60 protein-coding genes and 1 tRNA gene (1 of these 61 cut by a window edge) are annotated in these 56587 nt (G+C 40.7%); 31 read left to right on the top strand and 30 right to left on the bottom strand.

Going from position 1 to position 56587, the window contains the following annotated elements; all coding sequences use genetic code 11:
- The 5 genes from IQ230_RS09405 to IQ230_RS09385 all read left to right on the top strand — a co-directional run.
- A protein-coding gene (locus IQ230_RS09405) for a hypothetical protein (protein ID WP_193931751.1) crosses the window boundary here: on the top strand, positions 1–218 show its 3' portion. Its footprint begins 208 nt before the window's first position; only the last 218 of its 426 coding nucleotides appear in the window; its start codon lies off the left edge, out of view; it ends in the stop codon at positions 216–218.
- A 202-nt stretch (positions 219–420) separates the two neighbouring features.
- Complete coding sequence (locus IQ230_RS09400) at positions 421–801, top strand: rhodanese-like domain-containing protein (protein ID WP_193931750.1); 381 nt, start codon at positions 421–423, stop codon at positions 799–801.
- Positions 802–1378: 577 nt separating this feature from the next.
- The gene (locus IQ230_RS09395; protein WP_099700116.1) at positions 1379–1693 is read left to right on the top strand and encodes a carbon dioxide-concentrating mechanism protein CcmK; all 315 of its coding nucleotides are present in this window, start codon (positions 1379–1381) and stop codon (positions 1691–1693) included.
- A gap of 48 nt (positions 1694–1741) precedes the next feature.
- On the top strand, positions 1742–2473 hold the full coding sequence (locus tag IQ230_RS09390) for a TIGR04283 family arsenosugar biosynthesis glycosyltransferase (RefSeq protein WP_193931749.1): 732 nt from the start codon (positions 1742–1744) through the stop codon (positions 2471–2473).
- A 51-nt stretch (positions 2474–2524) separates the two neighbouring features.
- On the top strand, positions 2525–2998 hold the full coding sequence (locus IQ230_RS09385; protein ID WP_193931748.1) for an SH3 domain-containing protein: 474 nt from the start codon (positions 2525–2527) through the stop codon (positions 2996–2998).
- A gap of 36 nt (positions 2999–3034) precedes the next feature.
- Here IQ230_RS09385 and IQ230_RS09380 read toward each other — a convergent pair whose 3' ends face one another.
- The 3 genes from IQ230_RS09380 to ftsH2 form a co-directional block, all read right to left on the bottom strand.
- Positions 3035–3490, bottom strand: a complete 456-nt coding sequence (locus tag IQ230_RS09380; RefSeq protein WP_099700113.1) for a Fur family transcriptional regulator — start codon at positions 3488–3490, stop codon at positions 3035–3037.
- Positions 3491–3648: 158 nt separating this feature from the next.
- On the bottom strand, positions 3649–4887 hold the full coding sequence (gene sigC, locus IQ230_RS09375; protein WP_193931747.1) for an RNA polymerase sigma factor SigC: 1239 nt from the start codon (positions 4885–4887) through the stop codon (positions 3649–3651).
- Positions 4888–5397: 510 nt separating this feature from the next.
- A complete protein-coding gene (gene ftsH2 / locus IQ230_RS09370; RefSeq protein WP_193931746.1) occupies positions 5398–7281 on the bottom strand; it encodes an ATP-dependent zinc metalloprotease FtsH2 in 1884 nt (627 codons plus the stop codon).
- A gap of 379 nt (positions 7282–7660) precedes the next feature.
- On the opposite strand from ftsH2, the gene IQ230_RS09365 reads away from it, so the two are divergent.
- From IQ230_RS09365 to IQ230_RS09355, 3 genes are all read left to right on the top strand, one after another.
- On the top strand, positions 7661–8374 hold the full coding sequence (locus IQ230_RS09365) for an SDR family oxidoreductase (RefSeq protein WP_193931745.1): 714 nt from the start codon (positions 7661–7663) through the stop codon (positions 8372–8374).
- Between the two features lie 100 nt (positions 8375–8474).
- A complete protein-coding gene (hppD, locus tag IQ230_RS09360; RefSeq protein WP_193931744.1) occupies positions 8475–9527 on the top strand; it encodes a 4-hydroxyphenylpyruvate dioxygenase in 1053 nt (350 codons plus the stop codon).
- Between the two features lie 93 nt (positions 9528–9620).
- On the top strand, positions 9621–10319 hold the full coding sequence (locus tag IQ230_RS09355) for an HAD family hydrolase (protein ID WP_193931743.1): 699 nt from the start codon (positions 9621–9623) through the stop codon (positions 10317–10319).
- Between the two features lie 58 nt (positions 10320–10377).
- On the opposite strand, the gene IQ230_RS09350 is transcribed toward IQ230_RS09355, so the two are convergent.
- Complete coding sequence (locus IQ230_RS09350) at positions 10378–11004, bottom strand: CPP1-like family protein (RefSeq protein WP_193931742.1); 627 nt, start codon at positions 11002–11004, stop codon at positions 10378–10380.
- Between the two features lie 341 nt (positions 11005–11345).
- Here IQ230_RS09350 and IQ230_RS09345 point away from each other — a divergent pair, with 341 nt between their 5' ends.
- Positions 11346–12056 (top strand): response regulator transcription factor, encoded by a 711-nt coding sequence (locus IQ230_RS09345; protein ID WP_099700106.1) that lies wholly within the window; start codon positions 11346–11348, stop codon positions 12054–12056.
- A 161-nt stretch (positions 12057–12217) separates the two neighbouring features.
- On the opposite strand, the gene IQ230_RS09340 is transcribed toward IQ230_RS09345, so the two are convergent.
- The 5 genes from IQ230_RS09340 to IQ230_RS09320 form a co-directional block, all read right to left on the bottom strand.
- Positions 12218–12418, bottom strand: coding sequence for a DUF2811 domain-containing protein (locus IQ230_RS09340; protein WP_193931741.1), 201 nt, complete (start codon positions 12416–12418; stop codon positions 12218–12220).
- A 639-nt stretch (positions 12419–13057) separates the two neighbouring features.
- Positions 13058–13387: a DUF3082 domain-containing protein gene (locus IQ230_RS09335; protein WP_193931740.1), complete on the bottom strand. Its 330-nt coding sequence runs from the start codon at positions 13385–13387 to the stop codon at positions 13058–13060.
- A 5-nt stretch (positions 13388–13392) separates the two neighbouring features.
- On the bottom strand, positions 13393–14346 hold the full coding sequence (gene ispE / locus IQ230_RS09330; protein WP_193931739.1) for a 4-(cytidine 5'-diphospho)-2-C-methyl-D-erythritol kinase: 954 nt from the start codon (positions 14344–14346) through the stop codon (positions 13393–13395).
- A 9-nt stretch (positions 14347–14355) separates the two neighbouring features.
- A complete protein-coding gene (gene rsmA / locus IQ230_RS09325; RefSeq protein ID WP_193931738.1) occupies positions 14356–15177 on the bottom strand; it encodes a 16S rRNA (adenine(1518)-N(6)/adenine(1519)-N(6))-dimethyltransferase RsmA in 822 nt (273 codons plus the stop codon).
- Between the two features lie 134 nt (positions 15178–15311).
- Complete coding sequence (locus IQ230_RS09320; RefSeq protein WP_193931737.1) at positions 15312–16763, bottom strand: site-specific integrase; 1452 nt, start codon at positions 16761–16763, stop codon at positions 15312–15314.
- Between the two features lie 308 nt (positions 16764–17071).
- Between IQ230_RS09320 and IQ230_RS09315 the strand changes: the two genes are divergently transcribed.
- Positions 17072–17551, top strand: a complete 480-nt coding sequence (locus tag IQ230_RS09315; RefSeq protein WP_193931736.1) for a DUF4383 domain-containing protein — start codon at positions 17072–17074, stop codon at positions 17549–17551.
- A 62-nt stretch (positions 17552–17613) separates the two neighbouring features.
- On the opposite strand, the gene IQ230_RS09310 is transcribed toward IQ230_RS09315, so the two are convergent.
- The 5 genes from IQ230_RS09310 to IQ230_RS09290 all read right to left on the bottom strand — a co-directional run bounded on the left by IQ230_RS09310 (position 17614) and on the right by IQ230_RS09290 (position 20831).
- Entirely contained in the window at positions 17614–18639 is a 1026-nt protein-coding gene (locus IQ230_RS09310; RefSeq protein ID WP_193931735.1) for an NAD-dependent epimerase/dehydratase family protein, read from the bottom strand.
- Positions 18636–19232 (bottom strand): ATP-dependent Clp protease proteolytic subunit, encoded by a 597-nt coding sequence (locus IQ230_RS09305; protein ID WP_193931734.1) that lies wholly within the window; start codon positions 19230–19232, stop codon positions 18636–18638. The genes IQ230_RS09310 and IQ230_RS09305 overlap by 4 nt, the downstream gene beginning before the upstream one ends.
- Before the next feature lie 89 nt (positions 19233–19321).
- Positions 19322–19861, bottom strand: coding sequence for an SRPBCC family protein (locus IQ230_RS09300; RefSeq protein WP_193931733.1), 540 nt, complete (start codon positions 19859–19861; stop codon positions 19322–19324).
- A complete protein-coding gene (locus IQ230_RS09295) occupies positions 19846–20160 on the bottom strand; it encodes an ArsR/SmtB family transcription factor (RefSeq protein ID WP_193931732.1) in 315 nt (104 codons plus the stop codon). The genes IQ230_RS09300 and IQ230_RS09295 overlap by 16 nt, the downstream gene beginning before the upstream one ends.
- 65 nt (positions 20161–20225) lie before the next feature.
- Positions 20226–20831 carry a DNA-3-methyladenine glycosylase gene (locus IQ230_RS09290; protein WP_193931731.1) on the bottom strand — a complete coding sequence of 202 codons (606 nt, stop codon included), beginning with the start codon at positions 20829–20831 and terminating at the stop codon, positions 20226–20228.
- Positions 20832–20899: 68 nt separating this feature from the next.
- On the opposite strand from IQ230_RS09290, the gene IQ230_RS27350 reads away from it, so the two are divergent.
- Together IQ230_RS27350 and IQ230_RS09285 are read left to right on the top strand one after the other, a co-directional pair.
- A complete protein-coding gene (locus IQ230_RS27350) occupies positions 20900–21022 on the top strand; it encodes a membrane protein (RefSeq protein ID WP_041456510.1) in 123 nt (40 codons plus the stop codon).
- Positions 21023–21118: 96 nt separating this feature from the next.
- Positions 21119–22783, top strand: a complete 1665-nt coding sequence (locus IQ230_RS09285; protein ID WP_193931730.1) for an MBL fold metallo-hydrolase — start codon at positions 21119–21121, stop codon at positions 22781–22783.
- A 135-nt stretch (positions 22784–22918) separates the two neighbouring features.
- On the opposite strand, the gene IQ230_RS09280 is transcribed toward IQ230_RS09285, so the two are convergent.
- The 3 genes from IQ230_RS09280 to IQ230_RS09270 form a co-directional block, all read right to left on the bottom strand.
- Positions 22919–23227, bottom strand: a complete 309-nt coding sequence (locus IQ230_RS09280) for a DUF6679 family protein (protein ID WP_015188739.1) — start codon at positions 23225–23227, stop codon at positions 22919–22921.
- Between the two features lie 456 nt (positions 23228–23683).
- Positions 23684–24493, bottom strand: coding sequence for a Nif3-like dinuclear metal center hexameric protein (locus IQ230_RS09275; protein ID WP_193931729.1), 810 nt, complete (start codon positions 24491–24493; stop codon positions 23684–23686).
- A gap of 17 nt (positions 24494–24510) precedes the next feature.
- Positions 24511–25236, bottom strand: a complete 726-nt coding sequence (locus IQ230_RS09270; RefSeq protein ID WP_193931728.1) for a hypothetical protein — start codon at positions 25234–25236, stop codon at positions 24511–24513.
- A 305-nt stretch (positions 25237–25541) separates the two neighbouring features.
- On the opposite strand from IQ230_RS09270, the gene IQ230_RS09265 reads away from it, so the two are divergent.
- On the top strand, positions 25542–26156 hold the full coding sequence (locus IQ230_RS09265) for a PspA/IM30 family protein (protein WP_193931727.1): 615 nt from the start codon (positions 25542–25544) through the stop codon (positions 26154–26156).
- A 15-nt stretch (positions 26157–26171) separates the two neighbouring features.
- On the opposite strand, the gene IQ230_RS09260 is transcribed toward IQ230_RS09265, so the two are convergent.
- From IQ230_RS09260 to IQ230_RS09245, 4 genes are all read right to left on the bottom strand, one after another.
- Positions 26172–26504, bottom strand: coding sequence for a hypothetical protein (locus tag IQ230_RS09260; RefSeq protein WP_193931726.1), 333 nt, complete (start codon positions 26502–26504; stop codon positions 26172–26174).
- Positions 26505–26852: 348 nt separating this feature from the next.
- Complete coding sequence (locus IQ230_RS09255; protein WP_193931725.1) at positions 26853–27266, bottom strand: secondary thiamine-phosphate synthase enzyme YjbQ; 414 nt, start codon at positions 27264–27266, stop codon at positions 26853–26855.
- Positions 27267–27277: 11 nt separating this feature from the next.
- Positions 27278–28351, bottom strand: a complete 1074-nt coding sequence (locus IQ230_RS09250) for a glycosyl transferase (protein WP_193931724.1) — start codon at positions 28349–28351, stop codon at positions 27278–27280.
- Between the two features lie 102 nt (positions 28352–28453).
- Positions 28454–29662 (bottom strand): aminotransferase class V-fold PLP-dependent enzyme, encoded by a 1209-nt coding sequence (locus IQ230_RS09245; protein ID WP_193931723.1) that lies wholly within the window; start codon positions 29660–29662, stop codon positions 28454–28456.
- A gap of 139 nt (positions 29663–29801) precedes the next feature.
- Here IQ230_RS09245 and IQ230_RS09240 point away from each other — a divergent pair, with 139 nt between their 5' ends.
- From IQ230_RS09240 to IQ230_RS09170, 15 genes are all read left to right on the top strand, one after another.
- Entirely contained in the window at positions 29802–31304 is a 1503-nt protein-coding gene (locus tag IQ230_RS09240; RefSeq protein ID WP_228054709.1) for a TM0106 family RecB-like putative nuclease, read from the top strand.
- 109 nt (positions 31305–31413) lie between these two features.
- Positions 31414–32553: an esterase-like activity of phytase family protein gene (locus IQ230_RS09235; RefSeq protein ID WP_193931722.1), complete on the top strand. Its 1140-nt coding sequence runs from the start codon at positions 31414–31416 to the stop codon at positions 32551–32553.
- A 180-nt stretch (positions 32554–32733) separates the two neighbouring features.
- The gene (locus IQ230_RS09230) at positions 32734–33588 is read left to right on the top strand and encodes a sulfotransferase family protein (RefSeq protein ID WP_193931721.1); all 855 of its coding nucleotides are present in this window, start codon (positions 32734–32736) and stop codon (positions 33586–33588) included.
- A 68-nt stretch (positions 33589–33656) separates the two neighbouring features.
- Positions 33657–33730 (top strand) — tRNA-Asp (locus IQ230_RS09225).
- 137 nt (positions 33731–33867) lie between these two features.
- Positions 33868–35316 carry a glutamate--tRNA ligase gene (gene gltX / locus IQ230_RS09220; RefSeq protein WP_193931720.1) on the top strand — a complete coding sequence of 483 codons (1449 nt, stop codon included), beginning with the start codon at positions 33868–33870 and terminating at the stop codon, positions 35314–35316.
- 168 nt (positions 35317–35484) lie between these two features.
- Positions 35485–35907 carry a hypothetical protein gene (locus IQ230_RS09215; RefSeq protein WP_228054708.1) on the top strand — a complete coding sequence of 141 codons (423 nt, stop codon included), beginning with the start codon at positions 35485–35487 and terminating at the stop codon, positions 35905–35907.
- Between the two features lie 80 nt (positions 35908–35987).
- Positions 35988–36812, top strand: a complete 825-nt coding sequence (locus IQ230_RS09210; RefSeq protein ID WP_193931718.1) for a GNAT family N-acetyltransferase — start codon at positions 35988–35990, stop codon at positions 36810–36812.
- Between the two features lie 447 nt (positions 36813–37259).
- Entirely contained in the window at positions 37260–37868 is a 609-nt protein-coding gene (locus tag IQ230_RS09205) for a hypothetical protein (protein WP_193931717.1), read from the top strand.
- Positions 37869–38388: 520 nt separating this feature from the next.
- The gene (locus IQ230_RS09200) at positions 38389–39396 is read left to right on the top strand and encodes a PstS family phosphate ABC transporter substrate-binding protein (RefSeq protein ID WP_193931772.1); all 1008 of its coding nucleotides are present in this window, start codon (positions 38389–38391) and stop codon (positions 39394–39396) included.
- 147 nt (positions 39397–39543) lie between these two features.
- Positions 39544–40467, top strand: coding sequence for a phosphate ABC transporter permease subunit PstC (gene pstC / locus IQ230_RS09195; RefSeq protein ID WP_193931716.1), 924 nt, complete (start codon positions 39544–39546; stop codon positions 40465–40467).
- 2 nt (positions 40468–40469) lie between these two features.
- Positions 40470–41390, top strand: coding sequence for a phosphate ABC transporter permease PstA (gene pstA, locus IQ230_RS09190; protein ID WP_193931715.1), 921 nt, complete (start codon positions 40470–40472; stop codon positions 41388–41390).
- Entirely contained in the window at positions 41384–42163 is a 780-nt protein-coding gene (gene pstB / locus IQ230_RS09185; RefSeq protein ID WP_193931714.1) for a phosphate ABC transporter ATP-binding protein PstB, read from the top strand. The genes pstA and pstB overlap by 7 nt, the downstream gene beginning before the upstream one ends.
- Positions 42164–42348: 185 nt before the next feature.
- Positions 42349–43089, top strand: coding sequence for a hypothetical protein (locus IQ230_RS09180; RefSeq protein ID WP_193931713.1), 741 nt, complete (start codon positions 42349–42351; stop codon positions 43087–43089).
- A gap of 128 nt (positions 43090–43217) precedes the next feature.
- Positions 43218–43826, top strand: a complete 609-nt coding sequence (locus IQ230_RS09175) for a hypothetical protein (protein WP_193931712.1) — start codon at positions 43218–43220, stop codon at positions 43824–43826.
- A 5-nt stretch (positions 43827–43831) separates the two neighbouring features.
- Positions 43832–44251: a hypothetical protein gene (locus IQ230_RS09170; protein WP_193931711.1), complete on the top strand. Its 420-nt coding sequence runs from the start codon at positions 43832–43834 to the stop codon at positions 44249–44251.
- A 17-nt stretch (positions 44252–44268) separates the two neighbouring features.
- On the opposite strand, the gene IQ230_RS09165 is transcribed toward IQ230_RS09170, so the two are convergent.
- The 4 genes from IQ230_RS09165 to IQ230_RS26500 all read right to left on the bottom strand — a co-directional run bounded on the left by IQ230_RS09165 (position 44269) and on the right by IQ230_RS26500 (position 45796).
- Complete coding sequence (locus IQ230_RS09165) at positions 44269–44670, bottom strand: ExbD/TolR family protein (RefSeq protein ID WP_193931710.1); 402 nt, start codon at positions 44668–44670, stop codon at positions 44269–44271.
- A 4-nt stretch (positions 44671–44674) separates the two neighbouring features.
- Complete coding sequence (locus tag IQ230_RS09160) at positions 44675–45022, bottom strand: ExbD/TolR family protein (protein ID WP_407646634.1); 348 nt, start codon at positions 45020–45022, stop codon at positions 44675–44677.
- Positions 45023–45132: 110 nt separating this feature from the next.
- Entirely contained in the window at positions 45133–45579 is a 447-nt protein-coding gene (locus tag IQ230_RS26505; RefSeq protein ID WP_322742356.1) for a MotA/TolQ/ExbB proton channel family protein, read from the bottom strand.
- The gene (locus IQ230_RS26500) at positions 45530–45796 is read right to left on the bottom strand and encodes a hypothetical protein (RefSeq protein WP_228054707.1); all 267 of its coding nucleotides are present in this window, start codon (positions 45794–45796) and stop codon (positions 45530–45532) included. Before IQ230_RS26500 ends, IQ230_RS26505 begins: the two co-directional genes overlap by 50 nt.
- A gap of 116 nt (positions 45797–45912) precedes the next feature.
- Here IQ230_RS26500 and IQ230_RS09150 point away from each other — a divergent pair, with 116 nt between their 5' ends.
- Together IQ230_RS09150 and IQ230_RS09145 are read left to right on the top strand one after the other, a co-directional pair.
- The gene (locus IQ230_RS09150) at positions 45913–46545 is read left to right on the top strand and encodes a LysE family translocator (RefSeq protein WP_193931708.1); all 633 of its coding nucleotides are present in this window, start codon (positions 45913–45915) and stop codon (positions 46543–46545) included.
- A gap of 87 nt (positions 46546–46632) precedes the next feature.
- The gene (locus IQ230_RS09145) at positions 46633–48141 is read left to right on the top strand and encodes a UbiD family decarboxylase (RefSeq protein WP_193931707.1); all 1509 of its coding nucleotides are present in this window, start codon (positions 46633–46635) and stop codon (positions 48139–48141) included.
- 176 nt (positions 48142–48317) lie between these two features.
- Here IQ230_RS09145 and IQ230_RS09140 read toward each other — a convergent pair whose 3' ends face one another.
- From IQ230_RS09140 to IQ230_RS09120, 5 genes are all read right to left on the bottom strand, one after another.
- Complete coding sequence (locus tag IQ230_RS09140) at positions 48318–48734, bottom strand: type II toxin-antitoxin system VapC family toxin (protein WP_193931706.1); 417 nt, start codon at positions 48732–48734, stop codon at positions 48318–48320.
- On the bottom strand, positions 48731–48991 hold the full coding sequence (locus IQ230_RS09135) for a ribbon-helix-helix domain-containing protein (RefSeq protein WP_193931705.1): 261 nt from the start codon (positions 48989–48991) through the stop codon (positions 48731–48733). Before IQ230_RS09135 ends, IQ230_RS09140 begins: the two co-directional genes overlap by 4 nt.
- Before the next feature lie 89 nt (positions 48992–49080).
- The gene (locus tag IQ230_RS09130; RefSeq protein WP_193931704.1) at positions 49081–51990 is read right to left on the bottom strand and encodes a two-partner secretion domain-containing protein; all 2910 of its coding nucleotides are present in this window, start codon (positions 51988–51990) and stop codon (positions 49081–49083) included.
- A gap of 679 nt (positions 51991–52669) precedes the next feature.
- Positions 52670–54217 carry a gluconokinase gene (gene gntK, locus IQ230_RS09125; RefSeq protein WP_193931703.1) on the bottom strand — a complete coding sequence of 516 codons (1548 nt, stop codon included), beginning with the start codon at positions 54215–54217 and terminating at the stop codon, positions 52670–52672.
- A 28-nt stretch (positions 54218–54245) separates the two neighbouring features.
- The gene (locus IQ230_RS09120; RefSeq protein ID WP_193931702.1) at positions 54246–55592 is read right to left on the bottom strand and encodes a GntT/GntP/DsdX family permease; all 1347 of its coding nucleotides are present in this window, start codon (positions 55590–55592) and stop codon (positions 54246–54248) included.
- A 467-nt stretch (positions 55593–56059) separates the two neighbouring features.
- On the opposite strand from IQ230_RS09120, the gene IQ230_RS09115 reads away from it, so the two are divergent.
- Positions 56060–56374: a hypothetical protein gene (locus tag IQ230_RS09115; RefSeq protein ID WP_193931701.1), complete on the top strand. Its 315-nt coding sequence runs from the start codon at positions 56060–56062 to the stop codon at positions 56372–56374.
- The last annotated feature ends 213 nt before the right edge of the window (positions 56375–56587 follow it).

The following is a 56587-nucleotide window of genomic DNA, read 5'->3' as shown; positions in this document are numbered from 1 at the left end:
GTGAAGCATATCTTAATGCCGTACGCCGAGCACGAGAAACGATTGAAGGTAATCAACTTATCGAGCGCGATCGCATTGAATACTCTTTTTCTTTGATTCAGAAAGAAGCTGAGAAGAACTGGCAATCAGTTGTCAAAGAAGTTGCAGACTTGGGCGATCGCTTAGCAGATGCTGCTAAAGCTGCTTGGGATATTTTGACGACTCCTCGTTCGCATTAATTTGTTTTGTTTACTTCAATTTTGAGTGTGCTAGAAATTAATATTTCTAGCACTTTTTTTCTACATTTATACATAAAAATCACTCTTAAGATAGATGAAGTTTTCTATTTTTTAAATACTCAAATCATTATTTATCCAAGAAATTGCGAATTGTAAAAATAGTTGTTACATTTCAAGAGAAGGGATCAAAAATGATAAATCTATGCATAGATTTCTAGGAATTATTCCTACTCCACCACCTTTACAAGCCCACTCACTCGTTTATGACTTGAAAGCAAGGTTAGATTGGGGAGATCCAGCGCTCACAATCATCGATGTACGCGATCGCAGTGAGTATAACTATAGTCATATTTTAGGAGCAGTTCCCATACCACTAGCAGATTTAGCAGACCGTACCCTATTTACTTTAGAACTGACGCGGGATATTTATATTTACGGCGAAACTGATGAAGAAACTGCACTAGCAGCACAAAAATTGCAAGCCGTGGGATATCAGAATGTATCACAAATACGAGGCGGTGTTGCTGCTTGGAAAGCAGTTGGCTATCCTATTGAATCGCTTGTACAAACATTACCAATTTAATTCGTTTACTTAAAGTCAGTTAAAAATAAACGTTAAAAACAGTCTTGTTTAAAATTGTAGAGCAAGCTATTTCACAATGCATTATTTACATTAGACCTCCTGCGCGAATCAAAAATCATCGATGTCATTCTGAACGAAACCCTTCACTATCGTTCGAGGGCAGGCTCCGTGCAGTGAAGCATCTCAGGAGATGTTTCGCTACGCTCAACATGACAATTTTAAGTATTCGCGTAGGAGATCTATTATAAAGTAGTATTTATTTGCACAAAATACTAACAAATTAACTAGATTATTTCAGATATAAAGAGGAAATTTGACAGCTATTCGACCTGAATTACTATGAGTAATTCAATGTACTTGATATTAAAATTTCCTCAACTACAGTAGCAAATAGGGAATAGTTGAGCTTATAAAGGCAATCAGACACTCTTTACTAGAAGACATAAAACAGTTACGCTAGAAGCGCTCTAGCTTATTTTTCGTGTGCTGGCAGTATATTCAGCAGCAGCAATTGGGATATTAACATTTTGCTGCTTACAATTAGTGTCATTGATTCGCTCAGTTTAGGAGATAAAAGATGCCAGCAGCAGTTGGTATGGTTGAAGTTAAGGGTCTTCCTCCTGCTTTAGCAGTAGCAGATGCCATGGTAAAAGCTGCTCGTGTAACCTTGGTAGGTTACGAAAAAGTAAGCAGTGCTCGATATACTATTATTGTCAGAGGAGATGTGTCGGAAGTGCAAACCTCAGTGAATGCAGGGGTAGATTCGGTAAAACGAGTTAATACAGAAGAAGAGTTACTACTCTCATACCATGTGATTGCTCGTCCTCATGAAAACGTCGAGTCTGTGCTGCCAATCCATTACAGACAAGCAGTAGAACAGTTTCGTGTTTAGCTATCACTATCTATATTCAAGCCCCGCATTTTGATCCTTACAACTGCGATGCCTGGTATCTCAATAGTTATACCTACTTTAAACGAAGGAAGTTGTTTAGAGCGTACTCTCCGTAATCTAAATTCCTTGGAACCTCCTGCGTGGGAAATTGTAGTTGTCGATGGCGGAAGCGAAGATCAAACAGTGGCGATCGCACAACAAGCTGGTATCAAAGTTATTCATGCTCAAGGGCGAGGGCGATCGTTACAAATGAATCAGGGAGCAGCTGAATCTACAGGAGACATTCTGTGTTTTTTGCATGCCGATACTTTAGTTCCTGATGATTTTATCGCAGTAGTTGAGCAAACTTTAGCAGATCCAACTGTTGCTGGTGGTGGTTTTATTTCCTTAATGGTAGGAGCACAGACTACACGTTGGGGAATTTCTCTACACAACTATCTCAAAACTTATTACGCTCCTCTATTGTTTCGACCACATCTTTTTTTTAAAGGACTTAGATTACTTTTTGGCGATCAAGTCATGTTTTGCCGTCGCACTGAGTTTTGGACTTGTGGTGGCTTTGACAATCAGCTGCCTATCTTAGAAGAAGCAGATTTATGCTTAAAGCTAGTGCGGCAAGGACGATTACGTCAAGTGAATCGTGTTGTGCAAAGTTCGGATAGACGTGTAGCGCGTTGGGGTTCTTTGAAAGCAACTGCAATCTATGTTTATATCGGTTTTTTATGGGGTTTTGGTGTTTCTGCGTCTTTTTTAAAGCAGTTTTATGAAGATATTCGTTAGTGCAAGACGAGCGTAGAATTCAACTTAAAAGGTTTGAGAGAGGTTCCTGAAATGCGATGGAAGACTGTTATTAAATTTTTACTTGGCATTAGCTTAGCTTTAGCTATTTTAATTAGCGGTGGCGTAGCAACCGCTTTGTACTTCTTACACAGAGTAGCAACTCCTCCAGCTAAGCCAATATTTTCCAATGATAGTGCTGAAGTAAAGGTTGGAGGGTCTACTCCTGCAACATCTCCTCATACAGCTTCATCTAGTACTCAAGCAACTCCTACTGCAAACACAACTGAAGCATCTTCGACATCCCTACCACCTGGAACATACAAGGCACGAGTGACGTGGGCACAAGGTTTGAGTGTACGCTCAGAGCCAAGTTTGGAGGCTGAGCGAATTGGTGGAGTTGGTTACAACGAAGAACTTACGGTTTTAGAAACAAGTTCTGACGAGGGTTGGCAAAGAATACGTATAGAGAACGGCGAACAAGAAGGTTGGATCAAAGCAGGTAACATCGAAAAAATCGAAGAATAGTGTGTGATACCACTTCTCCTTGTTCACTTTATCTGTCTATAAAGGTAATAACGCTCTTTGACATGAAGGACACACCGCATGGATTGTTAACTGACAGTCCAGTAGATGGTATCCTTCTTTCTGGGCTGTTTTTGTACCAATTTTCAAAATTGAATCATTCTTGAACTCGATTGTTTTGTTACAACGAACACAGATCAAGTGATGATGATGGTAAGGATAGGGCTGATTGATTTCATAGTGCTTGTGTCCTTCTCCTAACTCCAACTCTCGCAGGATACCCATCCGTGCCATTAGCTTTAGTGTCCGGTAAATCGTGGATAAGCTAATTCCTTCTCCTTGAGCTTCTAAATGATGATACAGGTCTTCTGCACTAAGATGTTCGCCTTTAGGAAGCTCTTGAAAAACGTGTAAAATGACTTCTCGCTGAGGAGTTAAACGCCAACCACGATCGTTGAGTTCCGCCTTGAGCGAGGTAGCTGTATAAACAGTCATGACAACCTTCTCAACAAAGCATATTTATTGATAATTATAAAAAAGATTTGCATTAATTGTCAACAAGGCGGGTTTATTGCAAATGTTTTCTAATAGGAAATGGCGGATTTGTGACCTAAAAACAGGGCATGGTATTCCACGCCCTCATACCTCGCACTTTAGCCCAAAGTCTCTAAGTAGTCGCGAACTTGGTTACGGCGTTTAGGTTGGCGTAACTTCTGTAAAGCCTTGGATTCAATCTGGCGTACCCGTTCGCGAGAAAGATCTAATGCGCGTCCAATTTCTGCTAACGAGTATGAGTGACCGTCTCCTAGACCAAAGCGCATCAAAATGACATCACGTTCGCGATCAGTTAAATCTGCCAGCAAATGCTGCAAGTCGCGTTGGAGGGCTTCACGCATTAACACTTCTTCTGGTGAAATACTATCTGTTTCTAGTAAGTCTCCAAGTTCTGTGTCTTTTTCCTTACCTACTTTAGTTTCTAAAGATACTGAACGAGGTACTCGCAACAAAACTTCCCTGACTTGCGGCGGTGTCATTTCTAACTCTGCTGCAATATCATCAATCGTTGGTGTGCGACCCTTTTCTTGTGAAATTTTACGTTGTGCTTTCTTGATTTTATTGAGTTTTTCTGTTATGTGAACTGGTAGGCGAATTGTCCGACTTTGGGTAGCGATCGCTCGCGTAATACCCTGACGAATCCACCAATATGCATAAGTGCTAAATCGATAACCTTTAGTTGGATCAAACTTATCAACAGCTCTTTCTAAACCAAGCGTTCCTTCTTGTACAAGATCGAGTAGCTCTAAACCGCGATTTTGATACTTTTTCGCAACTGACACAACTAGGCGCAAATTTGCCTTGATCATGTGTTCTTTAGCGCGGTTGCCCTCACTTTGGATTTGCTCTAACTCTTGCACTGTTAAACCAGTAATTTCAGCCCAACGCCGTTTTCCTTTAATGAGTGTTGGTTTGAGTTCTGATACCTCTATGCCAGCGCTAGTAGCCCAACGTTCCAGGGAAGGTCTATGTCCTAACTCAGATGTTAAGCGCTCTTGAACTTCCATTAGCTGTTCGTAGGGAATCATGATTTCATCCCCATTTTTGGCTGTTTGAGAGCGCAGTTCTACCAAGCGGATGTAACGCTGTACTTTTTGAGCTTCGGAAACTTCTTCGTCTCGCCCTAAAAGATGCACTCGACCAATTTCTTGTAGATACAGACGTACCAAATCGGTGGTGCGACGATTAACTGGCTGCAAGTTAGCCGCATCGTTAGACTCCATGTCGAAGTCAATCAGATCTCCTTCAATTAAATCAGCTTCATTAGGTTCTTGCTGAAAATCTTGAGGGGATTGCTCTTCGTAAGCGGTGTAGGCGTAAAAAGATGTTGCTGGCATAGGGGTCGTTTCAATCGCTCCAGGTGATAATTTAGGGTGCGTAGCTACTTCCTGTTGCTATTGTTCCCGCGATCTAAGATGGAATAACAGGTTAGAGAGTTCCATTAACTAAATCTTTAAGTAGTTATTTTGTGTTCTTTTTAAGACTATTGACATTTTAAATTCAGTATTTGCATGTATAAATAGAGCTAAAATACTCTACAAGCAGTAACAAAAATAACAAACACTACTTAAAAAGCAGCAAATTTGTAGCTATGTTAGACAATAGATTATAAAAATATCGCAGGCAAAATAGCTGTGACCTTTGTCAAACGCTAAGCTAATCTACAACTGTGCTATATCAATTTCCTGAGATAAGCTACTGTTTCGCTTGAAGCAGAGGAGCCAGCTCCCTCGTTATAGAAACTGGCGCGAACAGAAAAGAGAATTCATTGTTATGGATAAAAAAAAAGAGGCGAATATATCGCCCCTGTTACTATTGAAATAAGTCATTGGCAGACTCAGTGACTTTTATATAGCTGATACAGATTGCTTCTCAGGCACATCAGTGTACTCAGCAACGATCTGACGGAACTCTTCACCATCGATAGTTTCTTTTTCGATTAGCAGATCGACTAAGCGATCAATGACCACACGATTTTCTCGCATAATCTTTTTGGCGTTTTCGTAGCACTCTTCTACAATGGCGCGGACTTGAGCATCTATCCGAGAAGCAATAGATTCAGAGTATTCTGAGCGTGCCATCCAATCACGACCTAAAAATACTTCTCCACTCTGGCTTTCTAGCGACAGTGGACCTAAATCTGACATGCCAAAGCGAGTTACCATTTGGCGTGCCATACCGCTAATTTGCTGCAAATCGCCACCGGCACCTGTCGTAATTTCTGCTGCGCCGAAGATGATATCCTCTGCGGCTCTTCCGCCTAAAGCACCAGTAATTCGTGCTTTTAATTGTGCGCGAGAAATTAATCCTTGGTCTTCACTAGGAGTAAACCATGTTAGTCCTTGTGCTTGTCCGCGTGGAATCAGTGTAACTTTCTGCACGGGATCGTGGTCTTTAAGCACAGTGCCAATTAAGGCATGACCAATTTCATGATAGGCAATTAAGCGTTTGCTCTTGCTATCGACTAGCGGTGTTCCTTCCATCCCCGCGACAACTCGGTCAATCGCATCATCGATCTCTAATAATGTGATTGCTTCTTTACGTCGTCTAGCTGTCAAAATTGCCGCCTCGTTGAGCAAGTTGGCTAAATCTGCGCCTGTAAATCCTGGTGTCCGTCTTGCTACTGCGTCTAATGACACATTCGCGTCCAGTTTCTTATTTCGTGCATGAACTTGGAGAATTTCTTGACGTCCTTTAACATCAGGAGCATCCACAATAACTTGACGGTCAAATCTTCCAGGACGCAGTAATGCAGAATCTAAAACATCAGGACGGTTCGTTGCAGCAATAATGATAATTCCTGTGTTGCCTTCAAATCCGTCCATTTCTGTGAGTAACTGATTGAGCGTTTGTTCGCGCTCGTCGTTACCACCGCCGATACCTGCTCCACGTTGTCTTCCTACAGCATCAATCTCATCAATGAAGATCAAGCAAGGTGCATTGTCTTTTGCTTTCTTAAATAAGTCACGGACGCGGGAAGCACCAACACCAACAAACATTTCGACAAATTCACTACCAGAGATGCTGAAAAATGGCACTCCAGCTTCGCCGGCGATCGCTTTAGCCAGAAGTGTTTTACCTGTTCCTGGCGGTCCGACTAACAGCGCGCCTTTGGGAATACGAGCACCCACAGCAGTAAAGCGTTCAGGTTGTTTGAGGAAGGTGACGACTTCTTGTAGTTCTTCTTTTGCTTCTTCAATTCCAGCAACGTCATCAAACTTGACACCTGTTTTGGCTTCCATTTGAAATCGAGCGCGGGATTTACCAAAGTTCATTGCTTGTCCAGGACCACCTGGAATATTACTAGACCGTCGGAACAAGAAGAACAAGCCACCAATTAACAAGATGGGAAAGATTAAATTACCGAGTAGTCCCCAAATTGCTCCATCATTACGCAGTGGATGAGAATCAAAGCTGATGTTAGCACCTCTGAGCTTAGAAATTAGTTCAGGAGCATTGTAAGGTAGATCTACCCGTAGACGTTGAACGCGGTTGTCTAATTCTGGGTCAACGGCTTCTACAATTGCTGTACGACCTCCTTCATATAGATCCACACTCGTGACACGACCAGAATCGAGGTAGTCTAAGAAGCGACCATAGGTCATGCGGGTACTGGCTGTATTCTTGCTCATATCTGTGGGAGCGGTAGCAAATGCTCCTTGCCAAAAGAAGAAGCCAATCACCAGTGCAGGCAATGTCCACAGTAAGAGTACTCTCCAGGAAAGTTTCATCAGTTAGTTGCCTTTCGATGCATATACAACAGTTCAGCTTTTCTACTATCGGGTGCTGTACCCTCTATAGCAGGGGTCAGAGGTCAGGGTTAAAAGTCAGTTATAGTAATGATTCTGAGCCTCTACAATGTCCTAAACATATTGACCATTGCTAAAAAAAGAGCTTTTAATTGATATTTTTAACTTTTTTGCCGCTGCTCCCCAGTCCTGACATGGATTAGTTGAAGTGCGGTTAAAGTCAATTGGAATCTTAATTAAATGTAACGTAATTTTAATTATTTGTCTTAAACCCTTGAGAATATCGTACTTCTATTGCTTTGGATGTAGGCGTTTTATCCAAGTATGATAAGAAAAGATGTAAAGAAATGTAAATAAACGTATGCAGGACAAAGTTGTTGTAGTTGTTGGGGCAACTGGTGGTATTGGTTCAGCATTAAGCCACAAACTGGCTAACCAAGGAGCGCAGTTAATATTAGCAGCAAGAGATAGCAACAATCTCTCTCATCTTGCTAGTCAACTCAGTGCAACTGCAGGACAAGTCTTAACCGTGCCTACAGACATTACAGATCGGCAACAAGTTGCTACATTGATGGACAAAGCCGTTGCCCAGTTTGGTCACATTGATGCTTTAGTGAATGCTGCTGGTGCAGGAGTTATGAAGCCATATGGGAACTTGGAACCTGCTGATTTGGAGGTAATGCTCGACGTTAACTTTAAGGGTAGTTTCTACACAAGTCAAGCAGCAGCTGAATTGATGCAAGAGCGCAAAACTGGACATATTTGTAATCTTGTGGGAATTCTTGGTAAGCATTCAATGCCAATGGCTGCAGCCTATTGTGCTTCTAAATTTGCTGTTGTTGGTTTTAGTAGATGTATGGCAGAAGAGTTAAAGCGATTTGGTGTTAAGTTCACGCTATTCTACTTTGGTGGAGTAAATTCTCCATTTTGGGATAACGTACAGTTAAAAGTAGATCGAAAAAAAATGCTCAGTACTCAAACGGCTGCGGATGCAATTTTCTATGCATTATCAGCTGAACCACAAGCTGTACCAATGGAAATTAATCTTCAGCCAGAAAGTCATTTGTTCTTCTAATTAATGGAGGAGGTTTCTTGCTTAAGAATGACCTGCAAATCCAGCCAAATTAGGCAAAATTTACACACAGATAAGCTGTTGTGCTGGATCTTTGGAGGATATGAGGATCGATCGCGTTCATTTTTATGTAGAAGATGCCCAAGCATCTAGTAACTGGTTTGTTCAACATTTAGGTTTTCAATCAGTCACCCGTGGCGTCAGTGATGGAAACACTTATACTGAAGTTGTCAGAAGTGGCACTGTCTACTTTGTATTATCTTCTCCACTATTGCCCCAGAGTCCTGTCGCGCATTTTTTGCAGCAGCATCCACCTGGTGTAGCTGATATTGCGTTTAGTATTGAGGATCTTGATAGAGTTTGGCATCAAGCGATCGCCCACGGTGCAAAAATATTGCAACCACTTGGGCGACGTCACAATGGGCAAAAGGATATTAAATCTGGCAAAATTGCTGGTTGGGGTTCTCTATCCCATACTTTGATCGAGCACAAGATAGAGAGTGAAGATCAACAAGACCTTCTATCTCCCTCTCCCTTTGCTTTGACGGGCATCGATCACATTGTTATGAATGTAGCAGCAGGTGACTTAGAGCGTGCCGTAACTTGGTATCAAAATACTTTGGGTTTTCAAACGAAGCAATCGTTTAAGATTCACACCGATCGCTCAGGCTTACACAGCCAGGTTTTAGTTTCGCGCGATCGCCAAGTTCAATTACCAATCAATGAACCTGCCTCTCCTAATTCTCAAATTCAAGAGTTTTTGGATATTAATCGCGGATCTGGAATTCAGCATATTGCTTTACAGACAACGAATATTGTGTCAAGTGTCGCAAAATTTCGCAATCGGGGATTAGCGTTTCTTCCTGTTCCTCCGAACTACTACACGCAGTTGCAAGCACGACAAATTCCTTTATCGACGGATGAATTTCAGGAAATTGCCCGACAAGAGATTTTGGTTGATTGGCAGGATACAAATCCTGATGCATTGCTACTTCAAATTTTCACGCAACCAATTTTTGGCGAACCCACTTTTTTCTTTGAGTTGATTGAACGCCGACGGCAAGCGCCTGGATTTGGCGAAGGTAATTTTCGTGCTTTATTTGAAGCGATTGAACGCGAACAAGTCAAGCGCGGCAGTCTTCAAAATGACTATTAGATTAGTAATCTTAAACACAGTGATTAGAAAGTCAAAACTTAACTGTGTAAGAATTTAGCTAATGTGTAAATAAATTTTACACTCTAAATTTAAATGTTAAGACTTATCACAGACTTTGACGGTCCAATCATTGATGTATCAGAAAGATACTATCAGGTTTACCAACTCTGCTTGCAGAAAACTAAACTTCCGAACCAGCGAATTAGACAACTGAGTAAAGCTAAGTTCTGGGAATTAAAAAGAGCAAGGGTTTCAGAGAAGAATATCGGTATAGCTTCTGGTTTAGATGAATTACAAGCACAAGAATTTGCTCAACTGCGACGCGACACAGTTCACACTCAACCATACTTTGAGTACGATCGCCTTGCAGTAGGTGCAGTTGCAGCTTTAGAAGAAGTGCAACAGGCTGGTATAGATCTGGCTGTTATGACTATGCGTCGCGTGCGAGAACTAGAATACGCTTTCAATCAACACGATCTTGGTAGATTTTTTCCAAAGAACCGGTGTTATTGCTTGAGTAATGATTATGTAAAGACGCGCGATGTTGATGATAAACCATTATTGATGAAGCGCGCACTTCTTGAGCTACCACCCGCTTATGAGACATGGATGGTAGGCGATACAGAAGCTGATATTGTGACTGCTAAAAAACACGGAGTTAAAGTGATGGCTGTGTTGTGCGGTATTCGCGATCGCGCTCAATTAGAGATTTATCAGCCTGATTTAATCGTGAATGACTTGCAAGAGGCAGTGGATATCCTCTTATACAAGTCTTTACCTCAAGTTGTTTAATAAATAACATAAGGTAAAAGAATTTTTATTTAAATTCCTTTACCTACTCTCAGTATTTCTATCGCAGGAAACTGCTAATCAACCACAGCAAAATAAAAGTCAGAGTCGTAGAAAATTGCTCAACTGAGATTCCTAAACTACTGAGTTGAGGTAAAAGTAAACTACCAAATATTGCTCCGGCAATGAGTCCTGTCACTAAGCCCATCCCAGTTAGCAGTACTGCCCTACCAAACTTCTTTTCTTTACGGTATAGAAAGAAGAAACTGGTGCCGACACCAACAATCAATGCTATTTGTAGAATTTGAGCGCTAGCAGCCGTGTCAAAAATGCTTAAAGCACTTAATCCTAAAAATACAGTTGCTGGCAAGATGATGTCTGTTAAACTTGGCTGATCAACTAACCGCTGTAACCACTCTGGTGATTTTTGTACTGGTGATGAATTTTCTTTCGGAGGTACTTGTGTAAGCCGCTCTGCGAAACGGATACCTTCGGGTACTTTAATTTTACCTTCTTGACGCATCCGCAACCTTTCCATCAATATGGCATCGTAAGCTGCTTCGACTGCTTCTAGGTGCTTATAATCGCCACTGTACTGTTGTAACAGGCGATTGCGAGCCTCTTGAATTTCATCGAACGTCGCGTCTTCGCTTACCCCAAGCTTTTCGTAGTAATTTTGATCGCCCATGTTGACTCAATCGCGGGAGCAGCCAGTAAAGGAAAGCTTAATATCAGATTGTGTCGATTGAAATACCTTATCAGTGTCTGACCAGGTTAATTTAACCATCGACTAAAGATTACCACTACTCAATTTAACACAACCCGAGTTTTCGAGTGAGAGAAACACTGAATAATTTGTCTCTCCGTCATTATATATAAAAAGCAATAGTAGAATTGCGGAAGACGCTTGGCATTACGGACTTATAAGCTGATAATTGTTTAAGCATTGCCGTTTTTGTTGCTGAACTTGCGCGATCGCAACATTTGTATACCGACTGATCCTTTTGTTTGTTGTAAAAAGTGATGACTATGGCTCTTGCCAAGATTCTTGTCGTTGATGACGATCCTGCTATCCGTAATTTAATCCAACGCTTCTTATCAAGCAAGAACTATCAGGTGGAGTCTGCCGAAGATGGCAAGACTGCGTTAACTGCTTTTGAGCAATTTAACCCTGACTTAGTGATTCTTGATGTTAATCTTCCGGATGTACTTGGTTATACTCTTTGCCAAGATATGCAGAATCGCACAAAGGTTTTCGTCTTAATGTTGACGAGTCGAGCTGATGAAGCTGACAAAATTCGGGGATTTGCTCAAGGTGCAGATGACTATCTAACCAAGCCTTTTAGTTTAGGAGAATTAGAAGTCAGAGTTGCTGCTATTTTGAAGCGTCAGCGAGTTGTCACAGCAGCAGAAAAACAGCGCTTGACCTTTGAAAAGCTGGTAATTGATCCTGAGCGTAGGGAGGTTACACTGAATAATCAACTCATTCCTTTAACGGCTCTGGAATTTGACTTGTTGCGTTTTTTAGCTAGCCATCCAGGGCGAGTGTGGCGACGTGCAGAACTTATTCAAGAAGTTTGGGATTACGATTACGTGGGAGATCAGAGGGTTGTAGACGTGCATATTGGTCAAATACGCAAGAAAATCGAGATTGATGCAACTCAACCTATTTTGATTCAGACTGTTCGTGGTGTTGGTTATAAATTTGAAGCTCCAAATCTCCCAGAGTCGAACAATTAACCCAAATACACAAATAGTAAAATTGTCAAGCGGCTGCAACATCTTTTCTTGGTGGAAGGCAGCCGCTACTAGTATGAAGTTGTTATTTGAAATTTTAAGTGCTATACAAAAAAAATATAGCAATCTTCAATCTTCAGTACGTTCTCGCTGATTTTAGCTGTCTAGTTGCAGTGATGGAATAAGCTTTCGAGGTAGACTCTAGCAGCACGGCGATCGCCATTGCCATTTTGAAGCAAAAACAACGATAGCGCGGCAGTAAATACACGATCTTGATCCCAGGTGGGATGGCTTTCTAAGTAGATTTTGAGCGATTCGTGTAGTTCTTCAGGAATTTCGGTCAGGATACTAACTGTAGCGTTCATTGAGGATCTCCCTAAATAAAGGTGACAAGAATTCTTGCGGACTAGTTCAAGCTTTCTGAGGCTTTCCCCACCATAGAAGAGTAGTCAAGCTAATAGCGGGTAGGTGCATTATTGTGCGACATAAATCACCAGCTAGTCAATGCTGCGAAATATTACGAGAGACTTTAGAAAAAAAAAATCTTCACGCGAAAATCAACCTTTTAGGCTAATTTTTATTACACAACTTTACATAATCTCCGTATTGAGGTCAAAGACAGTAACAACAGACAAAATCCACAGATCCGCCATCAAATGATTATTTAACGTTACGACCTGTGGAAAAACTGGATTTACCTGTGGAAAAAGTTGGATCTACCTGTGGAAAAAATGGGGAATGTGTGGGGAAAAGTTGAGATAAAAATAAGAATTGCAAAGAATGAAGTTTCAAAAGAGGTAAGAAGCGGAGGAAAGCCTGATAAATGTGTCTCGCACCTAACAAAAAGCTCGTTTTTGTAACTACGGTTCTTTTATTCAGGAAAACGTAACAATTGAAAGCATAGTGAAATGATCGCGGGTCATATCATTTCCTTCCTAATCAGTGTTATATCTGAAAAAGAACCAAGCGATCGCCGCGACAGTAAACGATGATAGTGTGATGATTTAACTAGGTGAACCTTTTTTGGTGGCTTGTTGAATTAGAATTTGAATTGCTAAGCCAATTAACCCTAGGGCGACTAAACCAAATATTCCAGTACCTAATGCAGTAATTCCTACTACTAAAGTACGAACTGCGGAGGCGATGTTAATAACAGCTGGATTATCAGAATGAATTGGTTTAGCGGCAAAAGTTTGAGCGATCGCAGCAGTAAGCGAGTAGAGTGCGATCGCAAGTCCCCCAGAAATGAGAGATCCTGTTAAACAACGCAGCGGGGTTGGTGTCTGTGTTGTGGCATTTGTAGGCTTATGATCAGTCTTATCTTGGTTATTCATATTTCTTACTTAGCACTAGCAGCTATTTGAATACCTGTACTAGACGTTTGTGCTAGCCAAAGTTCCAAATCTGAATCAGGAATTGTGGTTCTCACATACTGCTTCGCTAGTTGTGCTTGTTCGTGCGACTCGCACAAAGCAAATACTGTAGGACCTGAACCGGACATCATAGCACCTAATGCTCCAGCTTCCTGAAACACTTGACGTAGTTGTGCGACTTGGGGATACTCTGGTAACACGACACGCTCTAAATCATTGTGGAGTTTTTCAGCAATTTGCACACCATCTTTATGGACGATCGCTTTAACGATTGCTCCAGAGTGAACTGCTGAGGCGCGTGATGTTAAACTTTGTGTATCAGTTAAGTAGGAATCACCAAATTGCTGTCGATAAGTTTGGTAAGCCCATGCTGTAGAAACTGCAAGGCTGCGATATTTTCCTAAGACTACATATAAATGATCCAGGTTTGGTAATGGTGAAAGTTCGTTACCTCTACCTGTAGCGATCGCTGTTCCACCTGCAATACAAAAGGGAACATCTGAACCAAGTTGTCCTGCAAGTTCTTCGAGTTCGGATTGCGTTAGTCCTAGTTCCCATAATAAATCGATTCCTACTAATACAGCAGCGGCGTTTGTCGATCCTCCTGCTAATCCAGCAGCGACAGGAATTTGCTTGTTAATTGTGATTTCTACACCACCATACTGGGCAAAAGCATCAGGAAATCGATTTGCCATTAATGCTGCTGCTTTGTACGCCAAGTTACTTTTATCGGTAGGGACTTGAGGATGTTCGCAGCGGACACGGATTGTATCGGTACTTGCAGCGCGGATATTGATTTGATCGGCTAAGTTGATACTTTGGAGAATCATCGCCAATGCATGATATCCATCGGGGCGATCGCCGATGATTTCTAAATATAAATTAATTTTGGCGGGTGCAATAAGTGAATAAGAATGCATTTTTGGTGATTAGGGGCTAGAAACTTCTAGCTGATTACTTAAGGATATCCATTGATTAACGCTGAGGTCTTCAGCGCGGGCTTGGGGATTGATTTCTAAATTTTCTAGTAATTCGGTTAAGCGATCGCGTTCGACAATTGCTTTCAAATTATTTCGTAACATTTTGCGTTTTGCACCAAAGCCGAGTTGAAGTAGAGTTTCTAGATGGCGTGGATTGAGTGGTAAGAATTGTAGTTGTCGCGGACGCAATCTGACGACCGCTGAATCAACTTTGGGTGGTGGATAAAAGCTTTTTGCGCTTACGTGGTAAATGAATTCACATTCGGCTAAGTATTGAACGCGAACGGATAGTGCGCCGAAGGTTTTTGACCCTGGTTTGGCATACAAGCGATCGGCGACTTCTTTTTGAACTAGCAGTACGATCAAGTCAAAGGGTTGAGTATTTGGGTTAGCGATTGTTCCGAGTAATTTTTCAAGAATTGGTCCAGTGATGTTGTAGGGAATATTTGCGACTACTTTATTGGGCGAACGAAAGTTAGGGAAAGGAGTTAGTAAAGAGGTTAAATTTATTTCTAGGAAATCACCTTGTAGTAGTAAGAAGTTTTCAGTATTTCCCAGCTTTTTAGCTAACAACTCGCACAAATCGCGATCAATTTCTACGGCGACTACTGATTCGGCTAGAGGTAACAGGCGACGAGTTAATATTCCGGTTCCAGGACCGATTTCGAGGATGCGATCGCTTTGATTCAGTTCGGCAGCGGTGACAATTTGGTTAAGGGCTTTTTCATTTTTGAGCCAATGCTGCGCAAAGACCCTGCGCGGTTTTACCATCTATAACTCTCTTCAAGCTTAGTATTGAGGTTTTCCTACCAGTATTGTTTCTTAGTTTTTTCTTACTTTAAGCTGTTATTTTCTTTCTACCATTGATTGACATCGAGGCAAAAATGTGCTCAAAAATTCATTATTTAACTCAGTAGTTTACCCAGCTGATGTTTGATAACTATTTCCCTCAAAGTCTTAATTTCAGCTTTGAGGACAGCATTTTCAATCTCTAATTCATCTACCCTGACTTTGAGTGCTTCTCGAGTATTAACTTTGTGAATAACTATTTCTTTATAAATTTCTAAGTTTGTATCTTCATTTATCCATCTTTGATAGGTTTTCGTGTGCTCTTGTACCGTATGTCCCATATAATCAGCCATAGTTTTGATCGGGATACGCAAGCGATGTCCGCGTAAAGCATAGGCGTGTCGCAAATCATAAGGTTTAAAATTTAAATGCGCTGTTCTAAATCGAATGTGAATTTTAGCAGTTTGATTATTTAAAGTTCCTCCGGTATTGGGGAACTTGATGTTTTTTAAATCAAATAACTCAACCCACTGCGGATGTAACGGTGGAATTCCACACGTACGTTCGCCTGTTTTTGTACCACCTGTAAGACTAGGATCAAGTGTGACTAGATGAAATATATTAGATGGGGTTGTGAAAGCTTCAAGGTCTATCGCAAATAATTCATGAGGTCTTAAACCGTAGGTAGCTAACATTCCGTATACCCATTGCCACTGTTGGGGTTGCGTTAAATTTTCCTTGCTGGCGTAGGGTGATAGAGGAGTTCCCATTGTATCAAAGCCTTGAATGATCTCTTCATCAGTAGGGATTTTGCGAAGACTTGGTAATGGTTGAGGAGTCGTATACGAATCAATAATTTTATTACCATCAACGCCACAAAAATCACAAAACTTTTTGAGTTGCCAAGCTAAATAAAACCTTGTTGAGGTATTGGGTGGAACTGATTCTAAAGCTTGTTCTAAGGCTTTTTGAGTTAAGGGAACATCTTGAGGAAGTTTTTTAAGATGTCGCAGATAATGTGTTTCCCAAGTACGGAATCCTTGGCGATTCTTCTCGTGAGTCTTCCAAAATTCTCGCTCGTATTCTTGAATTAATTCACTAATCGGTTTTGCGGTATCATGTATTAGCACAATTCTTTGAGCTTGCTTACCCAATTCCGGTGTCCACTGAAATTGCTTTGTCATTAACAGTAAGTCTAATTCTCGTGCTTTAGCGACAGCCGTTTTTACACCAGCATCACTCGCAGGAAACCCCAATGAAATTGTGTATTGCTTATTAGAACTTCCATTTTTACCTACGTCGCCAGGTTTACAAGGAAAAGTACCTTGCAAGCCAATTGATTTAGCTGTAGTTAGCTTGAGTTTAACTTTTACCTTATCTAGGCTTAGAGCATTGTTAGCCAGTTGAATTGCATATTTTATTCTGAGATATTCGCGCTCGATAGTCACAGACTCATCTTTATTTGCTTTAGACTTCCACTGCTTCCAGTTGCTTGGTTCCCAAGCATCAAGCATAATATTATTCCATTTAGCTTTGCGCGGGTCGTAGTTACTGGATTTGTTACTCATGGGTTTGGGCGCATTCAATATTTCAAGCTTGGCGATCGCGATTTTAATGTATTGATTAATATTTTTTTTAGAATATCTAAGTAGTAGTTTATTTACTTATTAATAACTAAAATTATTACCTCTACAATAAGTCAGAATTAGACAACCACGTATAGAAAAATACACTGTTGTGCAAATTTTAAAGCTTCCTTTTGATAGAGTGCTCAATTTTGAAAGTAATTTCAAATAGAAGAGATGATAACTTACGCCCAGTCCCCAGAATAAAACATTCTTCTTTTTAGTTGTATCAGTCAAAGGTGATCTACAAGATGGAAAACACAAACACTGTCAAAATGGCAGAGCGCTACTGTGCCCTGATCGTTGGAATTCTCTTCTTAATTTTAGGGATAGCTGGATTTATTCCTGGCTTAGTTTCTTTACCAGGAACAGACGCATCTTATGTTCCAGCAGATGCAGCCCATAATGCTTATTCTGCAGGGTTTGGTTATGTATTCGGGTTATTTCCTACCAACTTCTTGCATAACCTAGTACACTGTGCTGTTGGAGTCTGGGGAATTGCTTCTTATCAGAGCTATATTAATGCTCGCCTATTTAATCGTGCGTTTGCAGTCTCTTATGTGTTGCTAGCAATTATGGGATTGCTACCTTTTACTAAGACATTGTTTGGCTTAATGCCAATCTTCGGTAACAATGTTTTGTTGAATGCGCTAACCGCGATCGCTGCTGTGTACTACGGAATTATCATACCAGCGAAAGTGTCAGATAGCAGCATAGCCAAGACTCTATAGCATAGAAAATAAATCATGATACAGCTAGGGTATAGATTAGCTACCTTACCTAGCTGTATGTACTACACTAAGCAAGTTAAAATTTCATCTTCAGTAGCATAGTCGAATAACTCCAATCCTGTCCATTGAGGCATTTCTGGCGGCGGGTTGCTACGTTCCCAGTTAATTGTTTGTTTCAGTGCTTCCTCTTGAGATACCACCTCGCTGTAACCGAGTTCCTGACGAATTCGTGTTGTATCAACAAACCATTCTTGTTCAGTATTAAAAGGTAAATTCCAATCTGCTGGTAAATAGTGTTTAGGAACAGATATTACTTGACCTTGCCAGCCAGCAGCTTTTCCAAAGTAACTAAGCCGTTCGATTTCAGGAATTTGTAAATCTGCTACATGATAGATGCATCCTGTAGCTTGAGAATTTGTAACTGCTAGTGCGATCGCTTGTGCAACATTCTCTACATATCCATAACAACCACGCCATTGAGCAAAATTTTCTGGTAACAAAATTGCCGGACGATTTTCATCCATTCGCTTTAGATAAGGAAACAAACGGTGCAGAGGATCTTTTGGTCCGTATACCATTGGTAAGCGGATGACGGTACCAGGTAAATTAGGATTACTCATCACAACTCGTTCCACCAAGATTTTGTCGTAATCAGCCGGAGCGTTGAGCGCTCTTTGTGGCATATCCTGAAAAGGATAGAGTTGCTGACGCAGTGGCGAATCTTCGGTAAGTGGTACGGGAACAATCTCAGATTCTTTCCCTAAAAGGACATTGTAGGCACGATACACATCTATACTACTAATGGCAACAACACGCTGGGCAATCCCTTGAAATGCCTTCATTGTTGACAGCGCATCTTGCTCAGTGTAGAGAATCATATCTAAAACTACATCAGGAGATAAACACTGCAACTCGCTTTTCATTTCAGGAAGTTGAGTGCGATCGCCTTTAATTTCCTTGACTCCTCTTGGTAACTCAGCTACAGTTTTTCCTCGATGGAATACAGTCACCTCATGACCCATGTGATGAAGTTGGTCCACTACTGAAGGACCAATAAAATTGGTTCCCCCTATAATGAAAGTTTTCATGGTATTTTTGTGACAATGCTGTCGATTAAGCCGTAATTTTTTGCTTCTTCGGCACTCAGAAATAAATTTCTATTTAAATCAATTTCAATTTGTTTTTGAGTTTTTCCAGTATTTTCAGCAAGAATTTGGTTCAGTGTTTCTTTAAGATATAAAATCTCCTGAGCAGCTACCTCAATATCAGTTGCGTTTCCTTCAGTATTTCCTGATGGTTGCTGTAATTTAATTCGGGCGTGTGGTAAAGTATATCTTTTGCCCTTAGTTCCAGAAGACAGTAAAAAAGCACCCATTGCAGCAGCAGTACCAACACAAATTGTCGTAATATCTGTACGAAGTTGTTTCATTGCATCATAAACTGTCATTGCTGCGGTTGCTAAACCTCCAGAGGAGTTGATAAATAAGGAGATGTTTTTTTCTGGATCTTCAGCATCGAGAAATAGTAGTTGTGCGACAATTAAGTTAGCTACTTCCTCAGTTAACTCACCCTTTAAAAAGACAATTCGTTCAGCAAGTAATCGCGAATAAATATCGAAAGTTTGGTCTTTATGAAGAAAAGGTTGAATGACTGGAATGCTGAGTGGGATGGGAGTATTCATTGTAGTTACCAAAAAGATGTCTTAGTGACCAGGCAAGATGCCTACCCCATAGTTAATATTTAGAGTGATAGCAGTTCTAAGTAGCTGCCTTAAGAAAGCGCGAAATTGTCTTGTGTTTCCTGTGCCAAAACTTCCGCAAGTTTGTGATTGATTAGATATTGCCATTTACCACTGAAATAGGAATTGAGTAAAATACTGCCAAATTGTTTGGATTCCGAAATGCGATCGCCTGCTATAATTCCATGCGTTAGCTGTGCTTGCCAAGATTGAGAATGATGTGTAGGTTGACTAATAGCGATTGCATCCTGTTGATATCCGCGATGTTCTAAATGTAGTTGTGTACCGCCATCAACAGGTGTCAGCTTCCAAGTCACAATTGAAGAAGATTCCATGACATTGTCTTGCCAAGAATAAGCAAGTTCGTATGGTTCTACAAGTTTCAGGACTTCGCAATAAATAATCTCGTTTAACCCTGGTAATTGCGATTGAAAACAAAACTTGTGTCCTAAACGCGGTTCAAAGTCGTTTTCCATCAACCATTTTGCTAATGAAGAACGATTTGCGATCGCCCTCCATACTTTTTCTGGCGGATAAGGATAGAAAGCTTCCATCTTTACGACTCGGAACATGACTCCTCCAGATATTTACCCAGGTTATCGAGTTTCTCTTGCCAAAATTCGTAATGTGAAACCCAATTTTTCACTTCTTGCAATGGTTCGGGATTGAGTTGATATATCCGCTGACGCCCTACCCGCCGTTGAGTAACTAAACCTACCTCACACAAAATCTGTAAATGCTGTGAAATTGCAGGTAAAGACATTGCAAAAGGTTCTGCAAGCTGCTTTACGGGTTGTTCTCCATCTCGCAGGCGATCTAAAATTGCCCGACGTGTGGGATCGGCGATCGCTTGAAAAATATCTCCTCGCATAAAAACAGCAAATACTTAAGTAAATGCTTAACTATTTTTAGGATATATAAGTAATCACTTAAATGTCAAGTTCGAGAAACCGCAGGACAATTTTTGATGTACCATCGCCACGGTAGATCGACTCCTTGCGTAATTCCAATGCGGGTAGTTTGCACAAAAGCAGTAGCTTGACAATCAAGCTGTTGTTGAAATTCGAGTGAACGATGTTCTAACCACAATGGTTCGCCTAGTTGGAGAAGTAAGGTATTTAAGTTGCGATTAATCTGTAAAGCTAGACACAATTTTCCAGGTCCAGCCGCAAGTCGGTGAGGTTTCGATGATGCGTTATCTGGTAAAGACTCTAGTTGTAAAGCACGAATCAAAACTGCACTCGGAACACCATCGACATCTGTGACAACATTGAAACAATGATAAATCCCGTAGATCAGATAAACATAACTTCTACCTGCAGGTCCGAAGACTACCGCATTACGTTCAGTGCGTCGTCGATAAGCATGAAACGCCGGATCTCCAACTGCATAAGCTTCAGTTTCCACAATTAACCCACGCAGGAGTTGTCCATCAGGAAATTTACGTACAAGCGTACATCCGAGTAAGTCTGGCGCAACTTCAGGAGATGGACGCTCTAACCAAGAAGGTTCTACAATCTGATTGAGTGTAGTTGAATTCACGCAATTTACATAAGTCAAAGTTGACTTTGGTAATTTTATCCTGAAGTGAAGGTTGAGGAAGTGCAAAAATGGATGTAAAGCTGATTCTCGTGGGATTGACAGTCATTTTTACTGTATCGTGCTTATTCTTTGGCACCAAAAATGGCTTTTATGACTCAGACAATTATCACGGTAACGGTTCTGCCCACTAAAACAGCGATCGCATAGTTAAATCAGGGGTGAGGTCTATCAATCAGATAATCTATTCTCTAGCTTCTAGCCTGCACTGGGTTTAGGTGGAGGTGTACATGAGCGAACGTATACCTACAGCCTCCCGTTCTACTGGAGAAACAAGTTCAGAACTAGAGTGTTTCCCATACAGCGTTCATCATGCTGATGAAGGTGTATGTTTACTGGTACGGATGGGACCCTATAGAATTTTACTTGACTGTGGTATAGAAGACATTTCTATCCTGAAAAAAGGGAAGCGATCGCCACCAGCCGATTTGGTTTTGTGCACTCACGCGCATCCCGATCACGCCCAAGGCTTACTCGCACTACATCAAGCTTTTCCTTCGTTACCTATCTACGCCAGCGAAGCGACAACGCAATTATTACCCCTCAACTGGTTAGGAACAAACCAGATTCCGCAGTTTTGTCAAGCATTACCGTGGCGATCGCCTGTCGAGTTTCAAGATGGTTTGAGTGCGGAGTTGTTTCCTGCAGGACATTTACCAGGTGCAGCCGCAATTTTATTGACTTACACCACACCACAGCGAACATATTCATTACTCTACACAGGTGACTTTTTCTTATCAAATTCCCGCTTAGTTGAAGGAATGCCATTAGAGGAATTACGCGGGTTAAAGCCAGATGTGTTAATTATTGAAGGTAGTTACGGTACAGCACGACATCCGCATCGGCGGACTCAAGAAAATCAACTAGCAGAACGTATCAATCGCGCGATCGCTCAAGGATATTGTGTTTTGATGCCAACTCCAACGCTGGGAATTGGACAAGAAATTCTCATGTTACTGCGGAGTCATCACAGCTTCACAGGTCGCGATTTAGATATTTGGGTTGATGGTATGGTTGCTGCTGGCTGCGATGCTTACCTAGAAATGCTACCTCAACTACCTGCAGCAGTGCAGAACTTTGCTCGCCATCAACCATTATTTTGGGATGAACGGGTACGTCCCCGAATGCGCAGAATAACACCGCAGCAGCGGGCTGATGTCGGCAATCCCTACATCGTTATCACTGATGAAAGCGCGGATTTACAACAATATTGCCAACCCAAAACAGGTCCTTGGCTGATTCTCCTACCAGAGAAGCCAGGGCGTTTGCTTCCCCATCCTCAATCATTGCCAGAATTAGTCCCTCAATCTTCCTCGTTAGTACCGACAACTATCGTAGAAACATATCTACTCGCCCAGCACAGTGATGGTCCTGGAATTACGCAACTGATTCATAACTTACGACCACAACACGTTATTTTCGTGCATGGTTCGCCTGCATATCTCGCAGATCTGACTGGTTTAGATGAACTGCAAAATCGCTACCATTTACATTCTCCAGCAAGCGGCACAATCGTAGATTTACCAGTTGGCGATACTTTTATTCAACCAGCAGCGCCAGAAACTAACTATGAAGGTGAATTAAATGAGTTGGGCACAGTAATTACAATCACGCTGCCGGAAGCAATCATTGCCGATCCTCGTTGGCGTGTTTTTGCGGATACAGGCTTAGTTGAAGCCCGTTGGCAAGGAGAAGAATTAGTTATTCGCGGTTTGTCACAGCGCGAGTTACTTAATCAAACAAGCGATCGCTTAATCGCTAGCGAGGTTAGTTGCTGCGCTACCTGTAAATTTCAGCGCGGACAGCGATGTTTAAATCAAGCGTCTCCTCTATTCGGGTTTAAGGTGACACCAGAAGGTTACTGCCCTGCTTATGAGCGCAATAATGAAGAATAGTTTTTGAGAATTTGAGAAAGTAAGAAACTTTTATTTTGTCTCCTACTTTCTCTTTTCTAGCCACTAGCCACTTCAATCAGTCTGCTACTTTCTCTTTACTAGCCACTAGAGACTAGTCACTAGAAACTAGCCACTTTAATCAGGATTAGAGTCAGTATAACGACGAATTCGCTCTGCTTCTGGACAATCTTCAGAAACTAATGGTTCAGCGTTGCCGCGTGGTACTGAAGCTAGTTTTTGAGTTACAGCACCAATGCTTTCTAGACGAACCATTTCTTCCCAAGAACAAACCTCGTCTTCTTCTTCTGTTTCATAACGTAGGGTAACTAAATCCCCTTCGATGTCGATGATGCGGGCGCGTTCTATCCAGCGTTGCTGGTCCCGCAAGAAAACGCATACTTCACGCCCGTCGCCACACAATTGATAAATCTTGCGGTGTAGCATCTATCGCTTCTGCCCTTTTACAACGTAGGTTAAATCTGTACATAGATCTGGGTTTTGCCCCAGTTGAATATTGCTCAGTTTGCAGGATTTCCACTTTGTGTGAAAAATCTCTTGCCAGCAACTTTTATTGTTTTTATCATTTTTTGCCTCCTAAGTCGCTAGCTATGTAGACCGCTTCTGAGCTTGAGATGTTGAATTTGCAACATTATTCAAAGAAGTTGGGTTTAGTTTACAGCAATGAGGCATTTGCCTCAATCAAGCCAGCGCTTGCCATTGACTAGAACTTTTTTTTGATTGGCAAAACACATTATTACCGTTAATTCGGTATTTTTTGTTACCACTTTCTGTCAAGTGATATAACTTTCGAGTCTAGGGACTCATACGGCTTGATCCTAATGTAAATGATTCTAACTCATTGTTTTGCGATACTTCATCTTTTTATAGCAAAATTATTAGTTAATATTTACCGTAAAATTGCCGAAAGTCTTCATCTTTTTGACTTAATTGTACCCATTCAAGCCTTAAGTCTTGCAATTTTGCGACTAAATGAGCGCAAGCAGGGCGTTCAGTAGCATAATGTCCAGCATCGATGAGAATTAAACCGCGATCGCGACTTTCCTGGAATTGATGAAATTTGCAATCAGACGTTAAATAGGCTTGTGCACCAGTTTTCACAACGTCTGAGATAAAACTAGCCCCCGAACCACCTAATACTGCTAGACGTTCAATTGTTTGCTCTCGGTTTGCTTCTGGGGAGAAAATGACATCAGGTGGATGAAGCTGAGTGTAAATTTTGGTAAGAAGTTCCTGTAAAGTTAAAGTCGGCTCTAGAAACCCTACACGACCGTATCCTAACCCTGCTTGCGTTTCTACAATGGGAGTAGTGTGCTTGAGTTCTAACACCTGCGCTAGAACATCAGCCGTACCATCGGCAACTTGATCGAAATTCGTGTGCGCTGTGTAAATGCCAATTTGATGATGAAATGCTAATCGTGTTATTTCGGCGATCGCATCTCCAGTTTGTAAAGATTTGACTGGCTTAAAAATTAAAGGATGGTGGGCAAAGATTAAGTTGACAGGAGTTCCTGCAGTCTGAAGGGCGATCGCTTCTTCCATCACTGCCAGAGTTGGAGTCAAGCAAATAAGAACTCGTGCTGACTCTTCTAAAACTCCAGGTTCAATCTGCCAACCACAATTATCCCAGCTTTCTTGCCAAGCCGGACTTGCCCATGCTTCAAACCAAGCGATCAGTTCCGCAATTTTCATATACTATCTGACTTGATTTACTGTCTGCGTATGGCAATTGTATAACTTGGTCGTTGTGATGCCTCACGTTGAGTTTTCACAATTCGGAGGTCGCGATCGATATAAAGATGCTCTAAGTGTGGAGTCGCTAGGTAAGTTTTCTCCAATTTCTTAACAGTCTTGCTGTCTAATTTTAAATCAAGCGCTTGCGGAAGTTCTTCTTGTGCCAATTGAAATTTATTATTGACTACAGTACTAAACCAATTTTCTGCATCTTCAATTGTTAAAGGAATTTCTCGATTGCGAAAAGCCTGCTCAATACTTACATTTTGGATGTACCATTTGTTATCTCTTACAGCATACTTTTGCATTACCATTAAATCTATTGCTGGTAATTTCGTAGACAGTTTTTGCCAGAAAGTATTTTGTCCTGGAGTATATCGAGCGATGTTAGCGTAGTAGCTGTCATCATGAAAAATTTGATACGAGTGTTCTCTACTGCGCCCTGGTAGAGTATCGTGAAAAGGTATCGTTGACCATACAGGTGTCCAAACGCCAAGAACAAGGGGAATTTGTTCTGCTACTACTGGGTAAGGATTTCGTTGCGTCAACTCCTCAATATATGGTGTCAGTATATTTTTATAATACTGGACTTTAGTACTTAAAGAATCAGTATCTCGTCCTTTAACTCGCTTTAATAGTTCAGTTTTAAGTTCTGATGTACTTTGAGAACTTAACTGATTTGAATGAACTACATTAATCATCAAAATTTGCACCCTTAGTTAAACTAGCGAATTCAGCTTTACCTTTCATTTAAAAAGAAAAATTGCAAAATATTAGGATATTGAATTTTCTAAAAGGAAGGTTGATTTAATATTTTTAGAATCTTCACACATTCTTCATAAAGGCTTCCTTATAAATACGGTAGTGACTTGAAGCCATTATGTGTCAAATTAAAGCTATCGACTTGAATAACTTATTGCTATTTATTACAACAGTATTTTTTGAGCCATTAAGTTTTTATAAACAAAAGCTCCTGTAGATTATGAAAATTTAAAAACCAGGAATCATGAGTTTATACAACGATTTATATATTATTGATGCGCAGTTAAGAGTATTTCGTTCCTCTGTTGCTATGGCAATTGCTGCTCGAAAGCGTACAGATCAACAGTATAATCTAGCCGCAATTGAAGTTAAAAAATGGCAAGACAGAGTACAGCAAGCTTTGCAAAAAGGGAATGAAAGTTTAGTTAATCTTGCATGGGAGCAAGAAAAGCTTGCAGTCGCAACTGCCAATCTACTCAAAAATCAATTGGATGAACAAACTGCTCACGTTGAAAACCTGAAGTGCAGATTGAGGGCGTGGGAAAGTAAAATTTCTCAAACTAAAGTTCAGAGTAGAGTGGAACAGTTGAGTACCAGCAGTGCGATAGAAGCCTTTGAACAAGTAGAAAAAAGGATTCTGATGCGAATCGAAGCCTTGGATCGGATAGAAGAACAAGTTTTGATACTAGAAACACAAGCTAAATTGGAAAGCAAAGTTATTACAGATGAGATGCACAGTAACGACAGAGCTATAAGTACCAGCAGTGAAATTGAAGCCTTTGAGCAAATGGAAGAAAAAATTTTGATGCAAGAAATACAAGCTAAAGCAGTTGAAGAACTTATTGGTAATGAGAACTGAATCTAGCCACGAAACTTACCACCAAACGCGATTTCCCTTATCATCAACTCGTGCTAAACGAATGACATCAGAAATCTTCTTAGCATCTCTGACATGGTGTAGAGCTTGCTTTTTACCATCTGGATATTCAACGATAAAGTAAGTGGGAACTAAAATCCAGTCACCTGTAATATCAGGTGCATCTACAGCAACTTGTTGAGCTTTTTCTTCAACAGATTTTGACTCGTCAGTAACGATATCACCAGGGTTAACTGTTAAATTCCTTTCTTTAGCAGTAGGTTCTTCTCGTGTATGCCAATCTCGACTTACGGGCTGTTCGATTGGTTTCTTTTTCAGTTGCTTAGCCATAATACTTTTTAGTAAGTTGAACATCATGAACTTACTAAATTCAATTTAGAAAATATACGAGTCAGTTGTCTCTTTCGTTAGAAAGAAACTTGTAAATCTATATCTATAGAAAAAACCGTATTATATTTTACAGGCTAACCGTAATCTAGGAGTCAGGTTGATTATTTACAGTAATAATGCTTAAGTCTTTAGAGTGATTAAAAAATATAAAGTCAACTTCTATTCTTTAAACAAAGACGACTTTATTTACCGCTTTGCGGAATTATTCAAAAGATTAGGAGTTTTTAAAGAGTTATAAGTGCTGAGTTAATAAGATTCTTTATAATTCAAAACTCAAAACTTTTAAAACTACATTCCCGTAATGTGAACAACAAGTTCTCTGCTATGGCTACGTCGTCGATGTTCCCAAATGTATATACCTTGCCAAGTTCCCAATAATAACTCGCCTCTTGCAATTGGAATTTGTTCTGATGTATGCGTAAGTACTGTACGAATATGTGCTGGCATATCATCAGATCCTTCAGCACTGTGGATATAATAAGCATCTTCAGGAACGAGTTTTGCTAAGAAGTTTTCTAAATCTTTCAGCACGTCAGGATCAGCATTTTCTTGAATCACAACGCTAGCAGAAGTATGACGCAGGAATAAATGACAAATTCCTGTTTCTACACCTGATTCAGCAACAAGTGATTCAATTTTGGTAGTGACATTATTAAGAGATTTGCCTTGCGTGGAAATTCTTAAGATTTTATGGTAGTGCATTGTTAACTAAATTAATGGAAATACTCTAAAACAGCATGGGCGATCGCTTCATTGCCATCGAGGGCGATTCCTTGAGATTTTCTTGGTGTCAAAGGTTCTTGTTGCAGAAATGCCCAACCGCTGTGGAAAAATTCTGCTGGGCTAATAATTTGATGGTGGGCATAATCTTTAATGCCTTCAATCAACAAAGCTGCTTCCGCAAAATCATCACGTGTCAAAGTAACAATAGGGACTTGTTGTCGAATAGCTTCGGCGAACGTACTAAAACCAGGTTTAGAGACAACTCTGCCACAAAGCTGCATAAAATCAACTGGACGATATTGCGGATCGGTGATTTTGAGTAAGTTGGGTAAATTTGGGGCGTTACGAGCAAACGTGATAAATTGCCAATCGGGAAATCGTTGCACATTGTCGTAAGGAATCTGCTGTAAACCTAAACCACCGAAAGTTAGTAAGATTGTGCGTTCTTTTGGTGTTGTGATATTCCATGTAGATCGTAGCGCATCGGCTGGGTGGGATGGAGAACCACCAGGTAGACCAAAATCCGTGATATTTTTAAACGCACTCATTGGTTCGTGAAATGGTAAGCGGAGTAGGCGATCGCATTGACTGTAGCCGTCGGAAATCCAATCGGCAATTTCCTGAAATTCACTTCCCCAATCACGATAAATAAAGTCCCAACCAAAATTACTGATAGTCCAACAAGGAACACCTGCGGTTTTACCAATCACTCCAGCTAAAGGTGGAACATCCGCTAAAATTAACCCGACACGATTTTGCTTAATAAAGTTAACTTCCCCAGCAACAATTGCGTTTTGTTGAGTGCGAATGTGCTGCATTTTTTCGAGTGTAGCGGCTTTGTCCATTGTAAGACTGTCGCTTTGTACTACACCGATATCAAACGATCGCGGACGATAGATAAAATCATCTTGAATGTACGATTCGAGGAACCAGCGTGGTGTCGTTGTCACAAAAATCAACAACGCTTCTGGACAGAGTTTCTTAATTGTCGCGACAACCGATGCAGTCCGTGCTGCATGACCAAATCCATGACTAGTAACGGCTATGTAGATGATAGGAAACATATGTTAGAGGTCAGAGGTCAGGGAGTTATGAGTTATGAATGTTGAGTTATGAGTTTAAGAGAGTTAAGAAAGTTTTTCAATTCAAAACTCAAAACTAATCACTCACCCCTCACTCCTCACCCCTCTTTCACAATAACTTTCAATTCCAGCGATGAGTTGATCGATCTCACTTGTTGTGGTGAAGTAGTGAACACAAGCGCGAACACAGTCAGGATCTAGGAGTGTGCGCGTCATCATGTTTTGTGATTCTAAGTACTGTACTAGCTGTTTATGTCTACCAGGTTCTTGTTGTTTTAACTGAAATGATACAAGACTCGATTCGGGGGGAGTAGTGCGTAAACAAACAATATCCGATAGTTCGTTTAACCGTTGCCAAAGATAATGACTCAGTTGCAGAATTTGTTCATAGCGTTGTGTTGCAGTTCCCCACTGTTGATGTGTTGCGATCGCTGCTCTTAATCCGCAATACTGTCCAAAGGCAGAAGTTGCGACTTCATAACGTCGCCCATCAGGTTGCCAACTAACAGGCTTACCTTGGCTATCCATCGTAATACTACGCCAGCCAATAAATGTTGGTTGTAGCGATTCCCTAGCTTCTGGACGAACATACAAGCCACCGACTCCCATAGGACCACACCACCATTTATGACCTGTAAAAGCATAAAAGTCTGCTTGTAACTCGGTTAAATTCAACGGTAATAAACCAACTGACTGCGCTGCATCAACTAAAATTTGTATTTTACTGTTATACTCTCGGCAAACTTGCACAATTTTGTTTATGGGTAAAACTTGACCTGTATTCCACAGAATGTGACTTAAAACGACGAGTCGCGTCTGAGGTTTGAGGTGTTGGGCAATCACTTTTGCCGGATCGCTGCTGTTAAGAGTCGCCATAACAGGGCAAAATGAAACTTCGACATTGAACCGTCGCGCAATTTCTTGTGTTGTTGCAATGACGCCAGGATGTTCGCAGTCTGTGAGTAAAATTCGATCGCCTGCTTGCCAATCGATACCCCATAAGGCAATGTTACAACCCACCGTGACATCTTCGGTAATTGTAATTGCATCAGTTGGGGCGTTGAGTTCTGAGGCGATCGCCTGTCGTATTTGTTGGACTTCCTCAACAATCCAACCATTCACCTTTGTGGAAAAGGGACCATGAGTTTGAATGTATTCTTGTGCTTGATTAACTGCATCAATCGCCGCTTGCGGCATTGGTCCTTGACCGCCATAGTTAAAATAAGCTTTATTTGCTAGTGCAGGAAATCGTTGTCGGTGTTGTACAGTTTGAGTAGTAGAAAGGCTTGTCATTGTTAGAAGTAGCTCGTTGTTAGTGAATAGTATGACGCGATCGCACTCATAGTTGAAAAGCAACAGCTTTAAATATCACTACTAACTAGCCACTAGTCACTAATCACTCTTTTCGTCTCAAAATTGCTAGTCTAGAGTCATGCTAATGACTGCTGAACTGCTGCTGCAATATCAACGTTGTCAAAGACGCGCTTTTTTAGATACTCATGGCGATCGCAGCCAGCGAGATACTCCTAGTGAGTTTTTACTACGACTACAACAAGACAAAGTTATTCATCAACAAAATGCTTTAGCGCAACAAAATCCTCAGCAACCTGATTATTACAAAGGAAATTGGCAAGCAGGTGCGATCGCAACACTAGAACTGATGCAGCAAGGCGTTGAGCGTATTAGTCAAGGAGTCTTACTCACCAACTATTTAGAAAAATATACCCTGATAAGTCGTCCAGATTTACTGATCAAACAACCTGGAAACTCATGGTTTGGTGACTGGGTTTATATTCCTGCTCAAATAGAATTGGGAAAGCGCCCCAAGCTAGAATATCAAATTATTGCGGCGTATAATGCCTACGTATTAGAGCATATCCAAGGAATTTCACCAAAATCGGCATGGTTATTTCTGCGTCGTCCAGAAGTTTATACCGTGGATATTGCTAGGTGGACATCCCAGATGCAACGTAGTTTGGCGCAATGTTTGGAAATTTTAGAAGCCAAATTAGCACCGGAAGTCTTTATTTCTCGACAGCGATGTAGTCTTTGTCGTTGGTATACTCAGTGTTATGCGATCGCTAAATCTCAACAACATCTTTCGTTAATTCCTGGAGTAACTCCTAATCGCTACACTCAATTACAAGCATTAAATGTTGTCACTCTGGAATCTTTGACTCAAGTTAATCCTGCACAATTAGAATCTTTACCAGGATTTGATCGCCAAGTTGCACAGAAATTAGTTTTACAAGCTCAAGCTGTTTTTGAAAATCGTCCGATTTTGTTGGATACAACTTGTAGGATAGGCACAGCAGAGACGCCCATACCACAAGCACCTATAGAACTTTACTTTGATATTGAAGCTGAACCCGATCTCAATTTAGATTACTTGTTGGGAGTTTTAGTTGTTGATCGTCAAACAGGAACCGAAACATTTCATAAACTCCTAGCTGAAACACCCGCCCAAGAAGAAACGATTTGGCAACAATTTTTAGATTTAGTTCACCAGTATCCGACTGCGCCGATTTATCATTTTTGTGCTTATGAGGTCGATACTATCAAACGTTTGGGCAAACTTTATCACACTCCACGACAGCAAATTAAAACACTTCTAGCACGGTTTGTAGATGTTTACGAGCAAGTGACGCAAACAGTTACTTTACCTGTAGAAAACTATACTTTAAAAGCGATCGCGCGGTGGTTGGGGTTTGAGTGGCGCGATCAGCAAGCGAATGGTTCGCATTGTATTTATTGGTACGATCAATGGTTGGCAACTGGCGATCGCACGTTACTTGAATCCATTGTCCGCTATAACGAAGATGATTGTCATGCTACACGCCATGTCAAAGATTGGTTGATAGATTTTACTACTGATTTACCTCCTACCACTCTCCAAGCTAATTGTTCGCCATCAAGTGATGGTGAATATGGTTAGAACACTATTAGAGTTCTGAATTAAAGAACTTCTTAACTCAACACTAAACTGAGAAGTTATAACTCTCCGTTTCCTGATTTCTGACCCCAGACCCCTGACCTCTCTTTCTATGTCATTGAACCGCAAACTATTACAGCCAATTACATTGGTTTTCTTTTGTCTAGTTTTTATTATTCTTGTTGTTACACGCCAGCCTACGCCTGCAGTACCAGTCACTGCTATTAATTTTTTGGGGGAAGCAACAATACTTACAGGTTTGTCTTTTCAAGGCACAGAATTCGGAGGGTTATCAGGAATTACTTATGACTCTACTAAAGATATCTATTATGGAGTGTCTGACGATCGCAGCGAAAGAGCACCAGCACGATTTTATACTTTAAAAATTAATTTAGAACAGGGATTACAGCAAGGTGATGTGACTCCTTTAAAAGTTACAACTCTACTCAATGCCGAGAATCAACCCTTTGCCAAATATAGTATTGATGCCGAGGGAATTGCGGTAACTGATCGCCAGACTGTGTTTGTTTCTTCCGAAGGTGATGCACAAAGATTAATCAATCCGTTTATCAAAGAATTCTCGTTAGCAAGTGGGAAAGAGTTGCGATCGCTACCCATACCTGAAAGATTTTTACCGACTGCAAGTCGCGATCGCGGGATTCGCAATAATAATGCGTTTGAAAGTTTAACAGTGACGCCTAATCAGCAATATTTATTTAGTGCAACCGAAAATGCTCTATTGCAAGATGAACCAATTGGTCAACCTGATACTAGTTCGCCTTGCCGAATTTTACAATATGACTTGCGTTCAGGAGTGCGATCGCATGAGTACCTCTATATCACGGAAACTGTACCAACACAAATCAATCTACCTAAGTTTATGCGTGTTGGGCTAGTTGATTTACTAGCTATAGACAATAACGGCAATTTCATTAGCTTAGAACGCGCATTTACAGGCTTAGGATACAGCATTCGCTTGTACGCAGTTTCCTTAGCACAAGCCGATGATATCAGTGATATCGATAGTCTGCGTCAAGTTGATCTCAGTAGCATCAAACCGGTAAATAAAAGATTGTTGCTCGATCTCAAAACATTGAAAAACATTGCACTAGATAACATCGAAGGCTTAACATTAGGTTCGGAGTTGACTAATGGGCAAAGATCGTTAATCCTAGTTAGCGATAATAACTTTCAACCTGCGCAGCGTACTCAATTTTTAGCTTTTACTATCCCATCTCAATTTAAGGATTAGTTTTTCAAAATTTCAGCGACTCTACTGTATAAGCTTACACTTACGTAAAGTATGGGTACTGTAAGGTACAACACATTATGAATTTGTTAATTACCTAAGATTATTAAGCAAGAGCTATTGAGCAACTGTACTGAGGATTGCAGCAATAAAACTTAAAAGGTTGATGGAAGTTAATTGAATATGTCGAAACCACGCCCCAATCTATTTGTTATCGGTGCAATGAAAGCAGGAACCTCGTCACTGCACAACTATTTAAATAATCATCCTCAAATTTTTATGTGTAGTCCCAAAGAGCCGATGTTTTTCTCTAATCACTCTAATTGGGAGAAGGGGGAACAAGAATATCTCAAGCTTTTTGAGAATGCTGGGGACGCTTTGCTAGTGGGAGAATCGAGTACAAACTATTCAAAAGCTCCATACTACAGTGGTGTACCAGAACTCATAGCACAATTTAATCCTGATGCTCGTTTTATTTACATTATGCGAGATCCAATAGAACGTACAATCAGCCATTACTGGTTTCATGTATCCTATTTCAAGGAAAGACGTGATATTGTGACGGCAATTCAGCAACAGCCTCACTATTTGGAAGTTAGTGATTATGCGATGCAACTCAAGCTATATTTTGATGCTTTCGGTAAAGAACGAGTCGCGACTCTCACCCTTGAAGATTTAAAGAAAGACGCTACCAAAGAAATGCAAAAGTTGTTTGCGTGGTTGGGAGTTGATTCATCCTTTGTTCCCCAAAACCTTGAAGAACGGAAGAATGTCACACCTCGTAAAGTCTTGTGGCAAGAAAAATCTCTTGCTGGTAGTTTGCGTAACTCTAAGTATTGGCAAGCGGTAAAGCCTATAGTACCTAAATCAATGCGTACATGGGCAAAGAGTTGGTCAAATACTTATGTTGATCGCGAAGTAGTAGATTTAGAGCCAGTCAAAGCGTTTCTTAGACCAATTCAAGTTAAACAAGTTGAGACGTTGAGTGAGTTGTTAGGTCGTCAGTTTCCTGAATGGAAGACATTATACGCAAGTTGACCTCATGAGAAATTGTTTACATTGACAACTCAGGAAAAGTATGCGAAGATAGAAATCTGTAAAAAATTGGGACTGTAGTTCAATTGGTTAGAGCACCGCCCTGTCACGGCGGAAGTTGCGGGTTCGAGCCCCGTCAGTCCCGTTCTCATCGTAAGTACTCAAAGTAGGCGAGACATAGGTTAACATAATTAACCTGTGCCAATTGGTTATTGGAAATACACGATAGTAGAAGCTTCAAGCTTCTCTCACTAAACTTTACATCTAAAATTTAGAGTTAACATGACTGTTAGAGTGCGCATTGCCCCTAGTCCTACAGGAAATCTACATATTGGAACCGCAAGAACTGCGGTATTTAACTGGTTATTTGCCCGTCATCATAGTGGTAAGTTCATTCTACGAATCGAAGATACTGATACTGAGCGATCGCGTGAAGAGTATACGCAAAATATCCTTGATGGTTTAACGTGGTTGGGGCTGAATTGGGATGAAGGACCAATCTTTCAGTCACGCCGTTTGGATGTGTATCGCCAAAGAGTGCAAGATTTACTTGATAAAGGACTAGCTTACTACTGCTACTGTTCTGAAGAAGAATTAGACGCGATGCGCGAAGCCCAAAAAGCACGAAACGAAGCACCGCGTTATGATAACCGCCATCGTAATTTAACAGCCGAACAACAAGCTGCATTTGCTGCTGAAGGTCGCCGTCCGGTAATCCGTTTCAAGATTGAAGACGATCGCGAAATTGTCTGGAATGACATGGTACGCGGACATATGAGTTGGCGCGGTGGTGACTTGGGTGGTGATATGGTTATTGCCCGTGCGGCAGAAAATAAAGGAATTGGTCAACCATTGTACAACTTTGCTGTCGTGGTTGATGACATAGATATGCAAATAACCCACGTAATTCGCGGGGAAGATCATATTGCCAATACTGCCAAGCAAATTTTACTATATGAAGCTTTTGGGGCAACTGTCCCAGAATTTGCCCATACACCTTTAATCTTAAATATGGAAGGGCGCAAGCTTTCCAAACGCGATGGCGTCACCTCAATTTTTGACTTCAAAGAAATGGGCTTTGTCGCCGAGGCAATGGTAAATTATATGACCTTGCTAGGTTGGTCACCACCTGATTCAACGCAGGAATTCTTTACCTTAGAAGAAGCAGCACAGCAATTCAGTTTTGATCGTGTTAATAAAGCTGGGGCAAAATTTGACTGGGCAAAGTTAGATTGGATTAATAGTCAATATCTACACTCTATGCCTGTGGAGAAACTGACAGATTTGTTGATACCATACTGGCAAGCTGCAGGATATGAATTTGATGCTGTAGGCGATCGCATTTGGCTAGAAAAGATCGCTCATATCATTGGTCCTAGTTTGACTCGCCTCAAAGATGCAGTAGAGATGAGTTGGCTATTTTTTACTCAGCCATTAACATATAGCGAAGATGCAACGCATCAGTTACAGCAAGAAGGTTCACAAGCAGTTCTTGAAGGTGTTTTGTCTGCACTCAACAATGGTACTGAGCTAACTGAAGCAAGTAGCCAGGATATCATTAAACACGTAATAAAAGAGAAAAACGTCAAGAAAGGCTTGGTAATGCGATCGCTACGTGCAGCATTAACAGGAGATATGCAAGGTCCTGATTTAATTCAATCTTGGCTAATTTTACATCAAAGGCAGTTTGATAAAGCGCGATTAGAAATTGCGATCGCAACTGCTAACTAAGACAAAGTCCGCTGCGGCGGGCTTTTTTTTGGAACTATCTTTGTTATCTATGAGTCGAATTAAAGAGCAACATTCTGCTATTCTATCCCCGACCTTGATAACTATAGAATGCACCATAAAGTGCTAAATCAAAGCTTAATTTTAGCCATTTCCGCCACTATTGCTGGAATGATAACATTACAAGTTCAAGCACAGCCAGCACCACCTTTATTTGAAAACGTGACAATTGATCGCAATTTTTCCTCACCGTTGACGCTAAGGGGAATTAGTGGTGGTTCAGTACCAGCACAAAAAGTTGCTGGAAGAACGGAAACTGTCAATGGACTCTGTGTAGGATTTGTTGATACGGAACCTGACCATACTCTGGTACTCAAAGATTTTTTTGAATATCTCCGACTTCAAATACAAAGTCCTCAAGATACTACTATCATTGTTCGCGGTCCTGGTGGTACTTGGTGCAATGATGATGCTGAGGGTAAAGATCCTGGTATTGGTGGTGAGTGGCTAGCTGGTAGCTATGATGTCTGGGTAGGGTCATTTGATAGGGATAGCTATTATCCTTATATTTTGAGAATTAGCAAGAAGCGTTAGTCTAGATTGTAGTTTTTTGAAAATGAACCACAGAGGACACAAAGGAATAAGAGTTTCAAAGAGTTTTTGCGTAAGTCCTGATGAAAATAGTTTGCTTACACGATAAAAATGAAATAGAGGCGCTGCTACGTCAAAATACTTTTCTCCATCTTTATAGTATTGGAGATTTAGACAATTTTTTCTGGCAACACACAACTTGGTACGGCTTGCAGGAAGATACGCTTAAACAGGTGGTTTTGGTATACAAAGGTTGCGATTTACCTGTACTCTTGGGCTTGACAGTAGAACCAAATTTAATGGCACATCTACTGCGGTCAATCATACATCTTCTCCCAAGACAATTTTATGCTCATCTTAATGAAAACTTAGCTCAAGTATTTGCGGAAGATTACCAAATACAATCCCACGGTTTGCACAAAAAGATGGCTTTAACTAATAGTCAGTTTTTAGCTAATTTTGATACATCTGAAGTGATTCAACTTACAGTAGAAAATGTAGATGGGATAGCAGAATTGTATCGCGTAAGCTATCCAGAAAACTGGTTTAACTCGCAGATGCTAGAAACTGGGTATTACTATGGTATTCGATGCAGAAACAACCTTGTTAGTATTGCTGGAGTACACATATATTCCTCTCAATACAAAGTTGCAGCATTAGGCAACGTTACAACGCATCCACAATTTCGCGGACAAGGGTTAAGTAAAAAAGTTGTAGCCAGGTTGTGTCAAGAACTTTTAAAGACAGTAAATTATATAAGTTTAAATGTCAAAGCAGACAATAAGATTGCGATCGCGTGCTATGAAAAACTCGGCTTTAGTGACATAGCAACTTATGAAGAGTGTTTACTAACTTTGTGCCGACTACCAACAATTGCTTTTGTTAGTCGTAGCAATCAAAAAGTTTAATTGCCAAAAATGCTACAATTAATTGCAAGAGAACAGAGTTTGTATAACGGTAAATTTGTTTATACTTGCATTCATACAATAAAAGATTGAATAAACAAATATTCTGTCTATAATGAGATTTTTACACTTTTTTAAAATCAACATTTTTTAACACTTAAATATGCAAAATAGATAATGCAATGCCGCAGTAAGTTACAGAGACATGACTGTAAATATATTGCAACTTACGAAGAATGCTTGCTGTTTTTTGAGATATGTCAAAGTTACTTAACAAATAAAACAGTAGCAATTTTTACTGAATATATTTATTGGTCGTCATAGAGAATAATGCGCTAACAGATTCAACAACCTAATTCTGCATGCGTTTTCTATGGACGTAGACCTTTCCAGGACTTAATAAGTCCTAATTCGAGCTGGAAATAAATAGAAATACTTAGGAGAGAAACCATGAAAACAGCAATTGTTGCTGGAACCATTGTAGCTGCCCTCAGCTTTAGCTTGCCAGCAGTGGCTGCTACCACAACTAAGTACCAGTTTAAAGGGCAAAATGCTTTTGCCTCATTTTACCAGTATGACGAGTGCAATTCAACATCCGCCTACGTTACTGCTTTTACTAGCAGGGTTAAAGATGGTCCAGGCGCGCCAACTGCACAGATGGGAGCCGACTTCTACTACTATAACTATGATTACTGCAATGGAACGTATTCAGAAGGATACGGCTCTAGTCCAGACGCTAACTTCACAATTGACAATCAGCTTAGCTCAGCCTCTTTAAATGGGACATTTATAGTTTACGACTACTGGTCAGGGACTAGTAAAACTGCCTCAGTAGCACTGACATGGACGGGCGTAGGCTCTACGTCTAACGACAAGTACAGTTATACATATCAAACACCAAGATACATGACACGCTATCGTTCTAATGGTTCTTTTAGAGAGGCACAAGCTGCAGGTAGTGTTACGATAGACGGCATAAACCTGATTGAAAATTTATCTAGCTATGGTAGTCTAGGCTCGTCTAGAAGCGGAAGTTTTGAGCGTATCACTAGAAGATAAAGCACTAACTTAATAGAGTATTTACTTTGCGAGTTGAATCGTCATTGGTGTGTAGTTTTAAACAATCCAATAACAGAATAATTATCATTAATTAGTTATCGGATAACCGCATTGACAACTACTTTAACTACATATTAACTCTCATGTTGAACTGCAGTACGTTACTCAAATGACGACAACTCGTTTTTTCGTAATATGATATTAAAAATGTGTTTAGCTTCAAGTCATTGAAAACGCGATCTGCATTGGTTTAATCTCTTCTTTTTGTCATCCAGAAATGCATTAAAGTTACCTAGTGGAAGTCATTGCTTTTGCTAATCGTAGTGATAAGAAAAAATTAATTAACAAAAATAGTACAATTAACCGGAAGTTAATTTCTTCCTAATCCTTCATTATAACCGCTTAACCATAGACCAGTATTCTGTCTTTAGTGAGATTTCTGCACACTTTGAGAAACAATAGACAGAATAATATGCTGGGTAACAAAGTAAGTCTTAAACTCGATCGCTTGAAAACAAATATGATGAGTCGAAAGGCGATCGCATCTCTACTAGTAGCAGGTGCAACAATTGGTTTATCAGTACCTGCAGTTCGTTCTCAAAATCCAACAACAATCCGAGTTGATGGTTCTAGTACAGTTTTTCCTATCACTGAAGCTGTAGCCGAGGATTTTCAAAAGCAAAACGGTGGTAGAACGCGAGTCACAGTTGGTATTTCTGGTACTGGCGGTGGATTTAAAAAGTTCTGTCGTGGTGAAACCGAAATTTCTAATGCTTCTCGACCAATTAAAGCTGAAGAAATGGAAGCTTGTAAAAGTGCTGGTGTTCAGTATATAGAAATGCCCGTAGCTTACGACGCTTTAACAGTTGTTGTAAATCCCAGAAATAACTGGGTAAACAGCATGACTGTAGCCGAGTTGAAGAAAATTTGGGAACCAGCTGCACAAGGTAAGATAGCAAATTGGAGTCAAGTACGCCAAGGATTTCCTAACTCTCCCATGAAACTTTATGGTCCTGGTGCAGATTCGGGAACTTTTGAATACTTTACCGAAGCAGTCGTTGGTGATGCAAAGTCTAGCCGTACAGACTTCACAGCTAGCGAGGATGACAATGTTCTTGTACAAGGAGTTAGTCGCGATCGCGGTGCTTTAGGTTACTTCGGCTATGCCTATTACGAAGCTAACAAGAATCGTTTAAAAGCCGTAGCAATTGATAATGGTAATGGTAAAGCTGTGCTACCTTCTAGAGAAGCAGTAGAAAACGGTACTTACCAACCTTTATCTCGACCTTTATTTATTTACGTTAATGCTAAAGCTGCAAGTAGAGATGATGTAAAGCAATTCATTAACTACTACATCAGCAATGCACCTAAATTAGTCAGTGAAGTTGGTTATGTAGCATTGCCAGCGCGCGCTTATACTTTAGCAAGTAGCCATTTTCAACAAAACAAAGTAGGAACCGTGTTCGGTGGTAAAGAAGCCGTTGGACTCCGCATTGAAGAATTACTACAACGCGAAGCAAGTCTGTAAGTCATTTTTATATATAACTCGCGATTAGTAATTAGCTCAAGAATAATTGCTAATCGCTCAATCATAAAATTTTTCTTCAGTCCACGCAGGTGGACTTGGTTTTTAAGCCGCGAATTTATTCGCCAGGCGTATGAGATTCAACTAATTATGGTAGAAAGGCAAATCCAACTTACTACAAAACCTTTATCACCAAAGCTGCGGAAAGTACGAGAAAAAGCGATTGAGATTTTACTATTTCTAGCTGCTTGTTCGTCCGTAGCCACAACTATTGCAATTATTGGAATTTTGGTATATGAATCAATAACTTTTTTTAGAGAAGTTTCTTTAGTAAACTTTCTGACAGATACACAATGGTCGCCTTTATTTGATGATGCGCACTACGGAATTTTACCACTACTTTCAGGTACGTTAGTAACGACTGCTGTTGCATTATCAGTAGCAGTACCGCTAGGAACGATTGCAGCAATTTATTTAAGCGAGTTTGCACCTTTTCGACTACGTGAATTTATTAAACCTTGCTTGGAATTATTAGCTGGTATTCCTACAGTAGTGTATGGTTATTTCGCGCTTTTATTTGTGACACCATTATTACAAACATTTTTATGGGATCTTCCTGGATTTAATATGTTAAGTGCTGGCATTGTTATGGGAGTTATGATTATTCCCTACGTCAGTTCTGTTAGTGAGGATGCAATGCGATCTGTACCCTTACACCTACGCGAAGGATCTTATGCAATGGGTGCAACGCGCTTACAAACAGCTTTAAAAGTTATCTTTCCCTCAGCCATTTCGGGTATTACAGCAGCTTATATTTTAGGAATTTCGCGGGCAGTTGGTGAAACAATGATTGTAGCGATCGCTGCTGGTTTACAACCTACTCTTACTTGGAATCCGATGAATGAAGCTGCAACAATTACGGCTTATATTGTTTCAGTTAGTTTAGGAGATTTACCGCACGGTAGTTTAGAGTACCAAACAATCTTTGCTGCGGGACTTACGCTGGTATTGATGACCTTAGTATTCAATATTTTTGGATATTTTTTAAGTAGGCGCTATCGCGAAAAATACTAACCATGCAGCAAGATCTACAGCAAGTCAAAAAAATTATTATCCGCAATAAACTTTGGCAGGCAATTTTTGCTGTAGTTGGATTGTTGTCTGTCTTAGTCGGAATTATAACGCTTATAACCTTAGTTTTAGACTTATTTATCGACGGCTTACCTCGTTTATCTTGGCAATTTTTAACATCATTCCCTAGCCGTAAGCCTGAAGAAGCAGGAATTTTAGCAGCTTGGGTAGGAACAGTTTTGGTAATGATTGTCACAGCGATCGCAGCAATACCTGTGGGAATTGCTTCAGGAATTTATTTAGAAGAATATGCTGGGAAGAATTGGTTAACAGGATTAATTGAAATAAACGTTACCAACCTAGCAGGTGTTCCTTCTATCATTTACGGGCTTTTAGCATTAGGTTTATTTGTTTATCAACTCAATTTAGGTGAAAGTGTTCTCACTGCAGGATTAACATTAGCATTACTCGTTTTACCAATTGTTATTGTCACAACACGCGAAGCATTACGCGCAGTTCCTAACAGTATCCGTGAAGCAGCTTATGCAATGGGGGCAAGTAAATGGCAAGCCATTTGGGATCATGTATTACCCTACTCAATTGGTAGTATTCTGACAGGTGTCATTATTGGTTTATCTCGCGCTGTTGGTGAAACTGCACCTTTAATTACAATTGGTGCGCTAACTTTTATTGCATTCTTACCCGATCCACCTATTAAAGCTGAATTTCCTTACATTTCCTTCAGTTGGTTACAAGCACCTTTTACAGTGATGCCTATTCAAATGTTTAATTGGGTATCGCGTCCTGAACCAGATTTTCAATTTAATGCTGCTGCTGCTGGTGTTGTATTAATTTGCATGACATTAGGAATGAATGCTTTAGCAATTTATCTCCGTTATCGTATCCGTAAACAAATCAAATGGTAGAAACAACATCCATCAAAACAAAGGCTAAAGTTCACAACCTAAACTTTTACTATGGCACAGTACAGGCGTTGAAAAACATTAACTTACTTGTAACAGAAAATAAAGTTACAGCCTTAATTGGACCTTCAGGGTGTGGTAAAACTACCCTACTACGCTGTTTTAATCGGATGCACGATCTTTATTCTGGTAATCGCTACGAAGGAGAGATTTTGCTCGATTCTGAACAGATAAATATTTTAAGTCGTCGTATTGATCCGATTGAAGTAAGAATGCGGATTAGCATGGTATTTCAAAAACCTAATCCTTTCCCAAAATCAATTTACGAAAATGTAGCCTATGGATTGCGCGTGCGGGGTGAATCTCGACGCAGTATTATTGATGAAAAAGTAGAACAAGCTTTATATAATGCTGCACTTTGGGATGAAGTGAAAGATCGTTTATACGATTTAGCATTTAATCTTTCTGGCGGACAACAACAAAGATTATGTATTGCGCGTGCATTAGCAACAAATCCTGAAATTATTCTTTTTGACGAACCAACATCTGCACTCGATCCAATTTCTACAAGTAGTATTGAATCATTAATTACTCGATTAAAAGAACAAGTAACAATTTTAATCGTGACGCATAATATGCAGCAAGCTGCACGAATTTCTGAATACACAGCGTTTATGTATATTGGTGAAATCATTGAGTTTGAGCAAACAAAGCATATGTTTACGCATCCTGCCAAGAAACAAACAGAAGATTATATTCGTGGAAGATTTGGATAAAAAAGTGGTTAGTAATTAGTGTTGAGTGATTAGAAAATAATCAAATCGAGGTAGATAACAACATTAAAAAAATTGTTATGAATCAGTCTAGTCTATTAAAAAAACTACCTCCTATATTACAAATTTTATATCGACCCATGTTATTTCTTTCTTTGGGTCTACATAGCATATTTTTAATGATACCAATGCCACAATCAACAAAACCACAAGTTGAACAAAAGCCACAAAATGAGGAATTAGAAATTACCCAGTTACTCGCACCACCAAAAAAACCTTCTCCTCAACCATCCTTACAAACTACACCTTTGCAACGTCAGCAAGTTTCACAACCAACTCCTAGAATTACACCACAGCAGAAAGTACAACCAATAATATCGCAACCGAAACCAACTCCCAATATTTCGCCAACGCCTCAAATTACACCAAGTCCCATACCTACAACCCTCGCATCGCCAATGCCGTTACCCTCACCCTCGCTGGAAGGATCGCCAACTCCAGAAGTAACGCCTGAACCTACAATAGAAGCATCTCCCAACGTTTCAGATGACAACGTTGCCGAATTTCAAAATCTTTTTGGGGAAGTTTCGGGAGAAGTTGCAGAAGACCTGGGAGTAGATCCAAGCTATTTTGCACAACCTGAATTATTCTTTATACCTGAAAGCTTAGCGACAGATGAACCACAACAAAAACAAGCAATTGCGCGTATTAAATGGATTTCGCTGAAAACACCTGAACAAGTCTTTACTGAAATTGAACCACAACTAGAAAGTAGTGGAATGGAAATCTCTGTTCAAGGTGAATATGGTGGTGGAAATGTTTATAAAATACAAAAAGGTAACTTTGTTACATATTTGAACTTAGTTCCTACAGCAACGAGTATTGGCACAATGATTATTGTATGGAACAGCGATCCTCTTCAAATTTGAGCAAGATGAGTACCATACAGGGTTTGACTCTGCTTCATAAAAATTTCATCAAATCTTCTATGTTGCTTTAATCGTAGAGCTTTGCACTATGTCAGCATTATAGATATTTGGAGCTAGGTACATAAGTCGTGGCTACATCTGAACAAACACCTCCTCGCTTTCGTTCAGCAACTGAGTTTCCTAAAACTATAGGACAACTAAATCGTTCAGAGCTAGAAGAAGTCTATGGTGAAATGAGAGACTGTCTGATTTTTACAAATCGGAGTCGAGCACAGCTATTGCGGCGGAATGAAGAACACAAACAATCCGCAATAAAACTGAAAACAGATGTAGAACGATTACAACTATTAATTAATCAACTTAATCAGGAAAAACAACAATTAGCACAAAGCCAACAACTGATTGTTACTGGCTTAGAGCAAGAAATTAGTTCAATATCCAAGCACTTAGATAATTTATCTGAGGTTTATAATACAGTTGCAGATATTGAGGACATGGCGCAAACTCAGTGGAGTTTTTTAAGTCTACCTCAGCGCTTTTTTCAACTATTAAAAGCCGTTAAATCGATCGTCTTATCTTGGCGTGAAGAGCATTACGAAGATACAACAAATATTTCACTTAAAGGCACTTCTCAACCTACAATTTTAGATAGCACTGATTTAGATAACGCCCGTAGAGAACAACCACAAATGTACGACGATCCTGCATCGGTAGGACGTTCTCTTTTAGATAAATAAATATTATGGGTAAAAAACGCATAACGCAACTACTGGAGCAACTTAAGACTAATCAACAAGCAGACTTACAAAATGCTGCTGCTATTTACACTGTAGCTCAGGTAGCTGTAAATGAATTACGCAAGGAAGCAACATCAGAAAATTTATCTACATTAGCATTAAATCCAGTACAACCATCAATTGATAAAGCAGAATTAATACGTCGATACGGTTCATACAGCAACTGTCGTCGGATAGCTAAACAAAACGGTCTTAAGTTTAGTCGCAATCCTAGTTGGCAACAATTAGCTACAGGTTTTAGTTATTTAGAAAATTTACAGCAAGTAGTTAGAAATCACCTTGATAAACACCCAGATCCTCTTCTAGAAGGAATTACTATAGAATTTAAATTAGGTTCAGCAGCAGGTCAAAACAAATCAAATTAATTTGTTTTACCACCTTTTTAATCAATAGCTAAAGAGATGCGATCGCCTCCCAAATCACGCATTTCTCCTAATAGTTGCATAACCGATTCATAAGGTAATTCACTACTAGGTTGAAGTAAAACAGAACCTTGAGGATTTTGCTGGAGATAAACTTGCATTTGTTGTAATAGTTGCTGTTTGCTAACTTGTTGTTGATCGATTAAAATTTGCTGCTCATTTAATTCTACTAGTAACGATTCAGATGCGTTTTGCTGTGGTACAGCATTATTTTGTACAGGTAACTGAATATCAACACCTTGTTCATTTGTTAAAGTCATAGAGATAAGAACAAAAAATGCCAAAGTTGCCATCATCACATTCAACATTGGCGTTAAATCAATTGTGGGTATGACACTATGCTGCTGACGCTTAAATCGCATGATGTTAATTACTTTTTTCAATAGCTAAAGAAATGCGATCGCCTCCCACATCACGCATCTTTTTTAATACTTGTAAAACTTGTTTATACGACAATCTTTTATCAGCTTTAAGTATTACTAGTGCTTTAGGATTTTGTTTTAAATAAGATTGTATTTCTTTTTCCAGTGATGTTAAAGTAATATGCTGATTTTCAATTATAATTTCTCCACGTTGGTTTAAACCTACAATAAAAGGTTCAAGCGAAGAACTTTGTTCGCGTACATCATTATCGACTATTGGTAAACTTACATTGGCAATTCTTCTACCTGATAATGTCATTGAAGTGATGATGAAAAACGTGAGAACAGACATTAACACATCCATCATCGGTATTAAATTAACTTCTGGTATTTGTGAATTTCGATTTCTTTGCTGATTTCTAAACAAAATAAATTACCATTTTTTATTAGTTACCAATTACCCTAAAGACTATTTTGTCCAATTGAATTTAACGTTGGTTCATACCAAGTTTGGCGATAGATGAGTTCTAATTCACTCCCCACATCTGAAAAGTAATCAATTTGTCGAGATTGTAAGGTTACAAAAGTTCGGAAAAAAATCAACGCAATGATTGCCACAATCATCCCTGCAGCCGTAGTAATAAGCGCTTCACCAATACCTGCAGCTGCGCGAGTTGCTTCTGCTGTTGTCCCACCGCCACCAATATTTAAGTTATTAAAAGTACCTATTAAACCTGTAACTGTCCCTAGTAATCCTAATAAAGGAGCAAGTGCTACAACAGTTTCTAGTAATTTATCTCCTTTACGCATTTGAGTAAATTCTTTATCTCCCGCAGCTTCCATCGCCAAACGAAAAGTTTCAGGAGTAGGCTGAGTTAACTTTAAAGGCGCAAATAAAAAACGACCAATTGGTAAAGCATTGAGCTTTCTGAGCTATATTTGCAGCTTTCGCTAAATCAAGTCGTGCTGCAGCTAACACATCATGAACAATTCGATCCTCTTTACTTAGTAATTGAAACCAAAACCAAGCGCGTTCAAAAGCACAAGCAAACGTCACAATAGAAAGCCCTAATAAGGGGAACATCACAGGATCACCTGCAATAAAGGTGTCGTATATTCTAGCCATGTTTGTTTTCTCTGGCTGCTGAAATCAAGGTGTATGCAAATACCTGTTCTACTTAAATACACCGTTAAAGTTAAGGGAGCATTATCAAATAAACAAAAGAAAATTCCTCAGAACTCATGCTTGATTCCAGTTTTGCAATATTCATCGGTACTGCCATCGTTTTGATTGTGAAGCCTGGTTCTGGAATGCTATATGTAACTGCACGTACTTTAAGACAAGGACTCGTTGGTGCAATCTTTGCAATTGGATTGAGTGTAGGAATTCTTGTTCATGTTTTAACTGCAGTTGCTGGACTGTCTGCACTTTTGATGACATCAACAGTAGCGTACAACATCGTTAAATATGCAGGTGCAGGGTATCTAATTTACCTTGGAATTCGGACACTTCTGGAACGCGATCGCAAACCTACCATCACGATTCCACAAACAACCACGACAAATGCCTTCTCTCAAGGATTACTTACAAATATTTTCAACCCCGAATTAGCGCTATTCTTCCTCTCGTTTTTACCTCAATTCGTCGATCCTACCCAAGGTAATGCAACACTACAGACGATCGCATTAGGAATACTCTTCGTCATCCTCTCAATTCTCTGGCTTACCGTTGTCGTGCTAATCCTCAGTAAAACCGGAACTTGGCTACAAACATGGTTCCATAATAGTTCCGGTATAGTCAAACTTCAAAAATGGTTAACAGGCTCAATCTTAATCTTTATTGGATTCCGCCTCGCCCTATCTGAACAAGAATAACTCTCCTCTGTACCTCTGTGATTCGTCTCCCACCCTCTCCACAACAACTGTGATAATGAAAATAGCTTCACATTTCTACAAAAAAACATGGCACGAGACTTACGCGGATTCATCAAACTCCTAGAAGAACGCGGACAACTGCGACGCATCACAGCCAAAGTCGATCCAGACTTAGAAATCGCCGAAATCTCCAATCGCATGTTACAGCAAGGAGGACCTGGCTTACTCTTTGAAAACGTCAAAGGTGCAGCATATCCCGTCGCAGTCAATCTCATGGGAACCGTAGAACGCATCTGTTGGGCGATGAATATGGAAACCCCACAAGAACTAGAAACCCTGGGGAAAAAACTGGGTATGCTACAACAACCCAAACCACCTAAGAAAATTGGACAAGCTGTAGAATTTGGTAAATTATTATTTGATGTTGTCAAAGCTAAACCAGGGCGCGATTTTTTCCCTGCGTGTCAGCAAGTTGTCTTTCAAGGCGATGACTTAGATTTAAATACACTACCTTTAATTCGTCCTTATCCAGGGGATGCAGGTAAGATTATCACGCTAGGGCTTGTGATTACCAAAGATTGTGAAACAGGGACTCCTAATGTTGGAGTTTATCGCCTGCAACTGCAATCAAAAAATACCATGACAGTCCACTGGTTATCAGTACGCGGTGGGGCAAGACATTTACGCAAAGCAGCCGAATGTGGGAAAAAATTAGAAATCGCGATCGCCCTTGGTGTCGATCCTTTGATCATTATGGCAGCAGCGACACCCATTCCTGTCGATTTATCTGAATGGCTATTTGCAGGGCTTTACGGCGGTTCAGGAGTACAACTTGCAAAATGCAAAACTGTTGATTTAGAAGTGCCAGCGGCTTCAGAATTCGTCTTAGAAGGCACAATTACACCAGGGGAAGTATTACCCGATGGACCGTTTGGCGATCATATGGGTTACTACGGCGGTGTGGAAGATTCACCACTCATTCGTTTCCACTGCATGACACACCGCGCTTCTCCCGTTTATTTAACAACATTTAGCGGTCGTCCGCCCAAAGAAGAAGCAATGATGGCGATCGCACTCAACCGTATATACACTCCAATTCTGCGTCAACAAGTCTCCGAAATTGTTGATTTCTTTTTACCAATGGAAGCCTTGAGTTACAAAGCGGCAATTATTTCTATTGATAAGGCATATCCTGGACAAGCAAGACGCGCAGCATTAGCTTTTTGGAGTGCGTTACCGCAATTTACTTATACTAAGTTTGTGATTGTCGTCGATAAGGATATTAATATCCGAGATCCGCGCCAAGTTGTCTGGGCAATTAGTTCTAAAGTTGACCCAACTAGAGATGTGTTTATTTTACCTAATACGCCGTTTGATTCCTTAGACTTTGCCAGTGAAAAAATTGGCTTAGGCGGACGCATGGGAATTGATGCAACGACAAAAATTCCTCCAGAAACCGAACACGAGTGGGGTGAAGTATTAGAGTCTGATCCTGATGTTGCCGCGATGGTAGAAAGACGTTGGGTGGAATATGGTTTAGACGATCTTTCTTTAAAAGAAGTTGACCCGAATTTATTTGGTTATGATGTGCGATAGAAAAAGCTGAGCGGTTTCAACCGCAGCTACACGGACGAAACCTATCTTCATAGGTTTCTACAACCATTATTTCTTCATTAATTCACGCACCATCTGTACAGCGTTTGTTAAGCTGCGACTTTAATAACTAAGTACTAAAGGTGATAGACGCTCCAAGAGTGTATTTATCACTCTGACTAGAATGCCCGCTCAAATGGCTGCTTGCGATAGCGGCGGTAAACATCAAAATCACTATCCAAGGTGGCGATCGCTGCAATGTCTAAGCGTTCTGAAATAGCAATTAAGGATAAATCTGCAAAATCCCCTGGCAAGTCTGAATATTGAGCATTGAGTTGAGCAATGCGTGAAAAATCTTGAGGTAACATATGTTCGCACTCATAAAGTCCTGTGGCAATATCTAGAAGAAATTCGTTTTGTGTATGCCAATTAGAGCTAAGCAACCACATCACCTCTGTGCAAATGGGTTGTGTTGTTACCAGCTTCGACGTGCAGTTTTCATAAAAACATCGTATAAACTGATGATATTTGTCCTGGGCGCTGTAGTATGCGATCAAAACTCCACTATCTACCAAGATGATTGGATGGTAGGTCATGAATGATGGCGTTGCTTGATATATTCAGCGATCGCTGCCTTGCGGTTATGACGTTCTGATAAATCTGGAGGAGCATCTTGTAACAGATGCTGTGGGTGTCCGCCGCGTCTTTCTACAAGAGTTCTTCCTGCTTGCAAAGTAAGCCAGCGATCGCGGATCAGACGCTTAATTAATTCGCTACGATTAGTATCTTTCTCGCGAGCTAAGATATCGCCTAGCTGCTGTTCTGTTTCCTCGTCTAGCCTTACAGTAAGCATTTTTGATATACCTGTATTACTTGCAATACAAGTATATCATTCTTGACTGCTACCCTGTGTTGCTAAGGTTGCTGGAAGTTGCACAAGAATTAGGAACACTCGCGACTTAAAACAAGCTGACCATTTGGCAGTCGATACGCACCTTGCGGTTCTACAATAGGGTCGCCGATTTGCCAAGGACAATTAGCATCAGTAGCGCGATCGCTTGCTACAGATCGCACAGTACCTGTTGGATAGGATGAAACCGAAGCATCTCCTGGGCGCGTTGGTAAGCCACCACTGCCTGTGATGATGAAGTTACCTTGTTGGCGATCGCTACTACGAGCAATGCAACTATTAGCAACTAACGTACCAGTGTCAATTACATTTTCTGGTAATTCTGTCAAGCTGTTTTGGACGAAAGTGGTGTCTGGTGTGGTTATGTTACCAGAAGCGATCGCGCCACTGGCATTGACATCCACTCGGTCATTGCGATCGAGAATAGCATAATCCGTCCCTGAAGCACCTGGGCGATAGCCAAAGCCAAAGAAAACAGGCGTATTCAGAATAATGTTACCTCCTTGACCTTTAGCAGCAAATGCCAAAATATCACTATTATCAAACGCAATGATTGAGTCCGCAGTTATGTTAATATTACCCCCCCTTCCTGCACTGCTAGTGAGGTCTGTTCTAATGTCACTATCATTGCGCAAACGGATATCACTTGCAGCGATCGTAATGTCACCACCCCCAGCTTGAGTAGCTCTAGTAGAAATTTCGCCATTGTTAGCTTGCAAAATATCGCGCACCTCGATAGTGATCGTGCCTGCATTGCCCTCTCCCTCGCTGAGACTACTCACAGACGCGCCATCTTGGACAAAAAGCTGCCCAGTAGTAATCTTTAGCACTCCTCCCTGACCTGTGGAAGCCTCAGAGGCATTGGCAAATACTCCACTGGCGGGGCCAGCTTCACTAACTCGATTTTCGCCGAATTGGGCACGCCGCTCAAAATAGTCAGGATCGCTGCCGGAAAGGGTGATGGTGTCAGTCACATTCAGGCTGATATCACCTGCATTGCCACCGCTGCGGCTAGTAGTGCGAACTTGTCCGCCGCCAGTGGCTTCAAAGGTATTGGCGTTAATAGTAATGTTACGTCCATCACTGGAGTTCCGAGTTCCACTAGTAACAGCTCCGGCGTCAGCTATACGAAAGGCACCCGCGTTAACTGTAATATCTCCTGCTTGACCCATTGCCCCTTGCTCAGTTAGTGCTATTAATCCACTAGGAAAACCGCTGGATCCAACCCCAGAGATATTGACAGAATCTGTTGCATTAACTACGATGTTACCCCCTTGCCCCTGTCCACCACGGACATTATCCTCTGCACGGAAAACTGCAGTAGCCACTTGAGAACCATCTGTTAAGCTGAGCATTTGCGTCTGCAGTTCAATCTCGCCGCCACTACCCACTCCTCGCGAGCCTACAAGGGAGGAGATATTGCTGGAATTTGAGAGAGATATAGAGTCATCAGCCTGAACAAATATGTTTCCGGCGTTTCCTTGTCCAAAAGTGCTGGCATCTAGTTCAGCCCCGTTGGTTAAGAACAGCGCTCCTGCCTTGATGTTGATATTGCCTGCGCTTCCCTCAGCCCCCGAACCTATTGAACTGAGAATTGCGCTGGAATTCTCCTCACTATCTACCCCAGTAAGGTTGACGGTACTGCTCGCATCAATGCTAATGTTACCCGCATTTCCTTTTCCACCAGGGCGAGTTTCGTTTGCTCCACGAGTAAGGGTTTGCACTTGAGCGCCATCTTGCAAAGAAAGGGAGTCTCCTGTGATAGTAATGCTGCCCCCTTCGCCTACAGCTCCACGTTCTACATTACTGAAGATATTTGCATCAACCAGAGTGATAGCACCATCTGCCCCAATGGTGACACTACCCCCATTCCCCTGCCCAAAGGTGCTGGCATCTAGTTCAGCCCCGTTGGTCACAGAAAGGTTTGCTGTAGTGATGTCGATATTACCGGCATTTCCTATTGCCTCAGCCGAATCCACTGTGTTGAAGACATCGCTAGCTGCGACTGTTATTGTGCCTGTAGCATTGAGCGTAATATCTCCCGCCTGAGAGCCAATTGTCCCTAAACCTGACCGTATCCCAGCATCAAGGTAACTTTCCCCTGAAATATTTAAGTTCTCAGCATTAACTACAACACTACCGCCACCCCCAGCAGTTACATCAACTCCAGCTCCATTGGTCAGTGACATATCCGCTCGTTGCACTTGGGATGGGTAACTCAAACTCATGGTGTTGCCATCAACACTCAATCCTACCGTTCCTGCTGCTACCCCTCCCAACTCGACTCGACCGCCAGGAGCAAATAACTTTCCACCTGCCAACTTTACATCTCCGCCTAGCAGTAACAAGCTTTTACCCACAGGAACCTGTAGACCTGCTACTGCTTGATTGGTAATAGGTTGGGCAGCAATTTGATTGAATAAGAAAGCCGAAGGATTGACACTCAGTAATGAATTATTAGCTGCCACGGGGGAATTTTGTGAAAACTCTACACCCCCAGGAAACTGAATCGCATTTGCTGTCGTTGCCACAAATGAACCACCAAGGTCTAACTGTGCATTTGGTCCAAATAAAATTCCGTTGGAATTCATCAAAAATAGATTTGCACTTCCCTGCGCACGAATGAGTCCTTGAATATCTGAAGGATTACTACCTGTGACTCGCGCCAAAATATTGGTAATTGTAGGCGCATTGATAAAGTGTGCGGTTCCACCGCCAGGAATACTGAAATTACTGAAACTATGAAATAGATTTTTATCTCCAACGGTTGTGCCATTCGTGATTTCAAAGGTATCGCCATTGACTGTAACTGTAGTTCCTAGTGAAGGATCGGCGGTAACTTGAGCTAGGGTGCGATCGCCTCCTCCTGCCACTACCCCAACGCAAGCAACCCAACCTCCTAACTTCAACTGCCAACGCCAATCACACCAGCTTCTATTCATCACAGAATTGTTTCTTGACAAATTTAGTTTTTATAGCGAACAAGGATTAAACTAATAATTAATGAATAAAATTTAATCAATCCATTACGTCAAACACTACAACAAAGTCAGGAAGAACAATAGCAATTAATTAATTTTTTAAGGTTTTTATTAAGTCTACCAATCGCTTTATCTTTCACAAAAAGAATTGATTTACATTCTCTCGATATATCAAGTTGATTTATTTTTTTATAGTATCAAGGCATTCTCATGAATAGCTGGCTGAATGTAGCTTGCTGTGGTGTTATCTCGCCCGAAGACGAACTCGCTGTAGTCAGCAATATTATCAAGTCCTAGCACGTTCAGAAGGATCTCTACAACGAGCCAAATTACTGTTTTAACTATTAAGTTCTTCCATAAAATATTCATCACTTTCTATTTGATGGAAATGAATTCAAACTTTTTGTTCAATTCCAAATATAGAAAGATAATTTTGGGAATACACTTGCTATATGTGTAGTCTTAATGACTTAATTACGCTATCGTTATTGCCGAAAACTACAAATATGAAGCCCTCCGACTCCCTTCGGGGCTACCCAGGCAAAGTGTACCTTTGTATACTGAAATAAGACTTTTACCAGAGAGTCCACGGAGGTGGACTTTGTTTATTTAGCTGCGAATTCATTCGTTCGCATTCATCCTAAGTCCTTTTAATTGCTTGGCTTTGATAATCTGCGATCGCACTAAACTCATTTTCTAAGTTTTGATACAAGCGCTCGTATAGTGGAAACAAATCGTGGTAAGTACTGACTAAATGTGAATCGGGTTTATGACGATAGGTAATGCGAATTAATTTTTGCGCCTCAGTTAAATCTGCGATCGCACCTACACTATACATTGCCAACACCGCCGCACCAAATCCACTACCTTCATAAACTTCTGGCATTAATACCTCAATACCAAACAAATCTGCCATCAGCTGTCGCCAAGGAGTTGAACGCGCAAAACCACCGGAAGCGCGAATTTCTTTGATATCTCCAGTAAGTTCTTGCAAAGCAACATTCACGCTGTAAACATTAAACAAAATGCCTTCCATAATCGCACGGATAAAATGCGATCGCCCATGATGTAGCCCAACACCGAAAAATAAACCCCGTGTTTTGGCATTCCAATAGGGTGCGCGTTCTCCTGATAAATAAGGTAAACAAAGCAAACCTTCAGCCCCAGGAGAAACTTCCATTGCAGCTTCAATCATCAAATCGTAAGGATCTACCCCCAATTGTTTTGCTGTTTCAACTTCTGGCGCACAAAAGTTGTCGCGAAACCAACGTAAAACAATACCACCATTATTTGTTGGTCCACCGATGACCCAATGTTTTTCAGTTAAAGCGTAACAAAACGTTCTTTCTTTCTCATCCGTCAGCGGAGTGTCAACCACTGTACGCACTGCGCCACTTGTGCCAATCGTAATAGCAACTTCACCTTTAGCGATCGCCCCGACTCCCAAGTTTGCTAAAACTCCGTCATTCGCGCCAATTACAACAGGGGTATCCGGTGCAATTCCCATAACTTCTGCATGACGTGTCTTCATTCCACGCAAAACATGAGTGGGAGAAACCAAATCACTCAACTTTTCAGAACGTATTCCTGCAAGTTCCAGTGCTTCTTCATCCCAATCAAGCTGTTTTAAATTCAGTAACCCTGTTGCTGAAGCGATCGAATAATCGATGATGTAGCGTTCAAATAACTGATAGAAAACATACTCTTTAATTGAGATAAACTTAGCAGCTTTCTCAAAAACATCTGGATTCGTTTCGCGCATCCACATCAGTTTGGTGACAACGGAAACTGGATGAATCGGGCTTCCAGTACGCAAGTAAAGATCGTGTTTAATATTTTGTTGCTTCAGTTGTTCTGTCTGATGAATACTACGATTATCTGCCCAAATAATAGCATTCGTTAAAGGATAGTTTTTGGCATCAACAGCAATTAAACTGTGTGTTGCTGCACTAAACCCTAATGCTGCGATCGCTGATTTGGATATTTCCGCAGCATCTACTGCATCGCGCACCGCTGCAATGACTGCAGAAAAAATTGCTTCAGGATCTTGTTCTGCCCAGGTGGGTTTGGGGACAATAATTTTGTATCCCTGATTACCCATACCTTTAATTGCACCAGAAGTCGAAAAAACAATTGCTTTTGTACTCGTAGTACCAAGATCAACACCGATAAAGTAATTTTGACTCATAGATTTAGTGGTTAGTGACTAGAGGTGGTTACACAAAAAAGCTAATCAAGAACACGACTAAAAATCCTACTAAACCAATGATCGTTTCCATCACTGTCCAAGAACGCAGTGTATTTTTCTCAGATAAACCGAGATAACGGCTGACTAACCAAAAACCTGAATCATTAACGTGGGAAAGTACCGTCGCACCGGATGCGATCGCAATAGTAATCAACCCCGCCATTGGTGCAGAATAATTGCCCGCCTCAATTGCAGGTGCCATAATTCCTGCTGCTGTTACCATTGAGACTGTAGCTGAACCTTGGGAAACTCGTACAGCAGTGGCAATTAAGAAAGCTAATAATATAATTGGTAAGTTCGATGCAGCCATTACACCCGCTAGCGCATCACCAACGCCACTTGCGACTAAAACTCTACCAAAAACACCACCAGCACCCGTAACTAAAATAATCAGTCCGACTGGTTCGAGAGATTTTGTTGCAATTGTTTGAATTTCGTCTTGCGTGTAACCGCGTTGAGTTCCTAATAAGTAAAATGAGGCTAGTGCTGCAAGTAGCAACGCGGTGAAGGGATGTCCTAAAAAGCCTAGGAAATTACGTAGAAAATTACCTTCTGGTAGGAGAATTCCAGAAACTGTATTAAGCAGAATCAGCAGTAACGGAATACCAATAATAGCAACAATTGTGCCAAATGGTGGCGGATCTTTGACTTCTTCCTTATGTGGTGCGTCAATGATCATATACTCAGGTACTTTCACATGAATTTTGCCCCCAATATATTTACCAAAGAAGACACCTCCAATTACCATTGCCGGTAAACCAGCGATCGTACCAAACAAAATGACCCAACCAAGATCTGCATTAATTAAAGAGGCAACTGCAACAGGACCTGGAGTTGGTGGAATATAGCTGTGAGTAATTGCTAAGCCTGCGGTTAATGGAATCGCGTAATACAGCAGAGATTTCCCAGTGCGTTGCGCTAAGCTGTAGACAAGCGGAATCAGAATAATCAAACCAACATCAAAAAAAACAGGAATTGCGACTAGAAATCCTGTCAAACCTAATGCCCATTGGGCGCGATCTTGTCCAAACCTTCTTACTAAAGTATTTGCTAATTGTTCCGCACCGCCTGATACCCGCAGCATCTCGCCGAACATTGTACCTAAACCGACCACAATTGCGATAAATCCCAGGGTGTTCCCCATACCTTCTTGAATTGTGCTGGCAATCTCGTTTAAAGGTATCCCCGCAGCGATCGCAACGAATAAACTACTCAAAAGTAAAGCTACAAACGCTTGTAGCCTCAACCCCATTACAAGAAACAGTAGTAAGGCGATGCCGAGCATCGCAATCAAAATTAATATACCAGGCGACATAATTACAGCTTAAAAGCCCCTCCACTTTTCTTTTCATGCACAAAAAATATTGCAGTACAGCTAAATAGTGGGGTCAATTTTCTTCGTGAAAATGATTATTATTCACGAAGCATTGAGTACTCAAGCAGCCCAGGACAGGTTATCACTATCACAAACAACCGGAGAGAGATTGCTTTATGCCACCTGAGCAAAAGTTTAGTACCACTGGCTAGAAAGCCCGTTACGCTGTACTAAAACGCAGAATTACCCTGGTTATTAATTAATTTTACTTATAAATACTATTTTTAAAACTTTATTTATATCGGTCATCTATCTAGAGAGATTAATCTAAAGATAGAGTGTATTTTTATAGAGTCTTGCTAATTGATATTGATACTTGGGAATTTAGAACAATAAGATTGTATTAAACACTAGCTAGAACTTGAACATAATTAACAAGAACTATTCAAAATAATATTATTTAGCTTATGGCGAATAATACCGAGACAGATATCCGCGTTTCAGCTACCAAACAAATTTGGGGCTTCGCCACAGGGATGCTAGCAATTTGCATTCCATTAGCTCCTGCGACTAGAAGCGGTCCAATTTTACCGTTAGCAGTAGTGGCAAGTGCAGCTATTGGTACAGTTGCAGTATGGCAACGTCCCGATCAAGAAGCAAGCAGCAATGTGGCGAACAGGATCAAAAATTTAGAACAACGAGTTGCTGACTTAGAAACAATTTGTAGTTCGCAAGAAATTGAGTTACAGCGGAGAATTCGGCGGTTGGATACAGAAGATTGACAAATTGACAAGAAAAAACGATCGCCCCTACCAAAGCGATCGCTTGAGTTACTTTACAGTCTCACTTAACGTCAGTTCGGGATAAAAAAAGGAGGGGGCAAGTAAGCTGAAATTAAGTTAAACCATTCAGCGCCCCGTCCTATGTCTAGTTTAGAAGCATTGTTTTGTGAGGTCGATGATTTTTGCACATATTTTGAACCTCAGTGGCATAGG

Origin of the sequence: Gloeocapsopsis crepidinum LEGE 06123 (genome assembly GCF_015207655.1) — a bacterium.
GTDB lineage: Bacteria > Cyanobacteriota > Cyanobacteriia > Cyanobacteriales > Chroococcidiopsidaceae > Gloeocapsopsis > Gloeocapsopsis crepidinum.
This window is presented reverse-complemented; position numbering and strand designations above follow the sequence as displayed.

Coding starts and splice junctions, on each gene's coding strand:
- IQ230_RS09400 (WP_193931750.1), top strand. CDS start 421: ATGCATAGATTTCTAGGAATTATTCCTACTCCACCACCTTTACAAGCC.
- IQ230_RS09395 (WP_099700116.1), top strand. CDS start 1,379: ATGCCAGCAGCAGTTGGTATGGTTGAAGTTAAGGGTCTTCCTCCTGCT.
- IQ230_RS09390 (WP_193931749.1), top strand. CDS start 1,742: ATGCCTGGTATCTCAATAGTTATACCTACTTTAAACGAAGGAAGTTGT.
- IQ230_RS09385 (WP_193931748.1), top strand. CDS start 2,525: ATGCGATGGAAGACTGTTATTAAATTTTTACTTGGCATTAGCTTAGCT.
- IQ230_RS09380 (WP_099700113.1), bottom strand. CDS start 3,490: ATGACTGTTTATACAGCTACCTCGCTCAAGGCGGAACTCAACGATCGT.
- sigC (WP_193931747.1), bottom strand. CDS start 4,887: ATGCCAGCAACATCTTTTTACGCCTACACCGCTTACGAAGAGCAATCC.
- ftsH2 (WP_193931746.1), bottom strand. CDS start 7,281: ATGAAACTTTCCTGGAGAGTACTCTTACTGTGGACATTGCCTGCACTG.
- IQ230_RS09365 (WP_193931745.1), top strand. CDS start 7,661: ATGCAGGACAAAGTTGTTGTAGTTGTTGGGGCAACTGGTGGTATTGGT.
- hppD (WP_193931744.1), top strand. CDS start 8,475: ATGAGGATCGATCGCGTTCATTTTTATGTAGAAGATGCCCAAGCATCT.
- IQ230_RS09355 (WP_193931743.1), top strand. CDS start 9,621: ATGTTAAGACTTATCACAGACTTTGACGGTCCAATCATTGATGTATCA.
- IQ230_RS09350 (WP_193931742.1), bottom strand. CDS start 11,004: ATGGGCGATCAAAATTACTACGAAAAGCTTGGGGTAAGCGAAGACGCG.
- IQ230_RS09345 (WP_099700106.1), top strand. CDS start 11,346: ATGGCTCTTGCCAAGATTCTTGTCGTTGATGACGATCCTGCTATCCGT.
- IQ230_RS09340 (WP_193931741.1), bottom strand. CDS start 12,418: ATGAACGCTACAGTTAGTATCCTGACCGAAATTCCTGAAGAACTACAC.
- IQ230_RS09335 (WP_193931740.1), bottom strand. CDS start 13,387: ATGAATAACCAAGATAAGACTGATCATAAGCCTACAAATGCCACAACA.
- ispE (WP_193931739.1), bottom strand. CDS start 14,346: ATGCATTCTTATTCACTTATTGCACCCGCCAAAATTAATTTATATTTA.
- rsmA (WP_193931738.1), bottom strand. CDS start 15,177: ATGGTAAAACCGCGCAGGGTCTTTGCGCAGCATTGGCTCAAAAATGAA.
- IQ230_RS09320 (WP_193931737.1), bottom strand. CDS start 16,763: ATGAGTAACAAATCCAGTAACTACGACCCGCGCAAAGCTAAATGGAAT.
- IQ230_RS09315 (WP_193931736.1), top strand. CDS start 17,072: ATGGAAAACACAAACACTGTCAAAATGGCAGAGCGCTACTGTGCCCTG.
- IQ230_RS09310 (WP_193931735.1), bottom strand. CDS start 18,639: ATGAAAACTTTCATTATAGGGGGAACCAATTTTATTGGTCCTTCAGTA.
- IQ230_RS09305 (WP_193931734.1), bottom strand. CDS start 19,232: ATGAATACTCCCATCCCACTCAGCATTCCAGTCATTCAACCTTTTCTT.
- IQ230_RS09300 (WP_193931733.1), bottom strand. CDS start 19,861: ATGTTCCGAGTCGTAAAGATGGAAGCTTTCTATCCTTATCCGCCAGAA.
- IQ230_RS09295 (WP_193931732.1), bottom strand. CDS start 20,160: ATGCGAGGAGATATTTTTCAAGCGATCGCCGATCCCACACGTCGGGCA.
- IQ230_RS27350 (WP_041456510.1), top strand. CDS start 20,900: ATGGATGTAAAGCTGATTCTCGTGGGATTGACAGTCATTTTTACTGTA.
- IQ230_RS09285 (WP_193931730.1), top strand. CDS start 21,119: ATGAGCGAACGTATACCTACAGCCTCCCGTTCTACTGGAGAAACAAGT.
- IQ230_RS09280 (WP_015188739.1), bottom strand. CDS start 23,227: ATGCTACACCGCAAGATTTATCAATTGTGTGGCGACGGGCGTGAAGTA.
- IQ230_RS09275 (WP_193931729.1), bottom strand. CDS start 24,493: ATGAAAATTGCGGAACTGATCGCTTGGTTTGAAGCATGGGCAAGTCCG.
- IQ230_RS09270 (WP_193931728.1), bottom strand. CDS start 25,236: ATGATTAATGTAGTTCATTCAAATCAGTTAAGTTCTCAAAGTACATCA.
- IQ230_RS09265 (WP_193931727.1), top strand. CDS start 25,542: ATGAGTTTATACAACGATTTATATATTATTGATGCGCAGTTAAGAGTA.
- IQ230_RS09260 (WP_193931726.1), bottom strand. CDS start 26,504: ATGGCTAAGCAACTGAAAAAGAAACCAATCGAACAGCCCGTAAGTCGA.
- IQ230_RS09255 (WP_193931725.1), bottom strand. CDS start 27,266: ATGCACTACCATAAAATCTTAAGAATTTCCACGCAAGGCAAATCTCTT.
- IQ230_RS09250 (WP_193931724.1), bottom strand. CDS start 28,351: ATGTTTCCTATCATCTACATAGCCGTTACTAGTCATGGATTTGGTCAT.
- IQ230_RS09245 (WP_193931723.1), bottom strand. CDS start 29,662: ATGACAAGCCTTTCTACTACTCAAACTGTACAACACCGACAACGATTT.
- IQ230_RS09240 (WP_228054709.1), top strand. CDS start 29,802: ATGCTAATGACTGCTGAACTGCTGCTGCAATATCAACGTTGTCAAAGA.
- IQ230_RS09235 (WP_193931722.1), top strand. CDS start 31,414: ATGTCATTGAACCGCAAACTATTACAGCCAATTACATTGGTTTTCTTT.
- IQ230_RS09230 (WP_193931721.1), top strand. CDS start 32,734: ATGTCGAAACCACGCCCCAATCTATTTGTTATCGGTGCAATGAAAGCA.
- gltX (WP_193931720.1), top strand. CDS start 33,868: ATGACTGTTAGAGTGCGCATTGCCCCTAGTCCTACAGGAAATCTACAT.
- IQ230_RS09215 (WP_228054708.1), top strand. CDS start 35,485: ATGATAACATTACAAGTTCAAGCACAGCCAGCACCACCTTTATTTGAA.
- IQ230_RS09210 (WP_193931718.1), top strand. CDS start 35,988: ATGAAAATAGTTTGCTTACACGATAAAAATGAAATAGAGGCGCTGCTA.
- IQ230_RS09205 (WP_193931717.1), top strand. CDS start 37,260: ATGAAAACAGCAATTGTTGCTGGAACCATTGTAGCTGCCCTCAGCTTT.
- IQ230_RS09200 (WP_193931772.1), top strand. CDS start 38,389: ATGATGAGTCGAAAGGCGATCGCATCTCTACTAGTAGCAGGTGCAACA.
- pstC (WP_193931716.1), top strand. CDS start 39,544: ATGGTAGAAAGGCAAATCCAACTTACTACAAAACCTTTATCACCAAAG.
- pstA (WP_193931715.1), top strand. CDS start 40,470: ATGCAGCAAGATCTACAGCAAGTCAAAAAAATTATTATCCGCAATAAA.
- pstB (WP_193931714.1), top strand. CDS start 41,384: ATGGTAGAAACAACATCCATCAAAACAAAGGCTAAAGTTCACAACCTA.
- IQ230_RS09180 (WP_193931713.1), top strand. CDS start 42,349: ATGCCACAATCAACAAAACCACAAGTTGAACAAAAGCCACAAAATGAG.
- IQ230_RS09170 (WP_193931711.1), top strand. CDS start 43,832: ATGGGTAAAAAACGCATAACGCAACTACTGGAGCAACTTAAGACTAAT.
- IQ230_RS09165 (WP_193931710.1), bottom strand. CDS start 44,670: ATGCGATTTAAGCGTCAGCAGCATAGTGTCATACCCACAATTGATTTA.
- IQ230_RS09160 (WP_407646634.1), bottom strand. CDS start 45,022: ATGTCTGTTCTCACGTTTTTCATCATCACTTCAATGACATTATCAGGT.
- IQ230_RS26500 (WP_228054707.1), bottom strand. CDS start 45,796: ATGGCTAGAATATACGACACCTTTATTGCAGGTGATCCTGTGATGTTC.
- IQ230_RS09150 (WP_193931708.1), top strand. CDS start 45,913: ATGCTTGATTCCAGTTTTGCAATATTCATCGGTACTGCCATCGTTTTG.
- IQ230_RS09145 (WP_193931707.1), top strand. CDS start 46,633: ATGGCACGAGACTTACGCGGATTCATCAAACTCCTAGAAGAACGCGGA.
- IQ230_RS09140 (WP_193931706.1), bottom strand. CDS start 48,734: ATGACCTACCATCCAATCATCTTGGTAGATAGTGGAGTTTTGATCGCA.
- IQ230_RS09135 (WP_193931705.1), bottom strand. CDS start 48,991: ATGCTTACTGTAAGGCTAGACGAGGAAACAGAACAGCAGCTAGGCGAT.
- IQ230_RS09130 (WP_193931704.1), bottom strand. CDS start 51,990: ATGAATAGAAGCTGGTGTGATTGGCGTTGGCAGTTGAAGTTAGGAGGT.
- gntK (WP_193931703.1), bottom strand. CDS start 54,217: ATGAGTCAAAATTACTTTATCGGTGTTGATCTTGGTACTACGAGTACA.
- IQ230_RS09120 (WP_193931702.1), bottom strand. CDS start 55,592: ATGTCGCCTGGTATATTAATTTTGATTGCGATGCTCGGCATCGCCTTA.
- IQ230_RS09115 (WP_193931701.1), top strand. CDS start 56,060: ATGGCGAATAATACCGAGACAGATATCCGCGTTTCAGCTACCAAACAA.